General features: G+C 64.9%; 40 protein-coding genes and 3 pseudogenes. 18 read left to right on the forward strand and 25 right to left on the reverse strand.

Going from position 1 to position 43,432, the window contains the following annotated elements; all coding sequences use genetic code 11:
* The 14 genes and pseudogenes from ccmI to napE form a co-directional block, all read right to left on the reverse strand.
* Positions 1–685, reverse strand: a 685-nt coding sequence (ccmI, locus tag SJH88_RS09070; protein ID WP_274754269.1) for a c-type cytochrome biogenesis protein CcmI, incomplete at its 3' end; no start/stop codon positions are given.
* Positions 682–1,149 (reverse strand): cytochrome c-type biogenesis protein, encoded by a 468-nt coding sequence (locus SJH88_RS09075; RefSeq protein ID WP_274754270.1) that lies wholly within the window; start codon positions 1,147–1,149, stop codon positions 682–684. The genes SJH88_RS09075 and ccmI, both read right to left, overlap by 4 nt.
* A complete protein-coding gene (locus SJH88_RS09080) occupies positions 1,146–1,667 on the reverse strand; it encodes a DsbE family thiol:disulfide interchange protein (RefSeq protein WP_274754271.1) in 522 nt (173 codons plus the stop codon). Before SJH88_RS09080 ends, SJH88_RS09075 begins: the two co-directional genes overlap by 4 nt.
* Positions 1,667–3,661 (reverse strand): heme lyase CcmF/NrfE family subunit, encoded by a 1,995-nt coding sequence (locus SJH88_RS09085; protein WP_274754272.1) that lies wholly within the window; start codon positions 3,659–3,661, stop codon positions 1,667–1,669. The genes SJH88_RS09080 and SJH88_RS09085 overlap by 1 nt, the downstream gene beginning before the upstream one ends.
* A complete protein-coding gene (gene ccmE / locus SJH88_RS09090) occupies positions 3,658–4,101 on the reverse strand; it encodes a cytochrome c maturation protein CcmE (RefSeq protein WP_274754273.1) in 444 nt (147 codons plus the stop codon). The genes SJH88_RS09085 and ccmE overlap by 4 nt, the downstream gene beginning before the upstream one ends.
* Positions 4,098–4,262, reverse strand: a complete 165-nt coding sequence (gene ccmD / locus SJH88_RS09095) for a heme exporter protein CcmD (RefSeq protein WP_274754274.1) — start codon at positions 4,260–4,262, stop codon at positions 4,098–4,100. Before ccmD ends, ccmE begins: the two co-directional genes overlap by 4 nt.
* A pseudogene (ccmC, locus tag SJH88_RS09100) lies at positions 4,240–5,003 on the reverse strand (heme ABC transporter permease CcmC). Before ccmC ends, ccmD begins: the two are co-directional and overlap by 23 nt.
* A gap of 1 nt (position 5,004) precedes the next feature.
* Positions 5,005–5,661 (reverse strand): heme exporter protein CcmB, encoded by a 657-nt coding sequence (gene ccmB, locus SJH88_RS09105; RefSeq protein WP_274754275.1) that lies wholly within the window; start codon positions 5,659–5,661, stop codon positions 5,005–5,007.
* Entirely contained in the window at positions 5,655–6,335 is a 681-nt protein-coding gene (gene ccmA / locus SJH88_RS09110) for a heme ABC exporter ATP-binding protein CcmA (protein ID WP_274754276.1), read from the reverse strand. The genes ccmB and ccmA overlap by 7 nt, the downstream gene beginning before the upstream one ends.
* A 4-nt stretch (positions 6,336–6,339) precedes the next feature.
* Positions 6,340–6,978: a cytochrome c3 family protein gene (locus SJH88_RS09115; protein WP_274754295.1), complete on the reverse strand. Its 639-nt coding sequence runs from the start codon at positions 6,976–6,978 to the stop codon at positions 6,340–6,342.
* A gap of 14 nt (positions 6,979–6,992) precedes the next feature.
* On the reverse strand, positions 6,993–7,487 hold the full coding sequence (locus SJH88_RS09120) for a nitrate reductase cytochrome c-type subunit (protein WP_219164095.1): 495 nt from the start codon (positions 7,485–7,487) through the stop codon (positions 6,993–6,995).
* A gap of 21 nt (positions 7,488–7,508) precedes the next feature.
* Positions 7,509–10,004: a periplasmic nitrate reductase subunit alpha gene (gene napA, locus SJH88_RS09125; RefSeq protein ID WP_274754277.1), complete on the reverse strand. Its 2,496-nt coding sequence runs from the start codon at positions 10,002–10,004 to the stop codon at positions 7,509–7,511.
* The gene (locus tag SJH88_RS09130) at positions 9,997–10,272 is read right to left on the reverse strand and encodes a chaperone NapD (protein WP_042414728.1); all 276 of its coding nucleotides are present in this window, start codon (positions 10,270–10,272) and stop codon (positions 9,997–9,999) included. The genes napA and SJH88_RS09130 overlap by 8 nt, the downstream gene beginning before the upstream one ends.
* 13 nt (positions 10,273–10,285) lie before the next feature.
* Positions 10,286–10,444, reverse strand: coding sequence for a periplasmic nitrate reductase, NapE protein (napE, locus tag SJH88_RS09135; protein ID WP_042414731.1), 159 nt, complete (start codon positions 10,442–10,444; stop codon positions 10,286–10,288).
* A 348-nt stretch (positions 10,445–10,792) separates the two neighbouring features.
* Between napE and SJH88_RS09140 the strand changes: the two genes are divergently transcribed.
* The 4 genes from SJH88_RS09140 to groL all read left to right on the forward strand — a co-directional run bounded on the left by SJH88_RS09140 (position 10,793) and on the right by groL (position 14,824).
* The gene (locus SJH88_RS09140; protein WP_274754278.1) at positions 10,793–12,028 is read left to right on the forward strand and encodes an NnrS family protein; all 1,236 of its coding nucleotides are present in this window, start codon (positions 10,793–10,795) and stop codon (positions 12,026–12,028) included.
* A gap of 1 nt (position 12,029) precedes the next feature.
* Positions 12,030–12,479 (forward strand): RrF2 family transcriptional regulator, encoded by a 450-nt coding sequence (locus tag SJH88_RS09145; RefSeq protein WP_042414737.1) that lies wholly within the window; start codon positions 12,030–12,032, stop codon positions 12,477–12,479.
* A gap of 308 nt (positions 12,480–12,787) precedes the next feature.
* Positions 12,788–13,078, forward strand: a complete 291-nt coding sequence (gene groES, locus SJH88_RS09150; RefSeq protein ID WP_274754279.1) for a co-chaperone GroES — start codon at positions 12,788–12,790, stop codon at positions 13,076–13,078.
* Positions 13,079–13,180: 102 nt separating this feature from the next.
* Positions 13,181–14,824 (forward strand): chaperonin GroEL, encoded by a 1,644-nt coding sequence (gene groL, locus SJH88_RS09155; protein WP_042414742.1) that lies wholly within the window; start codon positions 13,181–13,183, stop codon positions 14,822–14,824.
* A gap of 267 nt (positions 14,825–15,091) precedes the next feature.
* Here the strand turns inward: groL and pgi are convergent, their stop codons facing one another.
* The 3 genes from pgi to tal form a co-directional block, all read right to left on the reverse strand.
* Positions 15,092–16,699 (reverse strand): glucose-6-phosphate isomerase, encoded by a 1,608-nt coding sequence (gene pgi, locus SJH88_RS09160; protein WP_420921732.1) that lies wholly within the window; start codon positions 16,697–16,699, stop codon positions 15,092–15,094.
* Between the two features lie 16 nt (positions 16,700–16,715).
* Entirely contained in the window at positions 16,716–17,834 is a 1,119-nt protein-coding gene (locus tag SJH88_RS09165; protein ID WP_045266050.1) for a beta-ketoacyl-ACP synthase III, read from the reverse strand.
* 178 nt (positions 17,835–18,012) lie between these two features.
* Positions 18,013–18,960: a transaldolase gene (gene tal, locus SJH88_RS09170; RefSeq protein WP_274754281.1), complete on the reverse strand. Its 948-nt coding sequence runs from the start codon at positions 18,958–18,960 to the stop codon at positions 18,013–18,015.
* Between the two features lie 178 nt (positions 18,961–19,138).
* Here tal and SJH88_RS09175 point away from each other — a divergent pair, with 178 nt between their 5' ends.
* Positions 19,139–19,987, forward strand: a complete 849-nt coding sequence (locus SJH88_RS09175; protein WP_043381622.1) for a MurR/RpiR family transcriptional regulator — start codon at positions 19,139–19,141, stop codon at positions 19,985–19,987.
* A gap of 208 nt (positions 19,988–20,195) precedes the next feature.
* Here the strand turns inward: SJH88_RS09175 and SJH88_RS09180 are convergent, their stop codons facing one another.
* The 3 genes from SJH88_RS09180 to SJH88_RS09190 all read right to left on the reverse strand — a co-directional run bounded on the left by SJH88_RS09180 (position 20,196) and on the right by SJH88_RS09190 (position 23,674).
* Complete coding sequence (locus tag SJH88_RS09180) at positions 20,196–21,491, reverse strand: porin (RefSeq protein WP_274754282.1); 1,296 nt, start codon at positions 21,489–21,491, stop codon at positions 20,196–20,198.
* A 194-nt stretch (positions 21,492–21,685) separates the two neighbouring features.
* A complete protein-coding gene (locus SJH88_RS09185) occupies positions 21,686–22,780 on the reverse strand; it encodes a porin (RefSeq protein ID WP_274754283.1) in 1,095 nt (364 codons plus the stop codon).
* Positions 22,781–23,224: 444 nt separating this feature from the next.
* Positions 23,225–23,674, reverse strand: coding sequence for an OsmC family protein (locus SJH88_RS09190; RefSeq protein ID WP_274754284.1), 450 nt, complete (start codon positions 23,672–23,674; stop codon positions 23,225–23,227).
* 384 nt (positions 23,675–24,058) lie between these two features.
* Between SJH88_RS09190 and ilvA the strand changes: the two genes are divergently transcribed.
* From ilvA to SJH88_RS09235, 9 genes are all read left to right on the forward strand, one after another.
* Positions 24,059–25,618: a threonine ammonia-lyase, biosynthetic gene (ilvA, locus tag SJH88_RS09195; protein WP_042414771.1), complete on the forward strand. Its 1,560-nt coding sequence runs from the start codon at positions 24,059–24,061 to the stop codon at positions 25,616–25,618.
* Positions 25,619–25,781: 163 nt separating this feature from the next.
* Positions 25,782–26,597, forward strand: coding sequence for an adenosylcobinamide-GDP ribazoletransferase (locus SJH88_RS09200; protein ID WP_274754285.1), 816 nt, complete (start codon positions 25,782–25,784; stop codon positions 26,595–26,597).
* Between the two features lie 3 nt (positions 26,598–26,600).
* Positions 26,601–27,200: a histidine phosphatase family protein gene (locus SJH88_RS09205; protein ID WP_274754286.1), complete on the forward strand. Its 600-nt coding sequence runs from the start codon at positions 26,601–26,603 to the stop codon at positions 27,198–27,200.
* Between the two features lie 14 nt (positions 27,201–27,214).
* Entirely contained in the window at positions 27,215–27,493 is a 279-nt protein-coding gene (locus SJH88_RS09210; RefSeq protein ID WP_274754287.1) for a DUF2164 domain-containing protein, read from the forward strand.
* A gap of 149 nt (positions 27,494–27,642) precedes the next feature.
* Entirely contained in the window at positions 27,643–27,939 is a 297-nt protein-coding gene (locus tag SJH88_RS09215) for a hypothetical protein (protein WP_045267674.1), read from the forward strand.
* Between the two features lie 99 nt (positions 27,940–28,038).
* Entirely contained in the window at positions 28,039–29,037 is a 999-nt protein-coding gene (locus tag SJH88_RS09220; RefSeq protein ID WP_210929604.1) for an LLM class flavin-dependent oxidoreductase, read from the forward strand.
* Positions 29,038–29,057: 20 nt separating this feature from the next.
* Positions 29,058–29,756 (forward strand): helix-turn-helix transcriptional regulator, encoded by a 699-nt coding sequence (locus SJH88_RS09225; RefSeq protein ID WP_274754288.1) that lies wholly within the window; start codon positions 29,058–29,060, stop codon positions 29,754–29,756.
* A 177-nt stretch (positions 29,757–29,933) separates the two neighbouring features.
* Positions 29,934–30,572: a glutathione S-transferase family protein gene (locus SJH88_RS09230; protein ID WP_274754289.1), complete on the forward strand. Its 639-nt coding sequence runs from the start codon at positions 29,934–29,936 to the stop codon at positions 30,570–30,572.
* Positions 30,573–30,659: 87 nt separating this feature from the next.
* Complete coding sequence (locus tag SJH88_RS09235) at positions 30,660–31,574, forward strand: 5'-nucleotidase (RefSeq protein WP_274754290.1); 915 nt, start codon at positions 30,660–30,662, stop codon at positions 31,572–31,574.
* 58 nt (positions 31,575–31,632) lie between these two features.
* Here SJH88_RS09235 and SJH88_RS09240 read toward each other — a convergent pair whose 3' ends face one another.
* The 3 genes and pseudogenes from SJH88_RS09240 to SJH88_RS09255 form a co-directional block, all read right to left on the reverse strand.
* Positions 31,633–32,076, reverse strand: coding sequence for a hypothetical protein (locus SJH88_RS09240; RefSeq protein WP_043381669.1), 444 nt, complete (start codon positions 32,074–32,076; stop codon positions 31,633–31,635).
* Between the two features lie 139 nt (positions 32,077–32,215).
* Positions 32,216–32,685 (reverse strand): annotated as a pseudogene (locus SJH88_RS09250) (cyanophycin metabolism-associated DUF1854 family protein).
* Complete coding sequence (locus SJH88_RS09255; protein WP_274754291.1) at positions 32,682–34,982, reverse strand: cyanophycin metabolism-associated ABC transporter; 2,301 nt, start codon at positions 34,980–34,982, stop codon at positions 32,682–32,684. The pseudogene SJH88_RS09250 and the gene SJH88_RS09255 overlap by 4 nt, the downstream one beginning before the upstream one ends.
* A gap of 221 nt (positions 34,983–35,203) precedes the next feature.
* On the opposite strand from SJH88_RS09255, the gene SJH88_RS09260 reads away from it, so the two are divergent.
* From SJH88_RS09260 to SJH88_RS09270, 3 genes and pseudogenes are all read left to right on the forward strand, one after another.
* Positions 35,204–37,204, forward strand: a complete 2,001-nt coding sequence (locus SJH88_RS09260; RefSeq protein WP_274754292.1) for a cyanophycin synthetase family protein — start codon at positions 35,204–35,206, stop codon at positions 37,202–37,204.
* A gap of 76 nt (positions 37,205–37,280) precedes the next feature.
* On the forward strand, positions 37,281–39,860 hold the full coding sequence (gene cphA / locus SJH88_RS09265; protein ID WP_274754293.1) for a cyanophycin synthetase: 2,580 nt from the start codon (positions 37,281–37,283) through the stop codon (positions 39,858–39,860).
* Positions 39,861–40,063: 203 nt separating this feature from the next.
* A pseudogene (locus SJH88_RS09270) lies at positions 40,064–41,027 on the forward strand (GGDEF domain-containing protein).
* Between the two features lie 65 nt (positions 41,028–41,092).
* Here SJH88_RS09270 and SJH88_RS09275 read toward each other — a convergent pair.
* Positions 41,093–42,310: an MFS transporter gene (locus SJH88_RS09275; protein WP_260674250.1), complete on the reverse strand. Its 1,218-nt coding sequence runs from the start codon at positions 42,308–42,310 to the stop codon at positions 41,093–41,095.
* A gap of 226 nt (positions 42,311–42,536) precedes the next feature.
* Here SJH88_RS09275 and SJH88_RS09280 point away from each other — a divergent pair, with 226 nt between their 5' ends.
* A complete protein-coding gene (locus tag SJH88_RS09280) occupies positions 42,537–42,995 on the forward strand; it encodes a CreA family protein (protein ID WP_042414811.1) in 459 nt (152 codons plus the stop codon).
* 105 nt (positions 42,996–43,100) lie between these two features.
* Here SJH88_RS09280 and SJH88_RS09285 read toward each other — a convergent pair.
* Positions 43,101–43,432: LysR substrate-binding domain-containing protein (locus SJH88_RS09285; RefSeq protein WP_274754294.1), on the reverse strand; the 332-nt coding region annotated here is incomplete at its 5' end.

The raw sequence follows: 43,432 nt of genomic DNA on the forward strand, positions 1-43,432 counted from the left end.
TGATCGCGGCACCCGCCGCACCGTCCAGCCGCCCCTGCTGCGCGGAAGCCTGGGCGTCCGCCAGGTCCGCCCACAGCCGCGCCTGCTCCGTGGCCTCCAGCCCCTGGGCTTGCGCCGTCTGCAGCGCGCCCTGGTAGGCCTGGGCGGCATCGGCATAGCGCTCCAGGGTTTCGTAGGAGCGCGCCAGCATCACCCACCCCGGCAGGTTGTCGGGCTGCGCCTGCAAACGCTGCGCCAGACCGGCCACCATGGCCTCGACCTGCGCTTGGCCCGCGCTGTGGCCCATGGCATCCGCCTGGGCCAGGCGGGCTGCGGCCTGCGGATCGCCCACCTGCACATACAGCCCCCATGCCGCCACGGGCAGCAGCACGGCCAGCACCAGGGCGCTGGCGCGTGGCAGCCATGGCCGTTGCCGCCAGGCCCGGGGCTGCGCGCGCTGCGCCAGCTCCTGCAGCAGGCGGCGCTGCAACTCGTCCTCGGCCTGGGCCAGATCGGCCGCATCGAGGTTGCCAGCGCGGTGCTCCCGCGCCAGCTCCTGCAGCTGGGCCTGGTACAGCGCCCGCAGGGCGTCATCGCTGCCGGTCACCGGCTGGGCCGCATCCCGCAGCAGGCTGGGCAGCAGCACTGCCAGGCACAGCAGCACCAGGGCCAGCGCCCCCAGCCACAATCCCACCATATCGCTCATGGACGGTCCTCCGATGTCGGTGTGTCCTGGCGGTTCTCCAGCCACGCCTGGGCCCGCGCCCGCTCCTGCGGGCTCAATCCCGGGCGGGCCACGCTCTGGTGGCGCCGGCGCAGCGCGCGCCACAGCAGCAGCAAGCCGCCCAGCAACACGACAAATGGGGCGCACCACAGCACCCAGGTCGAAGGCTTCCACGGCGGTGCATAGCGCACAAAACTGCCATACCGCTGCTCAAAGAAGGCCACCACCTCGGCATCGCTGCGGCCTTGCGCCAGCTGCACCGCAATTTCTTTGCGCATGTCCTTGGCAATCGGTGCCTGGGATTCGGCCACGGTCTGGTTCTGGCAGACCACGCAGCGCAGCCGGGCGGCCAGGGCCGCCTCGCGCGCCTCCAGTTCCAAGTCTTGCGCAGCGAAGACACCGGGGCTCAACAGGGCAGCGCACAGCGCCAGGGACCAGGGTTTCATTGCACGGCCCTCACCACAGGCATCAGTTTGTCGTTCCACACCTCGGGCGTCACCGGCCCCAGGTGGCGGTAGCGGACCCGGCCCTGGGCATCGATCACAAAGGTTTCCGGCACGGCATGGATGCCAAAGTCCATGCCGACCCGGCCATCCGCATCCACTACAGAAGCCACATACGGGTTGCCGGCCACGCGCAGCAGGGCCTGGGCCTTGGCGGGCTGGTCCTTGTAGTTCAGGCCATAGAGGGCCACACCGTCCTTGCGCGACATCTCCACCAGGATCGGCAGCTCCTGGCGGCAGGGTGCGCACCAGGAGGCCCAGACGTTCAGCAGCCAGACCTGGCCCTGCAGCGCCTGGGGCGTCAGCCGGGCGCCTTCCGGCCCCTGCAGCACCGGCAGGTCGAACACCGGCACCGGCTGTTGCAAAAGGGCCGATTCCAGCGCCCGCGGATCACGTTGCAAGCCCAGGCCCAGCATGACTGCCAGCCCCAGGAAAACCGCCAAAGGAATGACAAAACGCATCACGCCACCTTGTGCGCCACGGCGCTGCGCGCTGCACGGGGCACGCGCTGGCGCCCGGTGCGAAAACGCTTGTCCAGCAGGCTCAAGCCCGCCCCCAGTGCCATCATGAAAGTCCCCATCCAGATCCACTCCATCCAGGGTTTGACCTGCAGGCGCACGGTCCAGGCCTGCCCGGTCTCATCCAGCGGTTCGCCCAGTGCGATGAACACATCGCGCGTCCAGCGGCTGTCGATGGCCGCCTGGCTCAGCCCCATGGTCTGCACCCGGTAGGCACGTTTTTCGGGGTACATGTCCCAGCTCTGGTACCCATCGCTGACGCGAAAGTGGGCGCGCTGGGCATCGTAGTTGGGCCCCTCCACCGAAGACAGCCCCACCAGGGTAAAGCGGTAATGGCCTGCCTCCACGCTCTGGCCCTGAGCCACATGGGTTTCGCGCTTGGTCTCCAGCCCGTTGGCCAGGCTCACGGCCATCACGAACACACCCACACCGGCATGCGCCATCACCGTGCCCCACCAGCCCCATGGCTGACGGGCCACGCGCTGCCAGCCTCCACCCTGCCGCACCGCAGGCAGCAGGCGCTGGACGGCATGCGCCAGCGTGCTCAGCAAGCACCACAGGCCCAAGGCCACCCCCAGCAACGTCACGGGTGTGATGGACCCGACCTGGGCCAGGCCCAGCACGGCCACGCCCACCACGGTCAGCACCAGGGCCACGCGCAGCCGCTGCCACAGCTCGCGGCCCGAACCCTGCTTCCAGCGGGCCACCGTGCCGCAACCCATCAAGGCCAGCGCCGGCAGGACCAGCGGCAGAAAGACCGCTTCAAAATACGGTGGGCCGACCGAGATCTTTTCATTGCGCAGCACATCCAGTGCCAGGGGGTACAGCGTGCCGATCAACACGGCCAAGGCCGCGGCACAGAACAGCACGTTGTTCACCAGCAGCAGGGTTTCGCGCGACAGCAAGGCGAACTGCCCGCCCCCGGTGCCCAGCTCTGGCGCCCGCCAGGCGTACAGCCACAGCGACACGCCCACCACCGCCACGATGAAGCACAGGATGAACAGGCCGCGCCCTGGATCGACCGCAAACGCGTGGACCGAGGTCAGCACCCCGGAACGCACCAGGAACGTACCCAGCAGGCACAGCGAAAACGCGCAGATCGCCAGCAATGCTGACCAGCTGCGGAATGCGCCGCGCTGGTCTGTGACGATCAGCGAGTGCAGCAAGGCCGTGCCCACCAGCCAGGGCATGAAGGAGGCGTTTTCCACCGGGTCCCAGAACCACCAGCCCCCCCAGCCCAGCACGTAATACGCCCAGGCGCTGCCCAGCAGGATGCCCAGTGTCAGAAAGCCCCAGGCGGCCAGCGTCCAGGACCGCGACCACCGCGCCCAGGCAGCGCCCAGCTCGCCCGAAATCAGGGCCGCCAGCGCAAACGCGAAGGGCACCACAAAACCCACATAGCCCATGTACAGCAGTGGAGGGTGAAAGACCATGCCCGGGTCCTGCAGCAAGGGATTCAGGTCCTTGCCCTCCAGCGCGGCCGGCACCAGGCGCAAGAACGGGTTGGACAGGAACAGCACGAACAGCAGAAACCCGACGCTGACCCAGCCCAGCACCGCCAGCACACGCGCCACGAAATCGGCCGGCAATGCGCGGCTGCGCCAGGCGACCGCCACGCTCCAGCAGGCCAGCAGCACCTGCCACAGCAGCATGGAGCCCTCATGCCCGCCCCAGAAGGCCGTCAGCTTGTAGATCATGGGCAAATCGCTGTGCGAGTTGGCCGCGACGTACAGCACGGAATAGTCCTGCGTGCCAAAGCACCAGAACAGCACACCCGCCGCCAGCAGCGACAGCAGGCACTGCAGGGCGGCGGCGGGCCGCGCCAGGCGCACCCAGGCGGCGATCCCCCACTGGGCACCCAGCAACGGCAGCGTGGCCTGCACCAGCGCCACGATCAGCGCCAGCACCAGCGCAAACACCCCCAGCTCCGCCATCATGGCTGCCCCCTTGATGTCCGTGCGGCATCTTCCAGTGCCTTGGCCGCTTCCGGGGGCATGTAGTTCTCATCGTGCTTGGCCAGTACCTCGGAGGCCTCGAACACAGCGTTCGCCTGCAGCTTGCCGGATGCGACCACCCCCTTGCCTTCGCGAAACAGGTCGGGTAACAGGCCCTGGTAGCGCACCGGCACGCGCTGCACCTCGTCGGTCACCATGAACTGCACCTGCAGGCCATCGGCGGAGCGCTGCAGCGAGCCAACCTCCACCAGACCACCGATGCGAAAGGCCGCCCCCTGCGGCGCTTCGCCCGCGTGGATCTGGCTGGGGCTGTAGAAAAACATGACATTCGCATCCAGTGCGCGCAGCACCAGGGTGACGGCCAGCCCCACCAGGGCCACACCGGCCAGCACCCACAGCAGGCGCTTTCGACGGGGTTTCATGCAGCATCTCCCTCAGGGTCGCGCAGTGCGGGGCCCTGCCGCAGCCGACGCCAGCGCCACAGCAACGCCAGGATTTCAAGCAGCAGGAGCGCTGCGCTGACACCATAGGCCAGCGCGATGTAAAACCATGGGTCGCCATCACAGTTGCTCCTCTGCGGCACGTTCTCGAATCAGGCAGCGCGTGCGCAGCAAGCACACGGCCAGCGTATAGGCCCAGCACGCCAGGGTCATCAGCAGCATGCCCGCCAGCATGGTGTGGGTCATGCTGGGGGCCGCATCCATGCGGATCGTGGCCCCCTGTGCAGGGTGCTCCACCACTGCACCGAGAAATAGATGATGGGCACATTCACCACGCCCGCCAGCAGCACGATGGCACCGGCCGCGTCGGCGCGCTCGGGGTCTTCGATGGCCGAGGCCACCCCCAGGTAACCCAGGTACAGAAACAGCAGGATCAGCTCCGAGGTCAGCCGCGCGTCCCACACCCACCATGCGCCCCAGGTGGGCTTGCCCCAGGCCGCACCGGTCCACAGCGCGATCACGGTGAACAGGGCCCCGGTGGGTGCCAAGGCGCGCGCCAGCAGTGGTGACAGGCGGGTGCGGTAGACCAGGCCCAGCCCCGCGTGCACCGCCGCCACCACATAAATGAACATCGACATCCAGGCCGCAGGCACATGCAAAAAGATGATGCGATAGACCTCGCCCTGCTGGTGGTCGGTGGGGGCTACGAAAAAACCCACCCACAGCCCGGCCACAGTCAACGCCAGCGCCAGCACGGCCAGCCACGGCCACAAGCGTTGTGCCCAGTGGTCAAACACCGGCGGGGAGGCCAGTTGGCGCCAGCGAAAGCCTGCGGCCAGAGCACGCGGCGACCGAGGAGAAGAAGCAACAGGGGAAGGGTTCATATCATTCCAGCGCCAGCCTCAGCGCCGCCGCAATCGCCCAGGGGCCGGCCAGCAGCGCCAAGCACAAACAGGCACCGAGCAAATTCAACGCGGGGGCCGCAGGCAGCCCCAGCAAGGACTGGGTCACGGCATGGCTGCCAAAGATCAGGATCGGCACGCTCAGCGGCAGCACGACCAGCACCAGCAGCAAAGCACCGCGCAAGCCCAAGGTCAGCGCAGCCCCCAGGGCCGCCAGCACACACAGGCTGGGCGTGCCCAAGGCCAGTGACAGCAGCAGCACCCCCATCACCTCCTCGCCCAAGCCATATTGCCAGCCCAGCAGCGGCGTGGCCAGCAGCAGCGGCAGCGTGCCCACCAGCCATTGCGCCCCCACCTTCACCCCCACCAGGAGCGGCAAAGGTGCAGGGGCCAACAACCACTGCTCCAGCGAACCATCTGCATGGTCCCCCTCGAACAGCCGGTGCTGGCCCAACAAGACCGCCAGCAAGGCCGCCACCCAAACAACGCCAGGCGCGATCTGCCGGAGCAAGACGCTGTCCGGCCCCAAAGCCAGCGGAAACAGGCTGCCCACCATCAGGAAAAACGCCAGACCACTCAGGGCATCGGCCGGCCGGCGGACGGCCAGACGCAGCTCGCGCACCACCACCGCCCTCAGCATGGCGCCTCCTGCTGCGCCGGAGCCGCAGAGGGGGCACTCAAGTCCAACACCGGGGCCGGCACGCCAGGCACCAGCAGACCGCGATGGCTGACCACCATCGCCAGCCCACCCGCCTGGGCGTGTGCCGACAGCAGTTGCACCAGCAATGCGCTGCCCTGTGCATCCAGCGCATTGTCTGGCTCGTCGAGCAACCACAGCGGGCGTTCACTGAGCAGGACCCGGGCAATCGCCACCCTCCGTCGCTGCCCCTGGGACAAGCGACCAAAAGGACGCGAAGCCACGTCCAGGACATCCAGTGTGCGCAGCACCTGGGCCGCACGTTCACCGGACCAGGGCACGGCCTGCATCTGGAGTGCGAAACGCAGATTCTCGATCCCACTGAGGGCATCGCTCATGCCGCACTGGTGCCCCAGGTACGACAGCTGCCGCTGGAACGCGGGGCTGGATGCGATGACACGCTGACCGCACCATGCTAGAGCCCCGGCACGCCAGGGCATCAGTCCGGCCAGACTGCGCAGCAAGGTGCTCTTGCCAGCGCCATTGCTGCCCTTGAGCTGCAGCACCTGGCCGGCCTGCAGGCTGAAATCGATCTGACGCAACAGCACACGGCCATTGCGGAGGCAGCCAAAGCCAGCAACGTCCAGGCTCCGTGGCGCATGCTCCGCAGACACCATGCGATCAGGGCTTGGCCATGGCGACAGGGGCTGGTACCAGCTGACCCGGGCTGTCACTGGGGCCCACGCCCGGAGGAATGTGTGGCAGCTGGTGGGCAATCCCCTTGTGGCAATCGATGCAGGTTTTTTCCTTGTTCGCCAGGTAGGTGGAATGCATGTTCTGCGCCCGCTGGCTCTGGCGTGTGAAGTCCATGGAGTCGTAGTTGTGGCAGTTTCTGCATTCCAGGGAATCGTTGGCTTTCAGGCGTGCCCATTCGTGCTGCGCCAGCTCCAGGCGCTTGGCATCAAATTTTTCCGGCGTATCCACCGTGCCAAAGATCTTGCCCCACACCTCCTTGGACGCCTGCATCTTGCGCGCCATCTTGTCGGTCCAGTTGTGCGGCACGTGGCAGTCCGAGCAGATCGCGCGCACCCCAGAACGGTTGGTGTAGTGGATGGTGCTCTTCAGCTCGGCAAAGACGTTGTCGCGCATTTCATGGCAACCCGTACAGAACTTCTCGGTGTTCGTGACTTCCATCGCGGTATTGAAAGCCCCCCAGAACAGGATGCCCGCAATGAATCCGCCAATCGTCAGAAACCCAAGGCTGAAGTGGACGCTGGGGCGCCGTATCACGGCCCAGTAGCGCTTGAGTAATTGCAGCATGCTTGTGCCCCAGTTCATGGTTTCTTGGATGCGTTCGCAGGATTTTGCAATGCTTTCAGGAGCAGGCTATCCACATCCTGGAATGTATTTCTTACGAAAGGCGTCGCATTGTCCTGCCCCACATGGCACTGCACGCAAAAGTAGCGCCGGGTCGATATCTGCGCCAGGGTATTGCCATCGCGGTCCTGGTAGTGGGTGATGGAGACCGGGATCGCCTGAGAGACTTCCGCCTTGGTGCGGGAGTGGCAATCCATGCACTTATTGAAGTTCTTGTCGACCTGGTAGCCATCGATGCGGTGCGGAATCACGGGCGGCTGCTGCGCGTAGTTGCGCGTGCGGCGCACATCATCGTTGATGGGGTTGCCCAGCACCGGTGGCTTGGTGGTTTCCAGCAAGGGTGCCGTACCGCGGGCCTTGTCGTACAAGGGCTCGGCGGAGGCCGTGCCGGTCGCGGTGACCACACCGATACACAGCATCAGTGCCATGCCCAGTTTCTGTATGCGTTTCATGGGGTGCTCCTCTGCTTGTCCTCAGACCTTGGTCAGCCTCACGGCACACTTCTTGAAGTCGGTTTGCAACGAGATCGGATCGGTCGCGTCCAGCGTCACCTTGTTGATCAGTTGGCTGGCGTCAAACCATGGCACATAGACCAGGCCACGCGGCGGCTTGTTGCGGCCGCGGGTCTCCACGCGTGAACGGATGGCGCCACGGCGCGAGGCGACTTCAACCTCGCTGCCCCGGCGCAAACCCAGCGCCTTGGCATCGTCAGGGTGCATGTAACACAGCGCATTCGGCACGGCACGGTGCAGCTCGGGCACGCGGCGGGTCATGGACCCGGAGTGCCAGTGCTCCAGCACGCGACCGGTGGACAGCCAGAACGGGTATTCCTGATCGGGGGCCTCGGCGGGTGGCTCATAGGGCAGACCGAAAATGACCGCCTTGCCATCCTTGTGGCCATAGAACTCGAAACCGGTGCCCGCCTTCACATACGGATCGGTCCCCTCGCGGTAGCGCCACTTGGTCTCCTGCCCGTTGACCACCGGCCAGCGCAAGCCCCGCACCTGGTGGTAGACATCGAACGGCGCCAGATCGTGACCATGGCCCCGCCCGAACGCGGCGTACTCCTCGAACAGCCCCTTCTGGGGGTAGAAGCCAAACAGCTCGGCTTCGTGGTTGTGGTACCCCGCCTCGATATCGGTCACGGGGAACTTGTCCACCTGGCCATTCCGATACAGGACATCGAACATGGTCTTGCCGCGGTACTGCGGGGCCTTCGCCAGGAGTTCCTCCGGCCACACCTCCTCAATCTTGAAGCGCTTGGCAAACTCCATCAGCTGCCACAAGTCCGAACGAGCTTCACCCGGCGCCTTGACCAGTTGGTGCCAGAAGTGCGTGCGGCGCTCGGCGTTGCCGTAGGCACCTTCCTTTTCCACCCACATGGCGGTCGGCAGGATCAGGTCCGCCGAGGTCGCGGTGACGGTGGGGTAGGCATCCGACACCACAATGAAGTTGTCCGGATTGCGATAACCCGGATAGCCTTCCTGCACCAGGTTGGCGGCGGCTTGCATGTTGTTGGTCACCATGACCCAGTAGGCATTGAGCTTGCCGTCCTTGAGCATGCGGTGCTGCAGCACGGCGTGATAGCCGGGTTTTTCGGGGATGGTGCCTTCGGGCAGCTTCCAGATCTTTTCCGCGGTCTTGCGGTGCTCAGGATTGGTGACCACCATGTCCGCAGGCAGGCGGTGCGAGAACGTCCCCACTTCGCGTGCCGTGCCACAGGCCGAAGGCTGGCCCGTCAGCGAGAAGGGGCTGTTGCCCGGGGTCGCGATCTTGCCGGTGAGCAGGTGGATGTTGTAGACAAGGTTGTTGGCCCAGACGCCGCGCGTATGCTGGTTGAAGCCCATGGTCCAGAACGACACCACCTTGCGCTTGGGGTCCGCGTACAGCTCGGCCAGCTCCTTGAGCCGGTTGGCTGGAACGCCCGTCAGCTTGGTGGTGTATTCCAGGGTGTAGGTGGAGACAAACTTGGCGTACTCCTCATACGTCATGGGCTTGGCACCCCCTGGGTCTGCCGCATTCTTGGCGGCTTTCTGCAAGGGGTGCTCGGGGCGCAAGCCATAACCGATGTCAGGGTTGCCCAACTTGAAGTTGCAGTGCTTGGCCACGAACTCCTGGTTCACACGCCCTGTGGTGATGATGTGGTTGGCAATGTAGTTCAGGATCGCCAGGTCGGTCTGCGGCTTGAAGGTCAGCTCAATGTCTGCCAGTTCGTACGAGCGATGTTCAAAGGTGGACAACACGGCCACCTTGACATTCGGTGCACTCAACCGGCGATCCGTCACACGCGTCCAGAGCACAGGGTGCATTTCCGCCATGTTCGAACCCCAGAGCACAAAGGTGTCCGTGGCTTCGATGTCGTCGTAGCAGCCCATGGGCTCGTCCATGCCGAAGGTACGCATGAAGCCCGCTACCGCCGAGGCCATGCAGTGGCGCGCATTCGGATCGATGTTGTTGGAGCGGAAGCCGGCCTTGAACAGCTTGGACGCGGCATAGCCTTCCCAGACCGTCCACTGCCCCGAGCCGAACATGCCCACGCCGGACGGCCCCTTTTCCTTGAGCGCCTTCTTGAATTGCTGGGCCATCACGTCGAACGCGGTGTCCCATGACACGTGCTGGAATTCCCCATCCTTGGCGTATTTGCCATTCTTCATGCGCAGCAACGGCCGTGTCAGACGGTCCTCGCCATACATGATCTTCGACAGGAAGTAGCCCTTGACGCAATTGAGGCCCCGATTCACTTCGGCCTGGGGATCGCCTTGGGTCGCCACCACCCGGTTGTCCTTGACGGCCACCATCACGCCGCAGCCGGTGCCACAGAAGCGGCAAGGCGCCTTAGACCATTTCATGGGCGCGCTACCACCCGCTTGCGCGCCCTCCTGGGAGATGGCGTGGATGGGAATGCCTGCCACAGCGCCCGCGGCGGCGGCGGCAGTTTGACGAACGAAATCGCGACGGGTGCTAGTCATGGGAGACTCCCTCGTTAAGTAATTGCCGGGGTTCTGCGTGCTGGTACACCAGAGAGACGTTCAGTACGCCATCGATCAACCGAATGTGTGCCACCTGATCCAGGATGAAGTCGGCGCTGGGACCCTCCAGGGTGACCACCAGCTTGCCGTCTGGATGGGTGCCATGCACTTGAACAGGTCCCATCGTGGTCAGCGCCTGCCCGACGGGATCCAGCGCCTGCGGCAGGACATGGACCACCAGGCTGGCAATGTGTAGCTCATCGGCCATTGAATGCGGGGCTTCAGGCATGCGGAGGACCCGCAAACATCTGGAAGATCCAGACCAGGAAGCCGTAGCCAGCAATGATCAAACCGGCCAACACCGGCGCCATCACCACCGTCAGGAAAGCGAAGCTGCGCAATTCTTCTTTGCGCGTCGTGGGATTCTTTTTCTCAAGCATGTGCCACCTTTCTGGATGACTGTGCAGGCTACGGAGGCTTGGCAAGACTTTCCATCCGCCCCAACCCGCACAGCCATGAACACTTGCACCGATTTTAAAGACATTGATCAAACATTCAATTGATGCGCATCAAATCGATATTCAAACCTGGCCTTCGCCCATTTAAAAACACGGCAACCATCCGCTCCATTCGAAAATCTCTATCGATAACCGCAATATCCACAGCAACTCATACATCAATCAAACAATTAAAAATGATTTAAATCAAATAAAAATAATTATTTCAAACAGAAATATTCAGAAACATCTACCCTGGATGCAGGTTTTGTATTTATTGAAAAAACTGCAATGACTAGCCTTCTGAAAATCCAGGAACCGTCCACGCCAGAACCGCCGCAGCGACCGTCCCTGGTGGCCTTTCTGGAACTGGGGTTTCGGCCGCTGTACCTGTGTGGCGCCCTCTGGGCCATGGTGGCGGTATCGCTCTGGGTGTTTGCCCCCTCGCTGCTGCAGGGCGTGATGGCCGGGGTCTTCTGGCACGCCCATGAAATGTTCTGGGGATTCATTGCTGCCATCACGGTGGGTTTTCTGCTGACCGCCACCAGCAACTGGACGGGCATGAATCCCTTGCAAGGCCCTGCACTGGGAACACTGGTGCTGCTCTGGGCCACCGCACGCCTGGGCTTTCTTTGGCCCGGTGCCATCGCCTTTGCGGTGGCAAGCACTGCCGACCTGCTGTTCATCGCCATGGCAGCACTGGCGATAGGCCGCTGCCTGCTCGCACGCCAAAGCCGGCACAACTACCTCCTGGTTCTGCTGCTGCTCGGCATGGGCAGCGCCAACGCGGCGTACCTCTACGCCTGCTGGCACCAGCTCGACTACAGCGTGGTGATGCACTATTTCTTCACGGGCATGCTGTGCATGGCCGCCATTGCCTTGCTGATTGCCAGGCGGGTGATTCCATTTTTTGCCACGCGGGCACTCCCGCAACTCACCGTGTCGCGGCACACGCGCAGCGGTCAATGGCAGGCGGGATTGGCCGCTTGCGGCATCCTGGTGTGGCAATTCGGTCCTGGTCCATGGGCCGCCCCGCTTTTCGCCGCGGCCGGGCTGCTCACCCTTTGGCACGTGATGGCCTGGAAGCCCTGGGCCGTGCTGCGCACGCCATTGCTCTGGATCCTGTACCTGGGCTATGCCGGGCTGGGACTGGGCCTGTGGGCCGCAGCCGCCTACGCCCTGGGCTGGACGGCACGCATGTCCTGGCCGGTCCACCTGCTCGGCATGGCCGGATTTGGCGCCCTCATCGTCGGCATGATCACGCGCACGGCCCTGGGTCACACCGGGCGAGCATTGGTCGCCGACCGCAGCATGGTGTGCAGCTATGGACTGGTGTTCTGCGCCGTTGTCTTGCGCCTGGTGACCCTGGGCGCCAGCACCCACGCCGTGCCCTGGCTGCATGCCAGCGCCGCATGCTGGGTCTTGGCATTTGCCGTTTACTTATGGCGCTTCCTTCCGATGCTGGTGCGCCCACGTGCTGACCAGCGCCCCGGAAAACCCGTCCCCCTCCAACGCCGGCCTCACTAAGATGCGCCTGACCACACTCACCGACTATGCGCTGCGGGTCCTGATCTACACCGGCGCCCACAGCGAGCGCCTGTGCACCATCAGCGAAATTGCCAAAGCCTTCGATATCTCGCAGGCCCACTTGATGAAAGTGTCCCAATTGCTGGCGCAACAAGGGTGGATCACCACCGTGCGCGGGAAAAACGGCGGGTTGCACCTGAGCAAATCCCCCCAGGAAATCCCGCTGGGGGCGGTGGTGCGCAGCATTGAACCCGACTTCAACCTCGTCGAATGCCTGGGGCCCAACAACCACTGCCGGCTGACCGGCGGCTGTGCGCTGACCTGCATCCTGAATGGGGCACTGAAGGCGTTTTGGCAGCACCTGGATTGCTACACGCTGGCCGATGTGATCGCCCGCCCCGGCTTGCCGGTCCTGGCGCAGTGGACCCAGCCCATCGCCATCAGCCGTTGACGCGCAGCGCTCAGAGACATCGGCCCGAGTCAAGGGATGTTCAGCGCAAAATTCTCAAGCCGTTGTTTTGTAAAGAATTTTATTGACAGCCAACCTCGCCATCGGGTCCGGCGCCACTCTACACAGAGATTGCATAGCGCCAGCGTGGAACACCCTCCCCTTGAAATCCAAAATTTTTCCCTTATTATTAGCACTCGATGGGGTTGAGTGCTAACAGCACCGTTCCACAGCTTTTTCAAGCCACTGTGTCCATTTGCGACAGCGTGGCGGACCTCTTCAACCTTGTTGATTGATACCTAGGAGATGTTATGAACCTGCGTCCTCTGCACGACCGCGTGATCGTCAAGCGCCTGGAAAACGAAACCAAGACCGCTTCGGGCATCTTTATCCCTGACAACGCCGCCGAAAAGCCTGACCAAGGCGAAGTGCTGGCCGTCGGCCCCGGCAAGCGCAATGACAAGGGCGAGCACATCGCTCTGAACGTGAAGGTGGGCGACCGCGTGCTGTTCGGCAAGTACTCCGGCCAGACCGTGAAGGTTGACGGCAACGAGCTGCTGGTGATGAAAGAAGACGACCTGTTTGCGGTCGTTGAAAAGTAAATCGCAGCGCGATCCTCTTCAGAACTTTGAAATTTCATAGCTGTTAGCGCTTGATGCACAAGGGCTAGCAGCCAATTTGAACCAGATTTGTAGGAGCCAAAAATGGCAGCTAAAGACGTAGTATTTGGTGGCGAAGCACGTGCTCGCATGGTGGAAGGCGTGAACATCCTGGCCAACGCGGTCAAGGTGACACTGGGCCCCAAGGGCCGCAACGTGGTGCTGGAGCGCTCCTTCGGCGCCCCCACCGTGACCAAGGACGGTGTGTCCGTGGCCAAGGAAGTGGAACTGAAGGACAAGCTGCAGAACATGGGCGCCCAGCTCGTGAAGGAAGTGGCTTCCAAGACCAACGACATCGCCGGTGACGGCACCACCACCGCCACCGTGCTGGCCCAAGCCATCGTGCGCGAAGGCTCCAAGTACGTGGCCGCCGGTCTGAACCCCATGGACCTGAAGCGCGGTATCGACAAGGCTGTCGCCGCCCTGGTGGAAGAGCTGAAGAAGCAATCCAAGGCCACCACCACCTCCAAGGAAATCGCCCAAGTCGGCACCATTTCCGCCAACTCTGACTCCGACGTGGGCGAAATCATTGCCCAGGCCATGGACAAGGTCGGCAAGGAAGGCGTGATCACCGTGGAAGAAGGCAAGAGCCTGGCCAACGAACTGGATGTCGTGGAAGGCATGCAATTCGACCGCGGCTACCTGTCGCCCTACTTCATCAACAACCCCGAAAAGCAAGCCGCGATTCTGGACAACCCCTTCGTGCTGCTGTTCGACAAGAAGATCAGCAACATCCGTGACCTGCTGCCCACGCTGGAGCAAGTCGCCAAGGCCGGCCGTCCCCTGCTGATCATTGCCGAAGACGTCGAAGGCGAAGCCCTGGCGACCCTGGTGGTGAACACCATCCGTGGCGTGCTGAAGGTTGTGGCCGTGAAGGCCCCTGGCTTCGGCGACCGCCGCAAGGCCATGCTGGAAGACATCGCCATCCTGACCGGCGGCAAGGTCATCGCTGAAGAAGTGGGCCTGACCCTGGACAAGGTGACCCTGGAAGACCTGGGCCAGGCTGCCCGCGTGGAAATCGGCAAGGAAAACACCACCATCATCGACGGTGCTGGCCAGGCTGACGAAATCGAAGCCCGCGTGAAGCAAATCCGCATCCAGATCGAAGAAGCCACGTCCGACTACGACCGCGAAAAGCTGCAAGAACGCGTGGCCAAGCTGGCCGGCGGTGTGGCCGTGATCAAGGTGGGCGCTGCCACCGAAGTCGAAATGAAGGAAAAGAAGGCCCGCGTGGAAGACGCGCTGCACGCTACCCGCGCTGCTGTGGAAGAAGGCATCGTGGCCGGTGGTGGCGTGGCCCTGCTGCGCGCCAAGCAAGCCGTGGGCGCCCTGGCCACCGGTAACGTGGAGCAAGACGCCGGTATCAAGCTGGTGCTGGCTGCCGTCGAAGCGCCTCTGCGTGAAATCGTGGCCAACGCCGGTGGCGAGCCTTCGGTGGTGGTGAACGAAGTGTTGAAGGGCCAAGGCAACTTCGGCTTCAACGCTGCCAACGACACCTACGGCGACATGCTGGAAATGGGCATCCTGGACCCCACCAAGGTGACCCGCACTGCCCTGCAGAACGCCGCGTCCGTGGCTTCCCTGCTGCTGACCACCGAGTGCATGATTGCCGAAGCCCCCAAGGCTGAAGGCGCACCCGCCATGCCCGACATGGGCGGCATGGGTGGCATGGGCGGCATGGGCATGTAATTGCCCGGCAGCCGACCCCAGCCTCATACCGCTGGGGTTGCATACAAAAAAGGCCGCTTGCGCGGCCTTTTTTATGCCTTGAAATTTTGAGCCAAATGACCTTCTAGCGATTATTCAGCAAGCGCTGGGCGCTCTGCTTTTAGCACGCCAGCACAGCCCGATCACCCACAGCAAGGCTGGCAACACAAGGCGTGGCACCGCAGGCCGTCCACGAGGGCCGCCCAGGCGCAACAACGTCGCACCGAGGCCGGTGTGTGCTGCGCTTCATTAATCGCCATGCGTGGGCGATTCAGCCAACCGCTGCATCAGCGCCAAGGTGGAGGGGTCCACCTCCGCCCAGTCGTCGCTTTGCTGGCGGGCGCGCAGCTCCTGCGCCAGCTTTTTCCCCAGCTCCACCCCCCACTGGTCAAAGCTGTTGATGCCCCAGACCGCACCCGCCACAAACACACGGTGCTCGTACAGCGCAATCAAGGCCCCCAGCGATGCGGGGTCCAGCGCCTGCAGCAGCAAGAAGGTGCTGGGGCGGTTGCCCGGGCAGTCGCGCTCCGCCCCTTCGCCCTGGCGCCCCAGCATCAGGGCCTGGGCCTGGGCAATCGCGTTGATCACCAGGCTTTGGTGGTGGGCCCCCAGGTACTTGCCACCATCGCGCAAGGCGATGAACTCCACCGGGATCGTGTCCTGGCCCTGGTGCAGCATCTGGAAGAAGGCGTGCTGGCCGTTGGTGCCGGGCTCGCCCCAGACCACAGGGGCCGTGGGCACCTCCAGCACCTGGCCATCGCGCGTGATGCGCTTGCCATTGCTTTCCATCTCCAGCTGCTGCAGGTAGGCCGTCAAGCGGCGCAAGCCATGGCTGTAGGGGGCAATGCAGCGGCTGCCGAAGCCCAGGAAATCGCGGTTCCACACATCCAGCAAACCCAGGCGCATCGGCAGATTGACCGCCGGGGCAGCGCTGAAGAAATGGGCATCCATGGCGTGTGCGCCCTGCAGCAGCTGGCGGAACTGCGCCGCGCCGATGGCCATCGCAATCGGCAGTCCAATTGCCGACCACAGCGAAAAGCGCCCGCCCACCCAGTCCCAGAAGCCCAGCGTGCGGCTGATGCCGAACTCGGCCGCGGCCTGGACATTCGTCGTCAGCGCCACAAAGTGGCGGTCGATGCTGCAGGCGGCATCCGCATCGGCACTGCCGCCATGCGCCAGAAACCATGCCCGCGCGGAATGCGCGTTCAGCATGGTTTCGGCCGTGGTAAAGGATTTGGACGCGATCAGGAACAGCGTGCTCTCGGGCCGGACACGGCGCAGCACATGGCCCAGTTCATGGCCGTCGACGTTCGAGACAAAGTGGAACTGGGTGCCGGCATCGACCCAGTCCTCCAGCGCTTGCACCACCACTTCCGGGCCCAAGTGCGAGCCACCGATCCCGATGTTGACGACGTCGGTGATGCGCGCATCGGCCCGCACCTGCTCGGCCAGGTCCAGCATGGCCTCCAGGGTCTGGTGCACCTGCGCCAGGGCCTGCACCATGCCACCGCCCCACTGCTGCACCACAGGATGATCTTGCAGCAGCCCCCCATCCTGCGGCGTGCGCAGCAGCCAGTGCATGACCGCGCGCTGCTCGCTCGCATTGATGGATGTCCCCGACAGCATGGCGTCGCGCTGCTCGGTCACGCCACAGCTGTGCGCCAGATCGGCCAACAATTGCTCCGTCTGGGGCTGCCACAGATTCTTGGACAGATCGGCAAACACATACGGCGCCTGCAGGCTGAGCTGGCTCAAGCGCTCCGGATGGTGCGCAAAGGCCTGGCGCAGGTCCAGGTTGCGGCCCTCACGGTCTGCATGCTGTTGAAGTTGCGCCCATTGTGGCGTCTGATTACACATCACCGGCATAGCTGCATTAACGCTTGCGCACCACCACGCTGCCCACCGAATAGCCGGCACCAAATGAACAGATCACCCCCAGGTCGCCCGCCACCAGATCCTGGCGGTGCTGGTGGAACGCGATGATGGAGCCGGCCGACGCCGTGTTGGCAAATTCGTTCAGGATCAGGGGTGCGCGGTCTTCACTGGCTTCGCCCACCAGCTTTTTCAGCACCAGCTGGTTCATACCCAGATTGGCCTGGTGCAGCCAGAAGCGGCGCACGCCCGCAGGGTCATGGCCCAGTTGCGCCAAATGGGCCTCGATGTGCGCCGCCGCAATCGGCACCACTTCCTTGAAGACTTTGCGCCCCTCCTGCCGGAACGTCTTGTCGCGCGCCTGCGGATCGCTGTCTTCGCTGCGGTTCATGAAACCGAAATTGTTGCGGATGTTGTTGGAGAACTGGGTCGCCAGGCGCGTGCCCTGCACCTCCCAGACATCGGCCGCGGTGGCCGTGTCGGCACGCTCGATGACGATGGCCGTGCACACGTCGCCAAAGATGAAGTGACAGTCGCGGTCCTTCCACTCCAGGTGGGCCGAGGTGATCTCGGGATTGACCACCAGCACGCAGCGCGCGCTGCCGCTGCGCACGGCATTGACCGCCTGCTCAAGGGCAAAGGTGGCGGACGAGCAGGCCACGTTCATGTCGAAGCCGTAGCCTCCCGCGCCCAGGGCATGCTGGATCTCGATCGCCATCGCAGGATAGGCGCGCTGCATGTTCGACGCTGCGCACAGCACCATGTCGACATCGGCCCCGGTTTTTCCGGCCTGCTGCAAGGCCTGGCGCGCGGCATCCACCGCGATCTCGGCCATCAGCGAGAGCTGATCGTCGGCACGCTCCGCAAAGCGCGGGTGCATGCGCTGGGGGTCGAGCACACCGGATTTCTCCATCACATAGCGGCGCTGAATGCCGGAGGCCTTCTCGATGAACTCGACGCTGGAGTGCTGCAGCGGTGCACGCGCGCCGGACTCAATGTCTGCGGCGTGGCGGGCATTGTCCAGGTCCACGTAGCGATTGAAGGCCTCGACCAGCTCCGCATTGGTGATGGTGTAGGGGGGCTGAAACAAACCCGTGCCACTGATAACGGCTGAATGCATGAATGAGGTTTCCGGTGACCGGGCCTGGTGAGGCCCGGTGTGTGAATGTGATACGTTGAGCTGCCAACACAAGCCTGGATACGTCGTCGCGATGCCTGGTCGTACGGAAGTACTGCCTGCGGCTTCGCGCCCCGTCTCCACTGCCCATCTCCACTGGGCGGGGTCATGTTCGCCGCGCTCAGTGCGCGCGGATCAGTTGCTCCAGTTTGGCGGTGTCGACGGCAAAGGCACGAATGCCTTCGGCCAGCTTTTCCGTGGCCATGGCGTCTTCGTTGAGCGCATAGCGAAAGCCGGCTTCGTCGTAGTGCACGGGTTGCAGCTCGGCATACTGTGCCTGCTGGGCATCCAGCGCCCGCGCCACCGGCGCCGTGCTTTGGCTCAGCTGCTCCAGCAGCTCGGGGGCAATCGTCAGCAGGTCACAGCCCGCCAGCGCCACAATCTGGCCGGTATTGCGAAAGCTGGCGCCCATGACTTCGGTGGCAATGCCAAAGTGCTTGTAATAGTCATAGATGGCCCGCACGGAGCGCACCCCAGGGTCGTTCGCGCCGGCCATTGCCGCCTCATCCCACTGCGCTCCGGCCTGCTTCTTGTACCAGTCGTAGATGCGCCCCACGAAAGGCGAAATCAATTGCACCTTGGCCTGCCCGCAGGCAATCGCCTGGACCTTGGAAAACAGCAAGGTCAGGTTGGTGTGGATGCCGCGCAGCTCCAACTGACGCGCCGCCTCGATCCCCTCCCAAGTGGCCGCAATCTTGATCAGCACCCGGTCAATGTGCACCCCGGCCGCCTGGTACAGATCAATCAGCCGTTCCGCACGCACCACCGTGGCCGCCGTGTCGAAGGACAAGCGCGCGTCCACCTCGGTGGAGACACGGCCGGGCACCACCGACAGGATTTCACAGCCAAAACGCACCAGCAGGCGGTCAATCACCTCCGCCAGGTCGGCCTGGGGAAAGCGCTGCACGGTCTCGGCCAGCAGCGGCTGGTACGCGGGCTGCTGGACCGCCTTCAAAATCAGCGACGGATTGGTGGTGGCGTCCCGGGGGCGGAACTGCGCCAATTGTTGGAAGTTGCCGGTATCCGCCACCACGGTGGTGTACTGCTTCAGTTGTTCGAGCTGGTTCATCTTGTCTCTGCTGTTTTCCTGGTGTTCGTACGGGGGAGCGCATCGCCAAACCCCAAGTGTAGTGCCGGCCTCACAGACATCCGCCTGTCACAATGACCCAAGGCACGATGGTTTGTTGCAAGTGGCGGAAAATCGCAGCTTTTGGTGCACGGCGCACCACCACACAAGGACTGTTTGCATGCTGGACCGGATTTCTGCCTCTTTGCCTTCGCTCGCACCTGCGGAGCAGCGGGTCGGGAAATTGGTGCTGGAAGACCCCCACCGCTTTGCACGCCTGCCGGTGCGCGAGCTGGCGGAGCGGGCCCATGTCAGCAAACCCACGGTGGTGCGCTTTTGCCGCAGCATGGGCTATGACGGGCTGGCGGATTTCAAGCTCAAGCTGGCCGGCAATGTCGCCGAAGGCGTGCCCTTTGTGCACCGCAGCGTGGATGTGGACGACAAGACCTCCGATGTCCTGGTCAAGGTGATCGACAACTCCGTCGCCGCCTTCCTGCAGTACCGCAACGCCGCCAACCCCGCCGCCATCGAGCAGGCGGTGAACGCCATCACCAGCACCTGGCAGCGCAAGCAGCGCCTGGAGATTTACGGCGTGGGCAACTCCGGCGTGGTGGCCCAGGATGCACAGCACAAGTTCTTTCGCCTCGGCATCAGCAGCCAGGCCACCAGCGACACCCACATCCAGACCATGGGCGCCACCATGCTGCGCCCCGGTGACTGCCTGATCGTCATCTCCAACTCCGGACGCACGCGAGAGCTGGTGGACGTGGCCCACATTGCCCGCCACCAGGGCGCCACCGTCATCGCCATCACCTCCAGCCACACCCCGCTGTCGGACTCCAGCCACATCCTGCTGGCAGCCGACAACCTGGAAGGCTCCGATCTCTACAGCCCCATGGCCTCGCGCCTGCTGCACCTGCTGATCATCGACATTCTGGCCACCGCCGTGGCCTTGAAAATGGGCGACGGCCTGGCGCACAACCTGCAAAACCTGCAGAACCAGTTGCAACAAAAGCGCTATGGCATCTGAAGTGACCGCGGCTTGCCACAAAAAGATGAGCATGCTGCACCTGTCATTCAAGACTTTCAAAAACAAAACACTTTCAATTCAAGACTACACCAACGCTTGCAGCTTTGTTTTTCATAGCTGATGGCCAATCCGTCAACGCCACCCTCAGACCTTGGCAGGCACAAAAAAACCGGCATGGCTGCCGGTTTCGTGTGCAAGCCTCGCCCCGTCAGAAGCGGTGGCGCAGACCCACGGTAAAGCCAGTGCGGCTGCGGGCGCCGCTGGTATTGTCCAGCACCGTCCCTTGACCACCGCTGATGCTGGTGCGGTCAACCGCCAGGTACGCGTCTGTGCGCTTGCTGAAGGCATAGTCAGCTGCAGCTACCAGGTAGTTGGCCGTGCTGTTGAAGTTGCCCGACACGGAACCGGTCTGCTTGCCGCGGAAGTAATGCATGCCCAAATTCAGCTGCGGCGTGATCTGGTAACCGAACCCCACCTTGAACAACTGGCGCTTGTCCGCATCACCCGACTGGAAACCGCCATTGGTTTGGCCCGCCCAGTAGGCATTCAACAAAGCGCGATCGATCGAGAGCTGCATGGCAGCAGGGCTCAAAGGATCCGCTGGGGTGCTCGCAAACTTGGCTTTGTTCAAGCCATAACCCGCATTGAAGTACCAAGGGCCAGTTCGGTAAGAGCCACCCACAGTCCAAGCATCCACATCGGTTCCGCTAGGCAGTTCCGTGCGCAAATAACCACCACCCAATGACAAGCCATTTGCCGAATAGCGCAAATAACCACCCATCGTCTTCACAGCACCACCCGCCAATGTGCTGATCGTTTGCGGGCCGATCAATGCTGATGCGGCAGCGCCAGCAGCAGAAGCAGCTTCAGCCCGTGATCCACCGCCCCCCAAGGTGCTCCCATAAGCGGCTAGTGCAGCACTAGAGGCTTGGTTGGCCGTTGCAGCGCCATCATTGCCTTCCTTGAACGAATACTGCAAGGCACCCACCCACTTGCGGTCAGGCGTAGCAATCAGATACTTCAGCATATTGCTGGTCCGCGCCCCCATCGCCATCCCCAGCTCGGGCTTGTAAGCATCCATGTAGGGTGAATATGGGAAAGAGGCATACGCGCTGGTCACCACATCGAACAGCACATTCCACTGGCGCCCCATAGTCAGGCGCCCATAGGGACCTTGTAGGCCAACATAAGCCAATTGGAAAAATGGGGCGGTGGCGTCCTTGTCACCGGTATCGGTATTGAAACGGTGCTCCAACTCAACCAAGGCCTTGGAGCCACCACCGAGATCTTCCTCGACCTTGATGCCCCAGCGGCTTTGTGACATACCGCCGCCCACCATCTTGGTCAGACTTCCTTGATCCGCCCCTTCGTTGGTGGTGTGGCGCACCGCCGCATCCACAATCCCCGATAGTTCCACTTTGCTGGCACCCGTTGCCTGGGCCATGACAGGCATGGCACTCGCACACAACACCGTAGCAGCCACCGCGACGATTTTCTTTTGCATCTGCTTGTCTCCTTGAAGTGAATTGTTCGATTCAGGATGCAAATTCATTCTAGAAAAGCACAGACGTTCTAATTCTTGTTTTCGCGTGTAAACCACACTCGTTTTCCCGTGCTACAGAGCGGCCACAACGCAAAAAGCCAGCCCGAAGGCTGGCTTTTTTATCTAAACAAAACTGAGGCTAGCTCAGCTTCATATTAGAAAGCGTGGCGGATACCCACTTGAACAGCGTGTTGCTTTTCGCCGTCTTTCAGAGCTACATCAGAGCTCAGACGTACGTTAGCACCATCCTTGTTCTTGATGTAAGCGTAGGTGCCGTACACAGCAGTACGCTTGGACATGTTGTGTACATAGCCCAGAGCAAACTGGTCTGCCTTCTCCTTAGCTGCACCAGCTTCGTTGATTTCGTAGCGGTTGTAAGAAGCCTTCACTTCACCGACTGCGCCCACAGGAGCGGATACGCCAACGTAGTAACCTTTGGTCTTGTCCTTGTCGCCGCCGATGCTGTACTTAGCTTCTGAATTGCGGTAGGCAGCAGCCAGCTTCGCCACGCCGAAATTGTAAGAGCCACCCAAGCTCCATGCATTCACGTCGAACGCCTTTGCACCAACACCGGTATTAGCACCGTCATTGCGACGCTCCAGACCCAGACCCAGGCTCAGAGGACCGTTGTCATAGGTCAGACCAGCGCCCATGTAGCTGCTAGCGCTGTTGGAGGACTTGGCAGTTTGTGCGTCTTTGTCTTCACCAAAACCGTAGTTCACGTTGGCACGGAAACCGCTGAAGTCAGGCGACAGATAAGTCACCATGTTGCTCACGCGCTGGGTTGTGGAGTCACCGTTTACGCCAGCGTCAGCCCACACCTTGGAAGCACCAAAGCCCACTTGACCAAACACGTCGTAACGGCTGGTAGCGTTGTAAGCAGCAGTCAGCTCACGACCCATGCGAACTTCACCGAAGTTGCCCGACAGACCTACGGTAGCGCGGCGCTTAAAAGCCAAGCCATCGTTAGCAACTTCATTAGCAGAGTAACCAGACTTGCCCGAACCGTTGTCAGCCAAGATACCAGCTTCCAACCAGAAGTTAGCCTTCAGACCACCACCCAGGTCTTCCACGCCGCGGAAGCCCAGACGGCTGGTTTGGTTGCCGCCAGAGTTCAGACCAGACCAGTTATCTTGGCCGTTCACATAAGAAACAGCGCTGTCAACAACGCCGAACACGGTCACGGAAGATTGTGCAAAAGCAGCGCCGGAAGCAGCAACAGCTGCCAAAGCGATCAGAGATTTCTTCATTTGATACTCCAAGGTTTGTTGAAGGCACGTAGCGGTTTCATCTGACTTTGTAACAAGCCCGTTACCGCCAAGCGCGCCAACCTCCTGGTGGGGAAGTTGGGGGTTATTGCACCAGACTGGACTGCCTTGCGCAAAGAAATTCCCCTCCACAAGGCAAAAACGCCGTTTTCTGTTGCCCCGATGCAACATGCCCCGGCGAACACTGCAGCTACGCACCCATATCGCACGCTGGAAATGCGCACGGTGCTCTTGGAAAATCTCGCTTGCACCTAAAGCGATTACTCACATTTCACAACCCACTAGCTGTCGAACATTTCGCACGCGATCCATCTGCCCGCGCTTTACGTACTGCCAGCATGCTGTGATTGGGCACCGTTCCATAAAAAAAGCGCCATTTAGGCGCTTTTGCTGCATGGTTGGCTGCATGAAGATAGGGCGAAGGATTTAAACCTCCACCAGCTCGAAACTGGTGGTGATTTCTGCCGTCTTGCCCAGCATGATGCTGGCTGAGCAGTATTTCTCATGGCTCATGGCAATCGCACGCTCGACCGCCGCAGCAGGCACACCCTTGCCGGCCACTGTGAAGTGCATATTGATCTTGGTGAACACCTTGGGCTCCACCTCGGCCCGCTCGGCCTGCAGCTTGACGGAGCAGCCGCGCACGTCGTGCCGGCCGCGCTTGAGGATCAGCACCACGTCGTAGGCCGTGCAACCGCCGGTACCGGCCAGCAGGGCCTCCATCGGGCGCGGCGCCAGGTTCTGCCCGCCATTGGCCGGGGTGCGCTCATCGGGCGCACCATCCATGGCCAGCACGTGGCCGCTGCCGGTTTCCGCGATAAAGCCCATGCCCGAGCGGGTTCCTGCCGCGCCGGTCCAGCTGACTGTGCATTCCATGTTCATTTTCTCCTTGCTTCACGCAGTCATTGAGTGGGGTGTTCCGCCCAACAGAATTGCAGCACACAAACCTGAATGTTCAGAAAACCCTGAAATCTTGTTGCAACGCAGCATTATCCAGGCTACAATGCGCGCCATGCGTTGGATCGCCGAGGTTTTCACCCGCGATGCCCACAGTGGCGTGGTCTACTGTAGCGCACCAGTTGTCTCCTCCACCTCCTCTAACGGTGGATTCAGCCCCAAGCCCCTCGGTTTGGGGCTTTTTTTTGCCTGGCGATGCCTGTCATCCAGCTCCGCCATGACGTGCTCCAGGGTGAATGCCTATGATGGACCCCCTGGGAATGGCCCGGCACTCATGCCCGCGCCAGACCTGGTTTGCCGCATATGACCACTACCAAGCACCTCACCCCCTTTGACTACCTGACCAAGATCCTGACGGCCCGTGTCTACGACGTGGCTGTGGAGTCGGACCTGGAGCCCGCCAAGAACCTCAGCCGCCGCCTGCACAACAAGGTGCTGCTGAAGCGCGAGGACCAGCAGCCCGTGTTCAGCTTCAAGCTGCGGGGCGCCTACAACAAGATGGCCAACCTGTCGCCCGAGCAGCTGCAGCGCGGCGTGATCTGCGCGTCGGCCGGCAACCACGCCCAGGGCGTGGCCCTGGGGGCCAAGAAACTGGGCTGCCGCTCGGTGATCGTGATGCCCACGACCACACCCCAGGTCAAGATCGATGCCGTCCAGGCCCTGGGCGGCGAGGTGGTGCTGGCCGGCGACAGCTACTCCGACGCCTACAAGCACGCCGTCAAGCTGCAAAAGACCGAGGGCCTGACCTTTGTCCACCCGTTTGACGATCCGGACGTGATCGCCGGCCAGGGCACCATCGCCATGGAAATGCTGAGCCAGTTGCAAAAGCTGGGCAGCCCGCGCCTGGATGCGGTGTTCGTGGCGATTGGCGGCGGCGGTCTGATCAGCGGTGTGGCCAACTACATCAAGGCCGTGCGCCCCGAGATCAAGGTCATCGGCGTGCACACCAAGGACTCCAATGCCATGCTGCAGTCCGTGCAGTCCGGCGAACGCGTGGAACTGCCCGACGTGGGCCTGTTTGCCGACGGCACGGCCGTGAAGCTGGTGGGCGAGGAGACCTTCCGCATCGCCAAGGACCTGGTGGACGACTATGTGGTGGTCGACACCGACGCCGTCTGCGCCGCTATCAAGGACATCTTTGTCGACACACGCTCCATCGTCGAGCCGTCGGGCGCCCTGGCCGTGGCCGCCATCAAGCAGTACGTGGCCAAGCACAAGACCAAGGGAGAGACCTACGCCGCCATCCTGTGCGGCGCCAACATGAACTTCGACCGCCTGCGCTTTGTGGCCGAGCGTGCCGAGGTGGGCGAGGAGCGCGAAGCCCTGTTCGCCGTGACCATCCCCGAGGAGCGCGGCAGCTTCAAGCGCTTTTGCGAGGTGGTGGGCAAGCTGCCCGGCGGGCCGCGCAGCGTGACCGAGTTCAACTACCGCATCAGCCACCAGAACAAGGCCCATGTCTTCGTCGGCCTGACCACGCCGACCAAGGGCGAGTCCGAGAAGATCACCAAGAACTTCCACAAGCACGGCTTCGAGGCGCTGGACCTGACCTTCGACGAAATGGCCAAGGAACACCTGCGCCACATGGTCGGCGGCCATTCGCCCCTGGCTCAGGACGAACGCCTGCTGCGCTTCGTCTTCCCCGAGCGGCCGGGCGCCCTGTTCAAGTTCCTGAGCCTGATGGCGCCGACCTGGAACATCTCGCTGTTCCACTACCGCAACCAAGGCGCGGACTATGGCCGCATCCTGGTCGGCATGCAGGTGCCGGCCAAGGACAGCAAGAAGTTCGACGCCTTCCTCAAGCAGCTGGGCTACCCCTGGGTGGAGGAAACCGACAACCCGGCCTACCAGCTGTTCCTGAAGTAACGCGCCCCGGGCGTGGCGGGCTCCGGTGGTGCAACCACCGCCCTGCCCCCGGCGCACGAGCACCGCAGGCCCCTACCCACCGGCACCGCCTGCGGATTGGGCATGTTTTTGGCACTTGACGCTGATGCAGCAAGCGCCAGCAGCTCTACTTTTCACACCATTCATGCAGCCTCTGCGCCACTTCCTGCTGGCCCTCCAGTTCTTCAGCCGCATCCCCGTGACCGGCCGCCTGGCAGCATGGGTGGGCTGGAGCCCGGCCCTGCAGCGCGCCAGTGCCGGCCACCTGCCCGGCGTGGGCTGGCTGGTCGGCCTGGTCGCCGCCGCCGTGGTGCTGGCCTGCCATTACGCCCTGGCCATGCACCCCATGCTGCCGTGGGTGGCGGCGGTGCTCAGCACGGCGGCCACGCTGTGCGTGACGGGCGGTTTCCACGAAGACGGCCTGGCCGATGTGGCCGATGGCCTGGGCGGCCACCTGCCCGCCGAGCGGGCGCTGGAAGTGATGAAGGACTCGCGCTTGGGCGCCTATGGCGCCATGGCGCTGTGCCTGGGCCTGCTGGCCAAGGTGGTGTTCGTGGCCTTGCTGGTGCAGATCGACGTGGCCGCCGCCGCCCTGCTGCTGTGGGGCGTGCACGTGCTGTCGCGCGCCGCGCCGCTGGTGCTGATGCGCACCCTGGCGCATGTCAGCAAGCCGGACGCCTCCAAAACCCTGCACATCGCCGGCAGCCCGCTGGGCTGGGGCGGCGTGCTGACCGGGCTGCTGTGGTGCCTGCCGGCGCTGGCGGCGGTGTACGTCTACCTGGGCCAGGCCACCGTGCTAGCCCTGCTGCTGACGGGGACCGTCGTCACCGCCTATCTGGGCTGGCGCTTCCAGCGCCGCCTGGGCGGCATGACGGGCGACTGCCTGGGCGCCACCCAGCAGCTGTGCGAACTGGCCATGTACCTGGTCGCAGGCCTGCTGCTGGCCCAGTACGTGCTTTGAGCCATGGCCGCCCCCGCCCTCTGGCTGCTGCGCCACGCCCAACCGCTGATTGCCCCCGGCGTCTGCTACGGCCAGCTGGACGTGCCGGCCGACCCGCAGCACACCCTGCAGGCCGCCCTGCGCGCCGGCGCGGCGCTGCCGCGGCAGGCCGTCGTGCGCCATTCGCCCCTGCAAAGGTGTGAGCAGCTGGCCCACGCCCTGCAAGCGCCGGAGGCACTTTTGGTGCCCGATGCGCGCCTGCAGGAAATGCATTTCGGCCGCTGGGAAGGCCAGGCCTGGAGCACCATCGCCCGCCCCGAACTGGACGCCTGGGGCCAGGACCTGTACCACACCGCCCCCGGTGGCGGCGAAAGCCTGGCCACCATGCTGCAGCGCGTGTCCAGTGCCTTGCGGCACAGCTGGGCGCAGGACAGCCGGCACGGCCAGCGCGACGTGGTCTGGGTCACGCACGCCGGCGTGATCCGCTGCGTGCAGTGGCTGCTGCAATACGGCCATGCCCAGCCCCGTGCCCAGGACTGGACCCTGCCCGCCCCCGCCTTCGGCGAGTGGCTGCGCCTGCCGCTGGCCGGCATGGCCACCACCGTGCGGACCCTGCAACCCTGAACCCTGTCCAGCCCATGCCGATCACCTTCCCCGACACCGCGCAGCAGCAGGCCGTGGCCTCCATCGAACGCTATTTCCGCGAACACATGGACGAGCCCATCGGCAACGTCGCCGCCGCCGGTCTGCTGAAGTTCTTCCTGGCAGAGATCGCTCCACTGGCCTACAACCAGGGCGTAGCCGACGCCCAGGCCCAGATGCAGCAGCGCGTGGCCGAGATCGACATCGACGTGCACCAGGAGGCCTTCAGCTTCTGGCAAGCACGCCCACGCACGCGCCGCGGTCAGGGAGACTGACGCCGGCGGTGGACCAGGCACGACGCCACAGGCCCTACCGTCGGACGACGACCAGGCGCAGCAACGGCGCACCCGTAGCCGCTAGGGCGGCAGCCGGTGCCGCATAACCTGCCGGCGCCGGGGTCATGCGCAAGCTGCACAATGAACGCATGTTTGAATCCCTGCGTACCTGGGCCACCCCCTACGGTGGCGACGTCTTCCTCTACATCAGCGTGCTGGCTGTGGCCAGCGTGGTGGGCCTGCAGCTGTACAAGCAGCGGCTCAGCAGCTTCACGCTGCAGCGCTTCATCCGACTGGGTGCGCTGATTGCCCTGCCGCTGACCATCATCGCCATGGAAATGGGCGAGCAGCACTGGGGCATCGCCGTGGTCGCCATCGTCTGGGCCGTGGCCGTGGCCATCATCAGCAAGAATGCCGTGGCCCTGCGCAAAGACAGCAAAAAGTGAGCTGACAGCGCTGGTTTTTTGCGGATTCCCGATGGTTTTTCATCTGAAATCCGCCTGCAGCCTGCGCTGAACGCTTCGGTTTGAAGAGTGGAGTTCCCCATGCATTTCAAGACACCACGCCTGTCCATGCTGGACCTGGTGCCCGTGCGCGAAGGCGGCACGGTGCGCCAGGCGCTGGACATTGCCGTGCAGACCGCACAAAAGGCCGAGGCCCTGGGCTTTGCCCGTTACTGGCTGGCCGAGCACCACAACATGCCGGGCATTGCCAGCTCGGCCACGGCGGTACTGATCGGCCACATTGCCGGCCAGACCACACGCATCCGCGTTGGCTCGGGCGGCATCATGCTGCCCAACCACCCGCCGCTGGTCGTGGCCGAAGCCTTTGGCACCCTGGCCGAGCTGTACCCCGGCCGCATCGACCTGGGACTGGGCCGCGCCCCCGGCACGGACGGCGCCACCATGCGCGCCCTGCGCCGGGACCGTGTCGAGACCGAGGAGGACTTCCCGCGCGACGTGGCCGAGCTGCAGCGCCTGCTGGGGCCCGCCGACCCGAACGCGCGCATCAGCGCCACCCCCGGCAGCGACACCCACATTCCCATCTGGCTGCTGGGCTCCAGCCTGTATTCCGCCCAGCTGGCCGCCATGAAGGGCCTGCCCTACGCCTTCGCCTCGCACTTTGCGCCGCGCTTCCTGCACCAGGCGATCGGGCTGTACCGCCAGCTGTTCCGCCCCTCGGCCGTGCTGGACAAGCCCTATGTCATGGTCGGCGTGCCCGTGGTGGCCGCCCCCACCGATGCCGAGGCGCAGTTCCTGGCCACCAGCACGCAGCAGCGCGTGCTGGGCATCCTGACCGGCCAGCGCGGCAAGCTGCCCCTGCCCGTCGAAGGCTTCCTGCAGCAGCTGGGCCCGCGCGAGCAGGCCGCCATCCAGGACTTCCTGGCGCTGGCCGTGGTCGGCGGCCCCGAGACCGTGCGCCAGGGCTTTGCACAAATCCAGCAGAGCACCGAGGCGGACGAGCTGATCCTGGTCACCGACATCCACGACCCCGCGCTGCGCCTGCGCAGCCTGGAAATCAGCGCCCAGGCCCTGGCGGGCTGACGCCCCCTCAGCGCCGCGCCATGAGCCGTTCCGCCCGCCTGCTGCAGCTGCTGGAGCAGCTGCGCCGCGCGCGCCAACCACAGACCGGACCGGCATTGGCCCAGGCACTGGGCATCAGCCTGCGCACCCTGTACCGCGACATTGCCACGCTGCGCGAGCAGGGCGCGGCGATTGCCGGCGAACCCGGCATGGGCTACGAGATGCGCCCTGGCTTTGTGCTGCCGCCGCTGATGTTCACCCCGGATGAACTGGAGGCCCTGCTGCTGGGCGCACGCTGGGCCAACCAGCAGGCCGACCCCGCACTGGCCCAGGCCGCCCAGACGGCGCTGGACCGCGTGCGCAGCGCCTTGCCGCTGGAGCTGCGCATCGAGGTGGACACCAGCGGGCTGCTGGTGCCCGCCATGGACCGGGCCGACGCCCCGACCGAGCCCTGGCAGACGCCGCTGCGCCACGCCATCCGCCACCAGCGCAAGATCGTGCTGCACTACCGCGATGAAAAGGGCCAGCCCAGCGAACGCTGCATCTGGCCGTTTGCCATGGCCTTCTTCGACCGCCACCGCGTGCTGGCCGCCTGGTGCGAGCTGCGCCAGGATTTCCGGCACTTCCGCGCCGACCGCGTGCGCTCGGTCACGGCGCTGTCCGAGCGCTACCCGGAACCCCGTGCCCACCTGATCGAGCGCTGGTCGCGCCAGCTGTGCAGCCGCACCGACCGCAGCTGACACGGCCGCGCCACATGCGCCTGGTGCTGTCCGCCGCAGCGGCCACCCAGCGCCCATGGCAGGGCGCCGGGCACCTTCCACGCCCCCACGGCCGCGCTGCACTGCTGACAGAAACTGTCAGCAGGCCTGCCTACAGTCGCGGCCATGGCGCTGTTGCCATGTGTTGCCCCCTCTGTCATGACCCCTCACGCCCCTGCCCTGCACCTGTTCTTCCACCCCCACTCGCGCGCCGCCATGGTGCGCTGGATGCTGGAGGAATGCGGCGCCCGCTATGCCCTGACGCGGCTGGAATTCGGTGCCGACATGAAGTCGCCCGGCTACCTGGCCCTCAACCCCATGGGCAAGGTGCCCACCCTGCTGCACGGCGACACCGTCATCACCGAAACGGCCGCCATCGTGGCCTACCTGGCCGAGCTGTTCCCCGAGCAGCAACTGGCCCCCGCCCCGGGCAGCGCGCTGCGCGGCAGCTATTACCGCTGGATGTTCTACCTGGCCGGGCCTGCCGATGCCGCGCTGACTGCGCAGCACCTGGGCCACCTGACCGACCAGACGCCCGAACACGCCTCCATGGCCAGCTACGGGCGCCTGGAGGACGTGGTGGAAACACTACGCCAGGCCGTGGCCGGCCGGCGCTACCTGTGCGGCGACCAGTTCACGGCGGCCGACCTGCTGATGGTCAGCTACCTGCGCTGGGGGCACACGATGAAGCTGCTGCCGCCGCTGCCCGAGTTCAGCGCCTACAGCCTGCCGCTGCTGGACCGCCCGGCGTCCTTGCGCGCCCTCGCACTCAACGAGGCCGAGCTGGCCACGGCCTGAGGTACGGCCCTGGGGCGGCGCGCCGGCCGGCCCCGGGCATTCCTCGCTACCATAGTGGCCATGCCTGCCTCCACCGCCTGATCCACCATGGCCATCAGCCTCCACGACCAACTGGTCGTCGCCATCTCCTCGCGCGCCCTGTTCAACTTCGAAGAGGAGAACCGGGTCTTCAACCAGGACCCTGGCGCCTACCAGCAGCTGCAGCGCGAGCGGCTGGACCTGCCCGCGCCGCCGGGCGTGGCCCTGCCCCTGGTGCGCAAGCTGCTGGCCTTCAACCAGGGCGACCGGCGGCGGGTCGAGGTGGTGGTGCTGTCGCGCAACGACCCGGTCAGCGGCATGCGCGTGTTCCGCAGCGCCAAGGCCCATGGGCTGGACAGCATCCAGCGCGGTGTGTTCACGCAGGGGCGCGACCCGTTCGGCTACCTGCGCCCGCTGGGCGCCCACCTGTTTCTGTCGGCCAACGCGGCCGATGTGACCCAGGCGCTGAACCTGGGCTACCCCGCCGCCCGCGTGCTGACGGAATCGGCCGGCGCCAGCAGCGCCCACCCGCAGGAAGTGCGCATTGCCTTCGACGGCGATGCGGTGCTGTTCTCCGACGAGGCCGAGCGCGTCTACCAGGCCGAAGGGCTGGATGCCTTCCTGCGCCACGAGGTCGAGCACGTGGCGCAACCCCTGCCCGACGGCCCCTTCAAGCCCCTGCTGGCGGCCTTGCACCGCCTGCAGCAGGCCGCCCAGGGGGGCGAGACCGGTGGCATGCGCCTGCGCACGGCCCTGGTCACGGCCCGCAGCGCGCCCGCGCACGAGCGCGCCATCCGCACGCTGATGGACTGGCAGATCGAAGTGGATGAGGCCATGTTCCTCGGCGGCCTGCCCAAGGGGGAGTTCCTGCGCGAATTCGCACCGGACTTCTTCTTCGACGACCAGACCGGCCATGTCCAGTCGGCCAGCGCCCATGTGCCGGCTGGCCATGTGCACAGCGGCATCGCCAACGCCACACCCTGAGCCGCGCGGCCATGAAAAAGCCACCTGACGGTGGCTGATGGGGTGGACGCCGGGGTGCTTACAGACCGCCGGTGCGCTTGACCTTGGGCTCGGCGTAGGTCAGTGGCTCGGTGCGCACCTGCAGCATGTTGCGTTCCTGCTGGTCGGTCTTCTGCGCTTCCTGGGCCGCTTCCACCGCCATCGCGCTGGCGCGCCACATCGACTGGATGTGCTCGATCAGCTGCTTGTAGATGGGCTCCTTGGGCGGCTCCTGCTCTTCTTCCTTGACCTTCTTCTCCTGCACCTCGGTCCAGTCGCGGTCGTTCAGGCTCTTGTCCGAGGGCTTTTCCGGGCTCTTGATGGTGACGGTCACGCCCTCACCCAGCTTGTCCGCGGACTCCACGGCATTCACCGCGTGCACGGGGCGCACCGCCGCCGGTCCCGACGCACCTGTGGAGTACAGATTGGCACCCTGGGTGTTGGTCCACTGGATGGGAGTACGTTCTACAGGTGGTATTGACATGGCGAGGCCCTCGATTCACGGAATAAAAGCGGCGACAAAAACAGGTTCCGACTGTTCTATCGGCAGCTTGCGGTGAAAATTTAGGAAATTTTTCAACTTTTTGACTGCCGTTCGTCGGAACCGCTGGTCACCACCGCCGTTACAGGAACAGCTCCAGGAATTTGTGCGACTGCCGGTCCAGCTGGCGGGCGTCCGGAATCAGGTACTGCACGCCGTCCCGGCTGGCGATCAGCAACTGGTGCTGGTCCTTGAGCTTGCGGATGTCTTCTTCGGCCCGCAGCGTCAGCGTGGTGCGTCCCTTGTCGTCATGACCGTCCAGACGCTGGGCACGGAGATGGCATCGATGGCCTCGATGCGCTGCACCACGGGCACGAACTCACGCACGGCAAAGTCTTCCTCCAGCAGCGCGCGCTGGTCGGCCGGCAGGTGGTCCAGGTGCTCGATCCAGCAGACCTCTTTGCCATCCGGGCCCACCAGGGAAATCGCTTCCAGCGGCGCCTCCAGGGGGAAGGCCCGCACCGGGGTCACCGTGTCGTGCCGGGTGCCGTCGGCAAGTTGCACGCACAGCCGCCCATGGCGGTTGCGCTCCAGACGGATTTCGGGGCTCATCGGGCACTCTCCTGTTGTGTCACCACCAGACCGGCGGCCTGGGCATCTTCCTCGGCGCGGCGCGCCTGGGCCTCGTACAGGCGCCAGTAGGCCCCCTTGGCCGCCATCAGCTCTTCGTGCGGCCCGACTTCAACGATCTCGCCACGGTCCATGACCACCAGGCGGCTGGCCTTGCGCAGCGTCGACAGACGGTGGGCGATCGCGATCGTGGTGCGGCCCTGCACCAGGTTGTCCAGGGCTTTCTGGATTTCCTTTTCGGTTTCGGTGTCCACGGCCGAGGTGGCCTCGTCCAGGATCAGCAGGCGCGGGTTGATCAGCAGGGCGCGCGCAATGCTGATGCGCTGACGTTCGCCACCCGACAGGCCCTGGCCACGCTCGCCCACGACCGAGTCATAGCCGTGCGGCAGGCGCAGGATGAACTCGTGCGCATGGGCGGCACGGGCCGCCGCCACGATCTCGGCGCGCGTGGCATGGGGTTTGCCGTAGGCGATGTTCTCCGCCACCGTGCCAAAGAACAGGAAGGGCTCCTGCAGCACCAGACCGATCTGGCTGCGGTAGTCGGACACCGCCAGGCGACGGATGTCGATGCCGTCGAGCTGGATGCTGCCCTCGGTCACGTCGTAGAAACGGTTGATCAGGTTGACCAGGGTGCTCTTACCCGAGCCACTGTGGCCCACCAGACCGATCATCTCGCCCGGCTGGATGTCCAGGTTCAGGCTGCGGATGACCTGACGGCTGCCATAGCGGAAACCGATGTCTTGCATGCTGATGCGGCCCTGCACAGGCTGCGGCAGGGGCACGGGGTTGACCGGTTCGGGCACGCTGCTGACCTGGTCCAGCACGTCGAAGATGCGCTTGGCACCCGCGGCGGCCTTTTGCGTGATGTTCACAATCCGGCTCATCGAGTCCAGGCGCACGTAGAAGCGCCCGATGTAGGCGATGAAGGCCGACAGCACACCCACGGTGATCTGGTCCTGGGCCACCAGCCATATGCCAAAGCCCCAGACCACCAGCAGGCCGATTTCCGTCATCAGTCCCACGGTCGGGGAGAACAGCGACCAGACCTTGTTCACGCGGTCGTTGGCTTCCAGGTTGTGCACGTTCGCCAGGCGGAAACGCTCGATCTCGCGCTCTTCCTGGGCAAAGGCCTTGACCACGCGCACGCCGGGAATGGTGTCCGACAGCACGTTGGTCACATCGGCCCAGACCCGGCTGATGCGGTCAAAGCCCACGCTCAGGCGTCCGCGCACCTTCTGGATCAACCAGGCGATGAAGGGCAGCGGCACCAGTGTCACCAGGGCCAGCCAGGGGTTGATGGACGCCAGGATGACGGCCGTCATCAGGATCATGATCACATCGGTCACGAAATCCAGCGCGTACAGCGACAGGAACATGTTGATGCGGTCCGTGTCGGCGCTGATGCGGCTCATCAGGTCCCCGGTGCGCTTGCCGCCGAAATACTCCAGCGATTGCTTCATCATGTGGGCATAGGTGGTGGTGCGCATGTCGGCACCAATCCGTTCCGACACCTTGGCCATCACCCAGGTGCGCGCCCAGCCCAGGCCCCAGGCCAGCAGGGCCGACAGCAGCAGGCCGCCCAGGTACAGCGCCACCAGGTAGGGATCAATCGGCTGACCGCTCTTCTGGTAGGGGATGAGGATGTCATCCATGATGGGGATGGTCAGGTACGGCGGCACCAGCGTGGCCGCCGTCGACAGCAGGGTCAGCACGAAGCCCCAGATCAGCAGGCCCTGGTAGGGCTTGGCGAAACGGCCGATGCGCAGCAACACCCAGGTCGAGGCCTTGGGGCCGGCCTGGCGGGCGCAGGCCGGGCACTCGTCGCTGTCCGGGGGCAGGATTTCGCTGCACACGGGGCAGCGGTTTTCCTCGACCGGCACCAGGGCCTGGCGGATGTCACCGGCCGCCAGGGCTTCGCGGAATTGCTCAAAGCGCTGCAGAAAGCGCAGCGCCTGGGCCTGCTGGCCCAGGGTGAAGCGCCACAGGGCCAGGCGTTGCTGGGGGTTGTGCAGCTCCAGTGTGCCCACGCCAGCGTGGTCAATGAAGCGCAGCGTCAGGTCTGCCGTCAGCGGCCAGCGCTGCCAGTCGCCGTCCGCGCTCTTGCCGACAATCTGCTGATCCGTCAGCACCAGCAGCCCCTGCGCAAAGCGCAGCGACACCGTCAAGTCAACCGACAGTGCGGCTTGGACGTTCTCATGGGGTGCGAGCTGCGCCCGCAATTCAGCCCCCAAAGGGTCATTGAAGACACTGGAAGCGTCTACAGGATGGTGATGTTGCATGTTGAATCGTTAGAACCCTGCGTTGGCCAAGCTGCCAAAGGGGTGGGACATAGCGTATTCTCTGCAAGAACACGTGGTCTCCGAGTAGGAGCTGCACCTTTCAACGCAGCAAGAGCGAGTTTGGCTGACAAGCAGCCCCGGTTTTGCCTCCCGCACACGATGGTCATCTCTTTTTCAGACTGTGGCCTTTGACCCCAGCCTCCACACCAACGCTGACATCCATGGCGACATTCAAAGACATCCAACTGCTTCGTACCACCTACCTGCGTGGCCCCAGCGTCTGGACATACCGTCCAGTGCTTGAAGTGTGGCTGGACCTTGGTGAACTCGAAGATTACCCCTCCAACAAGATCGAAGGCTTCACCGAACGCCTGACGACCTGGCTGCCCGGCTTGATCGAGCACCACTGCGGCGTCGGCCACCGGGGCGGCTTCCTGGAGCGCCTGACCGAAGGCACCTGGTGCGGCCATGTGCTGGAGCACACCATCATCGAGCTGCTGAACATGGCCGGCATGCCGGCCGAGTTCGGCCAGACGCGCAGCGTCTCGCAGCACGGCGTCTACCGCATGGTGTTCCGCTGCCCCGAGGAATCGGTGGCCCACGTGGCCCTGCGCCAGGGCCACGGCCTGATCATGGCCGCGATCAACAACCAGCCCTTCGATGTGCCCGCCGCCGTGCAGGCCATCAAGGCCGAGATCGAGAACCGCTACCTCGGCCCCAGCACCGCCAGCATCGTGAATGCGGCCGCAACGCGCCGCATCCCCTTCGTCCGCCTGAACGACGGCAATCTGGTCCAGCTGGGCTATGGCGCCGCACAGCGCCGCATCTGGAGCACCGAGACCGACAAGACCAGCGCCATCGGCTTCGGCATCGCCGAGGACAAGGACCTGAGCAAGCAACTGCTCAAGGCCTGCGGCGTGCCCGTGCCCGACTGGGAGCTGGTGAAGTCCGCCGACCACGCCTGGGAAGAGGCCGACTACATGGGCCTGCCCGTGACGGTCAAGCCCTACAACTCCAACAAGGGCCAGGGCGTGGGCGTGAACCTCACGACCGAAGCCGAAGTGCGCGCCGCCTACGACGAGGCGCGCAAGCTGACCCGCTACGTGATGGTCGAGCGCCACATCCCCGGCCATGTGCACCGCCTGCTGGTGGTGGGTGACAAGGTCGTGGCTGCCTCCCGCGGCGAGTACCCTGAAGGCCGCAACAACCCGCGTGCCAAGGTGGTCACCGTGGACTGCACCGATGAGGTGCATCCCGACGTCGCCTACATGGCGGCCCTGTCCGCCAAGGTCGTGGGCCTGGACATTGCCGGCGTGGACCTGGTCTGCCAGGACATCCGCCAGCCCCTGCACGCCCAGGGCGGCGCCATCCTGGAAGTCAACGGCGGCCCCGGCCTGCTGATGCACCTCAAGCCCAGTGTGGGCGTGTCCCGCCCGGTGGGCCAGGCCATCGTGGAGCACCTGTTCCCCGCCACCGACGGTGACACCGAAGGCCAGGCCGCCCGCATTCCCGTGGTCGGCATTGCCGGCACGCGCCACAACGCCTTCATTGCCCGCCTGGTGGGCTGGCTGCTGCAGCTGTCGGGCAAGCGCACCGGCGTGGCCAGCAGCGAAGGCACTTTCCTGGAAGGCCGCCTGACGCAAAAGGGCGACAACACCAACTGGCATGCCGCACACCGTCTGCTGGTCAACCGCCTGGCCGAAGCCGCGGTCATCCAGACCACGGCACGCTCCATTCTCGAAGAAGGCCTGGCCTATGACCGCTGCCAGGTTGGCGTGGTCACGGACCTGGACGGTTTTGAAGGCCTGGCCGACCACGACGTGCTCGAAGCCGACCAGATGACCCGCGTGCTGCGCACCCAGATCGACGTGGTGCTGAGCCACGGCGCCGGCGTGCTGAATGCCGACGACGCCCCGGCCGCCGACTTGGCCCGCCTGTGCGACGGCCAGGTGCTGTTCTACACCCAGGACCCCAAGCACCCCCTGGTCGTCACCCACCGCGAAGGCGGTGGCCGCGCCGTGGTGCTCAACGGCCGCGATGTGGTGCTGGTGCACGGCACCTCCGAACGCGTGCTGGGCACCCTGGAGGTGCTGCGCCCCGTCAACGGCTTCGAGCCCGACACCCCGGCCCTGCTGGCCGCGATCGCCACGGCCTGGGCGCTGGACATCACGCCCGATCTGATCGCCGCCGGCATCAAGACCTTCGACTACCAGTCTCTGTAATTAAAAGATAGCTAACAGCGCTTGCTAGATCTACGTTGAATGCCAATTTGACCCAAATTTAGCGGAAAGACAGACCATGGAAATTTCCCGCACCCGCGCCCTGCGTGGCCCCAACCTCTGGAGCCGCAACACCGCTATCGAATGCGTCGTGCACTGCACGCCCGACGAAGCCGACTTCACCCGCATCGCCGGCTTCGAAGACAAGCTGCGCGCCCGCTTCCCAGCCATCGGCAGCCTGCAAGCCCAGGGCATGGACAACACCCTGTCCCTGGCCCACGTGCTGGAAGCCGCTGGCCTGGCCCTACAGGCCCAGGCTGGATGCCAGGTCACCTTCAGCCGCACCCACGCCACGGTGGAGCCCGGCACCTTCCAGGTGGTGGTCGAGTACACCGAGGAAGCCGTGGGCAAGCGCGCCATGGCGCTGGCCGAGGAACTGATCCAGGCTGCGCTGAACGACACTGCCTTCGACGCCAAGGCCGCCATCCATGCCCTGCAGGAGCTGGACGAGGACGAACGCGTCGGCCCCTCGACCGGCTCGCTGGTCAATGCGGCCCTGGCCCGTGGCATTCCCTTCCGCCGCCTCACGGCCGGCAGCCTGGTGCAGCTGGGCTGGGGCTCCAAGGCCCGCAAGTTCCAGGCGGCCGAAGTCGACCAGACCAGCTCCGTGGCCGAGACCATCGCCCAGGACAAGGACCTGACCAAGCGCCTGCTGCACGCCGCTGGCGTGCCCGTGCCCATGGGCCGCCCCGTCAAGGACGTGGACGATGCCTGGGCCGTGGCGCTGGAAGTGGGCCTGCCCGTGGTGGTCAAACCCCAGGACGGCAACCAGGGCAAGGGCGTGACGGTCAACATCACCACCCGCGAGCAGCTGGACAAGGCCTATGCCACGTCCATGGAATTCGGCACCGTGGTCATGGTCGAGCGCTTCCTGCCCGGTCACGACTTCCGCCTGCTGGTGGTCGGCAACCAGCTGGTGGCGGCCGCCCGCCGCGACCCGCCCCAGGTGCTGGGCGATGGCGAGCACACCATCCGCGAGCTGGTGGACCTCGTCAACCTGGACCCCCGCCGCGGCTCCGGCCACGGCACGGCGCTGACCAAGATCCGCCTGGACGACATCGCCCTGGGCCGCATCGCCGCCGAAGGACTGACCCCCGACTCCATCCCCGCCCAGGGCCAACGTGTGGTGCTGCGCAACAACGCCAACCTGTCCACCGGTGGCAGCGCCACCGACGTGACCGATGACGTGCACCCCGAGATCGCCGCCCGCGCCATCGAGGCCGCGGCCTGCGTGGGCCTGCACATCTGCGGCGTCGACGTGGTCTGCGAAACCATGCTCAAGCCGCTGGAAGAGCAAAACGGCGGCATCGTCGAGGTCAATGCCGCCCCCGGCCTGCGCATGCACCTGGCGCCCTCGTTCGGCAAACCGCGCAATGTCGGCGTCCCCATGGTCGACCTGCTGTTCGGCCCCGGTGAAGATGGCCGCATCCCCGTGGTCGCCGTCACCGGCACCAACGGCAAGACCACAACCACGCGCCTGATCTCGCACATCTTCGCCACGCAAGGCCTGCGCGTGGGCATGACCAACACCGACGGGGTGTACGTCAACGGCCGCCAGATCGACAGCGGCGACTGCTCTGGCCCCAAGAGCGCGCGCAACGTGCTGGCCCACCCCGAGGTCGACGCCGCCATCCTGGAATGCGCGCGCGGCGGCATCCTGCGCGAAGGCCTGGGCTTTGACCGCTGCCAGGTGGCCGTGGTCACCAACGTGGGTGAAGGCGACCACCTGGGGATGAACTTCATCACCACCGTGGACGACGTGATGCTGCTCAAGCGCGTCATCGTGCAGAACGTGGCCCCCAACGGCTATGCCGTGCTGAACGCCATCGACCCGCACGTGGCGCCCATGGCCAACGTCTGCCTGGGCAAGGTGATCTACTTTGGCGCCGACCGCCACCACCCCATCATGGCCACGCACCGTGCCCAGGGCAACCGCGTGGTGTACGTGGAAGGCGAGCACATCGTCTGCGCCGAAGGTGCATTCAAAGAAAGCATTGCGCTGGCTGAGATTCCGCTGACGCGCAACGGCACGATTGGCTTCCAGGTCGACAACGCCATGGCCTCCATCGGTGCCGCCTGGGCCGCCGACCTGCCCTGGGACACCATCCGCCGCGGCCTCGCCAGCTTCCACAACGACAGCGCCAACGCCCCCGGCCGTTTCAATGTGATGGACTACCGCGGTGCCACCATCATTGCCGACTACGGCCACAACCCCGACGCCATCCGTGCCCTGACCCAGGCCGTGTCCAGCATGCCGGCGCAGCGCCGCAGCGTGGTGATCAGCGGCGCCGGTGACCGCCGCGACCAGGACATCGTGGAGCAGACCCGCATCCTGGGCGCTGCCTTCGACGACGTGATCCTGTACCAGGATGCCTGCCAGCGCGGCCGTGAAGACGGCGAAGTACTGGCCCTGCTCAAGCAGGGCCTGGTGGGGGCCTCCCGCACCAGCTACAGCACGGAGATCCACGGCGAGTTCCTGGCCATCGACCATGCGCTGGCGCGCCTGCAACCCGGTGACCTGTGCCTGGTGCTGGTCGACCAGGTGGAAGAAGCCCTGGCCCACCTGCGCCAGCACGTGGAAGCGGCGGCCAAGGCCTGATTGGCCCACAGCCCCCGTGCGCATGGCTCCTCTTTGAGGAGCCATTTTTTTGTCTGATGCGCACGACAGACCGCGACGCAGGCCGACCAGCGGGCAAAGCACTTACCGACTTGTCATCGCTTGCCGCTATGCTCTGCATCCGCGCACACAACTTGCTACACCGCACATCCACAGCGCAACCGTGACCCGAAGAGGAAATCAGTATGTCCAAGCCTGGTGATTTTGAAAACGATGACCGCGTGTACAAGACCCTGTTGGAGTCGACCCGGGCGATTCCCTGGCGGATTGACTGGGCCTCGATGAAGTTCAGCTACATCGGCCCGCAGATCGAGGCCCTGCTGGGCTGGAGCGTCGACAGCTGGGTCAGCGTGGAGGACTGGGCCATGCGCATGCACCCCGAGGACCGTGAGCGCGTGGTGAATTTCTGCGTCTCCCAGTCCCAGTGCGGGGTGGACCACGAGGCCGACTACCGGGCGCTGACCAAGGACAACGGCTATGTCTGGATCCGCGACGTGGTGCACGTGGTGCGCAACCCCCAGGGCGAGGTGGAGGCGCTGATCGGCTTCATGTTCGACATCAGCGAACGCAAGAAGACCGAGGAAAAGCTGCTGAGTCTGCAAAAGGAGCTGGAGGTCCTGTCCTTCAAGGACGGTTTGACCAACATCGCCAACCGCCGCAGCTTCGACGCCCACTTCGAAGCGGCCTGGGAGCAGGCGCAGCGCGAGCAGCAACCCTTGTCCGTGCTGCTCTTCGACGTGGACTTCTTCAAGCAGTACAACGATTTGTATGGTCACATCCAGGGCGATGCCTGCCTGATCGATATCGCCCAGACGCTGAGCCTGGCCCTGGACGGCCCACGGGACCTGGTGGCGCGCTACGGCGGTGAGGAGTTTGTCGTGCTGCTGCCCGGCGCCGATGCCGACGCCGCGCACAAGGTGTGCCGAACGCTGCCAGCGCCTGATCCAGAAAAAGGCCATCGTGCACGCACTGTCACCGTTCAGCCGGCGCGTGACCGTCAGCATCGGTACGGGCACCGTGGTCCCCGACGAGGCGGCCAGGCACACCGATTTCCTGCATGCGGTGGACCAGCAGCTGTACGCCGCCAAGCACCACGGCCGCAACCGGATCGAGCACGTGGCCGTGCCCAACCTGGTCCAGGCCCCATGACCGCCCGACACGTTCGCGCTTGACCGCAGCGGCCCTGGGGCCAGCCGTGCGGGCCGCTGCAGCCCTTAGGCGGCCTGGGCCTGACCCAGTGCTTGGCGCTGGCTCCAGCGCACACCACGCCAGACGCTGAGGCCCGCCAGAGCGGCCAGCCCGGCGCCCACGCTGCAGGCGCCCTGCCAGCCGGCCAGGTTCCAGGCCCACACGCCCAGGGCCGAGCCGGCCGAGGCGCCGGCAAAATAGCCGGTCATGTAGACCGCGTTCATGCGGCTGCGGGCCTCGGGCAACAGACTGGCCACGCTGGACTGGTTGGTCACGTTGATGGCCTGCAGGCCCAGGTCCATCAGCAGCACGCCCACCACAAACCAGGCCACGCTGGCCTGCCCCCACCACAGCGGCAGCCAGGACAGCAGCAGCAACGCCGCGCCCAGGCGCAGCAGCACATGGCTTTTGCCCTGGTCGGCCCAGCTGCCCGCCAGGTTGGCGATCAGGGCCCCGGTCACGCCCGCCAGGCCGACCAGACCGATCTGCGCATCGCTGAGCTGCAGGGGCGCACTGGACAGCACCAGGGCCATGGTGGCGAACATCACGCTGACCGCGGCAAAGGCCAGCGCACTGGCCAGGGTGCGCTGGCGCAGCGCCGGCTGGGTGCGCAGCAGGTGCCCCATCGAGGCCAGCACCTGCGCATACGGCAGGGGCTGGGGGTGCCGCGAGGTGGGCAGCACGCGGCGCATGCACAGCGCCATCACGGCCATGGCCACGGCCGTGACTTGGTACACCAGGCTCCAGCCACCCAGGGTGGACAGGCCACCGGCCACGCTGCGCGACAGCAAGATGCCCACCAGCAAGCCGCTGAGCACCAGGCCCACATTGCGCCCCGCATGACCGGGCGCGGCCAGTGCCGCCGCCATGGGCACCAGCACCTGGGCCGCGACCGAGAACAGGCCGGCCACCAGCGTGCCCAGCATGAACATGGCAAAGCTGCCGGACCAACCCACCAGGGCATGGCCCACGGCGGCCAGCAGCATCAGCACCACGGCCATGCGGCGGCGCTCCAGCTTGTCACCCAGCGGGGTGATGCACAGCAGGCCCACGGCATAGGCCACCTGCGCCACGGTCACCGACAGGCCGGCGGCGGCCTGGTCCACACCGAAATGCAGCGCAATCGAATGCAGCAAGGCCTGGTTGTAGTAGTTGCCACCGGCACACAGGCCGCAGGCCACGGCCATCAATAGCAAAGCGGGCGCTGCCAGCACGGAGGGCGGCGCCATCGAGGAAGAAGACATGGAAGATCACGGGTCCAAAGCGGCCTGCAGACGGCAGGCCGCGCGCTGCCGGCACCAGGAACGGGGGGCACGCGCATGCCAAAGGGACGGCATTGTCGCGCGCCGGCGCAGCGCATGCGGCCGCTTGTATACAAGACACCCCTGGCAGGTCGTGCATGCCGGCACCCCCTGCAGGCCCGCAGCCCGTATGCTTGCAGCCATGCAACCGAAAACTCAACGACTCTGGATGGCCTGCGCCCTGCTGCTGGGCTGCGGGCAGGCGCTGGCCGAGGCGCAAACCATCGGCTCCGTGGACACGGTGTTCAAGCTGCTGGGCCCGGACCACAAGATCGTGGTCGACGCCTACGACGACCCCAAGGTGCCGGGCGTGACCTGCTACGTGTCGCGGGCCAAGACCGGCGGCATCAAGGGCGGCCTGGGCCTGGCCGAGGACCGCTCGGAAGCCTCCATCAGCTGCCACGCCACGGGCACCATCAGCATCCCGGCACCGCTGCGCCAGCAGGAAGAGGTGTTCACCGAGCGCACCTCGCTGCTATTCAAGCGCCTGCGCGTGGTGCGCATGGTGGACAGCACGCGCAACACCCTGGTCTACATGACCTACTCGGACCGCGTGATCGAAGGCTCGCCGCAGAACAGCGTCACCGCCGTGCCCGTGCCGCGCAGCACGCCGATTCCGCTGAAGTAAAAAAAGAGAGCTGGTGGCGCACATTGGGCGGTGTTTTCAGATTGAAATCACCTTGAACCCCAATGCATTCCAGCGCCAGCCGCTGCGCTTTTGAAAGATGGGTCGTCAGGGCTGCAGCGCCCGCGCATGCGCGGCGCAGGCCTGGGTGAAGGCGTGCAGCGCGGGCGAGGCATGCTTGCCCGCGCGCTGCACGATGGAGAAATGCCGCTCCATGCGCGGCAAGGCCGTGGGCAGCACCACCAGGCTGCCATCGTCCAGCATGGCCTGCACCAGCACCCGCGGCAGGCAGCTGATGCCCAGGCCCTGGGCCACGCAGCGGGCAATCGCCTCCGAGCTGCCCAGCACCGCCGCCGCCGGCAGCTGCTGCAGGCGCGGCAGCAGCGCGTGCTCGACCATTTCGCGCGTGCCCGAGCCCTCTTCGCGCAGCAGCCAGCGCG

The organism is Comamonas sp. GCA5 (genome assembly GCF_036541385.1).
Taxonomy (GTDB): Bacteria; Pseudomonadota; Gammaproteobacteria; order Burkholderiales; family Burkholderiaceae_C; genus Comamonas; species Comamonas aquatica.

What these genes read in the sequence shown, in the direction of transcription:
- ccmB (WP_274754275.1), bottom strand. Translation starts at nt 5,661, where the DNA reads ATGCTGAGGGCGGTGGTGGTGCGCGAGCTGCGTCTGGCCGTCCGCCGG.
- SJH88_RS09220 (WP_210929604.1), top strand. Translation starts at nt 28,039, where the DNA reads ATGCATTTCAAGACACCACGCCTGTCCATGCTGGACCTGGTGCCCGTG.
- SJH88_RS09215 (WP_045267674.1), top strand. Translation starts at nt 27,643, where the DNA reads ATGTTTGAATCCCTGCGTACCTGGGCCACCCCCTACGGTGGCGACGTC.
- SJH88_RS09240 (WP_043381669.1), bottom strand. Translation starts at nt 32,076, where the DNA reads ATGTCAATACCACCTGTAGAACGTACTCCCATCCAGTGGACCAACACC.
- SJH88_RS09140 (WP_274754278.1), top strand. Translation starts at nt 10,793, where the DNA reads ATGACTAGCCTTCTGAAAATCCAGGAACCGTCCACGCCAGAACCGCCG.
- SJH88_RS09080 (WP_274754271.1), bottom strand. Translation starts at nt 1,667, where the DNA reads ATGCGTTTTGTCATTCCTTTGGCGGTTTTCCTGGGGCTGGCAGTCATG.
- SJH88_RS09260 (WP_274754292.1), top strand. Translation starts at nt 35,204, where the DNA reads ATGGCGACATTCAAAGACATCCAACTGCTTCGTACCACCTACCTGCGT.
- ilvA (WP_042414771.1), top strand. Translation starts at nt 24,059, where the DNA reads ATGACCACTACCAAGCACCTCACCCCCTTTGACTACCTGACCAAGATC.
- pgi (WP_420921732.1), bottom strand. Translation starts at nt 16,699, where the DNA reads ATGTGTAATCAGACGCCACAATGGGCGCAACTTCAACAGCATGCAGAC.
- SJH88_RS09180 (WP_274754282.1), bottom strand. Translation starts at nt 21,491, where the DNA reads ATGCAAAAGAAAATCGTCGCGGTGGCTGCTACGGTGTTGTGTGCGAGT.
- SJH88_RS09200 (WP_274754285.1), top strand. Translation starts at nt 25,782, where the DNA reads ATGCAGCCTCTGCGCCACTTCCTGCTGGCCCTCCAGTTCTTCAGCCGC.
- SJH88_RS09235 (WP_274754290.1), top strand. Translation starts at nt 30,660, where the DNA reads ATGGCCATCAGCCTCCACGACCAACTGGTCGTCGCCATCTCCTCGCGC.
- SJH88_RS09175 (WP_043381622.1), top strand. Translation starts at nt 19,139, where the DNA reads ATGCTGGACCGGATTTCTGCCTCTTTGCCTTCGCTCGCACCTGCGGAG.
- SJH88_RS09280 (WP_042414811.1), top strand. Translation starts at nt 42,537, where the DNA reads ATGGCCTGCGCCCTGCTGCTGGGCTGCGGGCAGGCGCTGGCCGAGGCG.
- groES (WP_274754279.1), top strand. Translation starts at nt 12,788, where the DNA reads ATGAACCTGCGTCCTCTGCACGACCGCGTGATCGTCAAGCGCCTGGAA.
- SJH88_RS09130 (WP_042414728.1), bottom strand. Translation starts at nt 10,272, where the DNA reads ATGGCCGATGAGCTACACATTGCCAGCCTGGTGGTCCATGTCCTGCCG.
- SJH88_RS09145 (WP_042414737.1), top strand. Translation starts at nt 12,030, where the DNA reads ATGCGCCTGACCACACTCACCGACTATGCGCTGCGGGTCCTGATCTAC.
- SJH88_RS09185 (WP_274754283.1), bottom strand. Translation starts at nt 22,780, where the DNA reads ATGAAGAAATCTCTGATCGCTTTGGCAGCTGTTGCTGCTTCCGGCGCT.
- SJH88_RS09165 (WP_045266050.1), bottom strand. Translation starts at nt 17,834, where the DNA reads ATGCATTCAGCCGTTATCAGTGGCACGGGTTTGTTTCAGCCCCCCTAC.
- SJH88_RS09275 (WP_260674250.1), bottom strand. Translation starts at nt 42,310, where the DNA reads ATGTCTTCTTCCTCGATGGCGCCGCCCTCCGTGCTGGCAGCGCCCGCT.
- tal (WP_274754281.1), bottom strand. Translation starts at nt 18,960, where the DNA reads ATGAACCAGCTCGAACAACTGAAGCAGTACACCACCGTGGTGGCGGAT.
- SJH88_RS09210 (WP_274754287.1), top strand. Translation starts at nt 27,215, where the DNA reads ATGCCGATCACCTTCCCCGACACCGCGCAGCAGCAGGCCGTGGCCTCC.
- SJH88_RS09255 (WP_274754291.1), bottom strand. Translation starts at nt 34,982, where the DNA reads ATGCAACATCACCATCCTGTAGACGCTTCCAGTGTCTTCAATGACCCT.
- cphA (WP_274754293.1), top strand. Translation starts at nt 37,281, where the DNA reads ATGGAAATTTCCCGCACCCGCGCCCTGCGTGGCCCCAACCTCTGGAGC.
- SJH88_RS09120 (WP_219164095.1), bottom strand. Translation starts at nt 7,487, where the DNA reads ATGAAACGCATACAGAAACTGGGCATGGCACTGATGCTGTGTATCGGT.
- napA (WP_274754277.1), bottom strand. Translation starts at nt 10,004, where the DNA reads ATGACTAGCACCCGTCGCGATTTCGTTCGTCAAACTGCCGCCGCCGCC.
- SJH88_RS09190 (WP_274754284.1), bottom strand. Translation starts at nt 23,674, where the DNA reads ATGGAATGCACAGTCAGCTGGACCGGCGCGGCAGGAACCCGCTCGGGC.
- SJH88_RS09115 (WP_274754295.1), bottom strand. Translation starts at nt 6,978, where the DNA reads ATGCTGCAATTACTCAAGCGCTACTGGGCCGTGATACGGCGCCCCAGC.
- SJH88_RS09225 (WP_274754288.1), top strand. Translation starts at nt 29,058, where the DNA reads ATGAGCCGTTCCGCCCGCCTGCTGCAGCTGCTGGAGCAGCTGCGCCGC.
- SJH88_RS09205 (WP_274754286.1), top strand. Translation starts at nt 26,601, where the DNA reads ATGGCCGCCCCCGCCCTCTGGCTGCTGCGCCACGCCCAACCGCTGATT.
- ccmA (WP_274754276.1), bottom strand. Translation starts at nt 6,335, where the DNA reads ATGGTGTCTGCGGAGCATGCGCCACGGAGCCTGGACGTTGCTGGCTTT.
- ccmE (WP_274754273.1), bottom strand. Translation starts at nt 4,101, where the DNA reads ATGAAACCCCGTCGAAAGCGCCTGCTGTGGGTGCTGGCCGGTGTGGCC.
- napE (WP_042414731.1), bottom strand. Translation starts at nt 10,444, where the DNA reads ATGCTTGAGAAAAAGAATCCCACGACGCGCAAAGAAGAATTGCGCAGC.
- groL (WP_042414742.1), top strand. Translation starts at nt 13,181, where the DNA reads ATGGCAGCTAAAGACGTAGTATTTGGTGGCGAAGCACGTGCTCGCATG.
- SJH88_RS09085 (WP_274754272.1), bottom strand. Translation starts at nt 3,661, where the DNA reads ATGATGGCGGAGCTGGGGGTGTTTGCGCTGGTGCTGGCGCTGATCGTG.
- SJH88_RS09230 (WP_274754289.1), top strand. Translation starts at nt 29,934, where the DNA reads ATGACCCCTCACGCCCCTGCCCTGCACCTGTTCTTCCACCCCCACTCG.
- SJH88_RS09075 (WP_274754270.1), bottom strand. Translation starts at nt 1,149, where the DNA reads ATGAAACCCTGGTCCCTGGCGCTGTGCGCTGCCCTGTTGAGCCCCGGT.